This is a genomic window from Methyloceanibacter sp., assembly GCF_035650995.1.
GTDB lineage: Bacteria > Pseudomonadota > Alphaproteobacteria > Rhizobiales > Methyloligellaceae > Methyloceanibacter.
The window spans coordinates 1-43,213 of sequence record NZ_DASRGO010000042.1; the positions used below are offsets into that span (position 1 = coordinate 1).

The following is a 43,213-nucleotide window of genomic DNA, read 5'->3' on the forward strand; positions in this document are numbered from 1 at the left end:
ATGAACCCCGAGCAGCTGTGGGAGACGACGCTCGACGTCAACACGCGCACCATGCTCCAGGTGAAGATCAAGGAGGGCGAGGACGCCGACGACGTCTTCTCGCGGCTGATGGGCGACGTGGTCGAGCCGAGGCGCGAATTCATCCAGGAGAACGCGCTGCAAGTCGCCAATCTCGATGTTTAGGGCTGGGCCAGGGAGCTAAGGGGGCGGCCTCGATCAACCAGGGTGCGCCAATCCTTTAACGCTGTATCAATCCGGAACGCCTAGGGTCTCCGCATCGGCTCGCGCGAGGCGGAAGCACGCCTCGCCGGCGCCTGTTGCTTGGCTCATCGGGGCGGACATCATGAACGGCGCGCGAGGGAGCGGACGGCCCGGCGGCAAAGGGCCGGTCCGCATCGAGCCTGTCTTCGGCATCCGCCGCGACGCCCCAAAACGCAGGCGTACCCCTCCCCGCGTCAAGCGGCGCCCGCGGCGGAGGCTCAGGCGCGTCGCGGCGCGGCATCCCTACCTCTACAAGGCGCTTCGCTTCGGTCTGCTTGCGGGCATCTGGGGCACGATCGTGATCGGGCTCGCCATGGTCTATTTCATCGCCAGCGTCCCCGATCCCATCATCGCCGCACTCGACGACCGGCCGCCCAACGTCACCATCCTCGCCGAGGACGGCACCGTGCTCGCCGAGCGCGGCCTGCGGCGCGGCCATGTGCGCCTCGACGTGCTGCCGCCCTATCTCGCCAAAGCGGTGATCGCGACCGAGGACCGCCGCTTCTACTCGCATTGGGGCATCGATCCGATCGGGCTTGTGCGCGCCTCCTTCCGCAACGCCTCGGCCGGAACGGTGGTCGAGGGCGGATCGACCATCACCCAGCAGCTCGCCAAGAACCTGTTTCTCTCGCCCAAGCGCACCATGCTGCGCAAGCTCGAGGAGGTGGTGTACGCCATCTGGCTCGAGCAGCGCTTCAGCAAGGACGAAATCCTCGAGCTCTATCTCAACCGCGTCTATTTCGGCGGCGGCACCTATGGCATCGAGGCGGCCGCGCGGCACTATTTCGGCCGCTCGGCGCGCTCCGTCACCCTGCCGCAGGCGGCCCTGCTTGCCGGCCTCCTCAAGGCGCCGTCGAAATACGCCCCGACGCACAGCGTCAAGCTCGCTTCCGAGCGCGTCGACGAGGTGCTCGAGAACATGGTGGAGGCGGGCTTCCTCAAGCCCGAAGAAGCGCGCGCGGCGAGCCAGCAGCCGCTCGATCTGTCGGCCAAGGGCGACGACACCGGCTATCCTTACGCGGTCGATTGGGTGGCCGAGCTCCTGCCCGAATTCGTCGGCGACAACGACAGCGATCTCATCGTCGACACCACCATCGACGCACGTCTCCAGCTCAAGGCGCAGGCCTCGCTCCGCCAGATCCTCGACGAACAGGGCGGCGAGGTGGATGCGAGCGAAGGCGCCGTCGTGGTGCTCGATCCGCAAGGGGCGGTGAAGGCGCTGGTCGGCGGGCGGTCCTATTCGTCGAGCCCGTTCGATCGCGCGCTCAAGGCCGAGCGCCAGCCGGGCTCGGCGTTCAAGCCGTTCGTCTATCTCGCCGCGCTCGAGAGCGGCTACACGCCCGACTCGCGCGCCTATGACGGGCCGACGACCGTGGCTGGCTGGTCGCCGCGGAACCATACCGGCACCTATCGGGGCGAAGTGTCGCTCAGAGAGGCCATGGCGCAATCGCTCAACACGGTGGCGGCGCGGCTCGGCGCTGAGGTCGGCGGCTGGCGCATTGTGCGCACGGCAAGGCGGCTCGGCATTCACTCCAAGCTGCACTCGAATCCTTCGATCGCGCTCGGCACGGCCGAGGTCAACCTGCTCGAGTTGACGAGCGCCTATGCGCCCTTCGCCAATGGCGGGCAGGGGGTCATGCCGCACATCATCCAGCGCGTCAGGAACGGCGACGGCAAGGTCCTCTATCAGCGCCAGCGCTCGACCACGGGCCAGGTCGTGGCACTTCCTTTCGTCGCCGAGATGAACGACATGCTCAACACGACCGTCCTGCATGGAACAGGGCGGCGCGCGGCGATTCCCGGCCAGATCGCCGCCGGCAAGACCGGCACCACGCAGAATTTCCGCGACGCCTGGTTCATCGGCTACACCGCCTACTACGTCGGCGGCGTGTGGATCGGCAACGACGACGGCGCGCCCATGCGCAAAGTGACGGGCGGCATGCTGCCGGCGATGGTGTGGCACGACATCATGCTCTACGCGCATGACAACAAGCCGCCGCTTCCGCTTCCCGGCACGCACGCGCCGGGCATCGAAGGCGTGGCGGCGCGGCTGCCGTGGTCCTCGCCGCAGACGAGCGAGGATGGCCAGGCGGAACCGCTCTACCGCCGCGTCATCGGTATCTTCGGCGGTAACGGCTGAACCGGCCCCTGGATCGCCGAGTCAGGCCCGGCGATAACGCAAAGCGTCCCTGGCCAGTGACCGATTATTCGATGCTGCGCTTCGGCGAATAGCCGCGCGATGAGGGATGCATTCCTTCCGCGCCGTAGCGATGCAGGCTCGCGCCGTGCTTCCTGAGCCAGTTCCTCGCCTCTTCGTGCCGCGGCATGGTGCGCTCGACCAGCCCCCAGAAGCGCGCCCCGTGATTCATGTGGGCGAGATGCGCCACCTCGTGCGCGGCGAGATAATCGAGCACGAAGGGCGGTGCGAGCACGAGCCGCCAGGAGAATGACAACGCACCGCTTGTCGAGCATGAACCCCAGCGCGTGGTCTGGTCGCGTACATAGATGCGATTGGGCGCAAGATCGAGACGGCGGGCGTGGGTCTCGACGCGCGCCTTGAGGTCGAGATGGGCCTGGCGCTTCAGCCAATCGAGCAGCCGGCGCGGCGCGTGCTCCTCTTCGCCCGCGACATGGAGGCGCGGCAGGCGCCGCACCGAGACATGCGCGCCTTCGGGCCAAGCGGGAGCGGCCTTGGCATCCTCAGGTTCCTCGATCCACACCACGCCGCGGCGCCGCACCAGCCCCTCGAAGCGGAGCGTATGGGCATAGCCGCGGAGCGGCACGATGGCGCCGTGGGTGAAGGGCACGGGCTCCGACAGGCCGGCGACGCGCTCCTTCAACCAGTCGAGATGACGCGAGAGGAACTCGTCGGCGTCGGCGAAGCTCGAGTAAACCGGCATCGTCAGGATGGCGCCGCGCCTCGCTTCGCTCACCTGAAGGCTGAAGCGCCTCGCTCGGGCGCTCCGCCGCAACAGGATGGGAATACCGAGCCCGCGGACCTTGACCTCGATGGTCTCGCCGCGACCGAAATTGAGTCGCTTAAGCATGGTTACGCTCCCTACCGCCGACCCGAGTGCCCCTCGAATCGACGGGAGCTACGATAGCACAGGGTTTTGGGAGAGCGCGCGCCTCTCTCTTAGGCAGCGAGACCGAACGCCCTCGCCCAAATTCCCCTACGGCGTTGATGTGTCTTGATAAAATCGCGGATTCGCGGCGCTATTTCGGCCCGGAAGCGTTTTCCATTGAACACGCCATAATGGCCGACTCCGGCTTGGACGTAGTGCTCGCGCATGTTGGAGGGGAGGGATTTGCACAAATCTTGTGCAGCCTTTGTCTGGCCCAACCCCGAAATATCGTCCTTCTCCCCCTCCACGGTCATCAAGCCGACCCGCTGGATTTGGGCAGGGTCGACCCTTTTGTTGCGGTGCACCATGGTCCCCTTGGGCAGCCTGTGCTCGAGGAACACCGTCTCGATGGTCTGGAGGTAGAACTCGGCTGTGAGGTCCATGACCGCGAGGAACTCGTCATAGAACTCGCGATGCTTGTCGGCCGAATCGCCGTCGCCCCTGATGAGATTGTGGAACAGCTCGCGATGCGCGGTGATGTGGCGGTCGAGATTCATGCCCATGAAGCCGCTGAGCTGGAGGAAACCTGGATAGACGAGCCGCATCATGCCGGGATAGGGCCACGGCACCTGGGTGATGACGTTGTGCCGGAACCAGTTGAGGCTGCGGCCCTTGGCGAACTCGTTGACCGCGGTCGGATTCTCGCGCGTGTCGATAGGCCCCGCCATGAGGATCATCGAGCGCGGCACGGCGGGATCGTTCATCCCCTCCATCAAGGAGACGGCCGCGAACACCGGGACGGTCGGCTGACAGACTGCCATAATATGCACATTTCCGCGAAAAAAACGCAGAAAATCAATAATGTAGTCGATGTAGTCATCGAGGTCGAAGGGGCCAGCCGCGCGCGGAACGAAGCGCGCATCCTGCCACTCGGTCACATAGACTTCGTGGTCGGGAAGGAGGTCGCGCACTGTCCCCCTGAGCAGCGTCGGGTAATGTCCGGCGAGCGGCGCCACGACCAGCACCTTCGGATCCCTGCGCCGGCGCCACGCCGAGACGTTCCGCTCGAAATGGACGAGATTGCAAAAAGGCTTCGAGATCAGCGTGCGCTCATGCACCGCGACCTTGCGGCCGCCCACCTCGATCGACTTGATGCCCCACTCGGGCTTCTTGTAGCGGCGGGTGGTCCGCTCGAATAGCTCAAGAACCGCAGCGGCGCTCCGGCCCATCGGCGTATAGGCCGCCGGGTTAAGCGGATTGCGGAACAGCAGCCGATAGGCGTCGGCCGCGGCCCGGGCAGGGGTCAAAGCAGCCTGGTTCAACTCGTAGAGATGGTAAAGCATGGATCGACCTCCCGCCCACGATACACCGTGATTGCTGCATCGCGGAATCAAATGGTGATTCTATGCTGCAATGCAACGTCAGTTTGACGCGCAGGCGGTTTGGACGCGCGGCTAAAGGTAGCGGCGCAAGGTTTCTGCGATTTCTGCGGCAGGAGTTCCGTAGCTGAAATGAGCGATGTATTCCCCATTCTTATCCATGAGATAAGCAATCGTCGAATGATCGATGCTGTAATCGCTCTTTCCACTATTATCTTTATATTCGAATTTCGAGAATGTGACGCGATAAGCCTTGGCAGCGGCTGCAACGGCCTCTGGCGACCCCGTCAACCCTACAAACTTGTCGCCAAAATTCTTGACATAGGCTCCGACGGCTGCGGGCGTGTCGCGCTCGGGATCGAGACTAATAAAGACGGGGACGACTTCGGATGCCTTGGGCCCGAGGTCGGTGAGAGCCTGCGACATGATTTGGAGCTCGGCTGGGCAGACATCCGGGCAATGCGTGAAGCCGAAGAAGACAAGCATATAGCGGCCTCGGAAATCCTTGTCGGTGACCGTCTTACCGGTCTGATCGACGAGGGTGAAGGGACCGCCGATCAACGCCTTGCCGGACGTCTTGACCTGCGGCCCCGAGGCGCTCTGGGTGATAATGAGCGCGGCAGCCCCCCCGAGCGCGCCGACTAGGAAGCCAAACACCACAATGCTGAGCAGGCGCCAGCGCATTATTCACCGAGCTGAAGAAGAGTGCCGTTTTCGCGCGCGCTTCTGAGGAAGCGGCGGAAGATCATATAGCCGGCCAGCAGATAGACGGCATTGAGCGAAAGCGCCCACCACAATTCCCTCGCATCGAACACGTGATGCAAGAGGATCGAGCGCATGCCCTCGAACACATGGGTCGGCGGCAGCGCAAGCGCGATGACCTTGAGCCAGTCAGGCAGGACCGAGACCGGGTAGTAGACGCAAGCGAGCGGCAGCAAGAGGAAGGCGAGCGACCAGGCAAGCTCCTCGGCGCCGAGCCCGTAGCGCAGGATCACGCCTGCCGAGATCAGCCCGAGCGACCAGCTCGTCAGCACGAGCACGGCGAAGAATGCCGCGAGCGCGAAGCCGAGATCGAGCAGATTGAAGCCGAACAGGAAATAGGCGGCGATCGCGACCGGCACCATGCTCACGCTCAAGCGGATCACGCTCCACAGGCAAAGCGCCGCGACGAGCTCGTAGGCGCGCAGCGGGCTGGTGAGAAGATTGCCGAGATTGCGCGACCACATTTCCTCGATGAACGTCGTCGAAAAGCCGATCTTCGAGCGGAACAGGATGTCCCACAGCAGCACCGAGCCGATCAGAACACCCGCGCCTTGCGCGAGGGGACTGGTGGTGCCGGCGAGATATTTTTGCAGGAACCCCCAGGTCAGCATCTGGAGGAACGGCCAGTAGATCAGCTCAACGAGTCTCACGCCCGAGCTGAGCAAGAGATAGAGATAACGGCGGACGAGCGCGCCGATGCGCCGTGCGCTCGCGGCAAGGCCGGTCGGCGGCAGGAGAATCGGCTCGGCTCCGCTCCTTTGCGCTTCCGTCATGGTCATGACGTGGCCCTCGCCGGCGTCTCGCCCCCGGCACCGTCTTTGGACTTACGGCCGCGCCGGCGCACCACGTCGAGGAACACGTCCTCGAGCGTCTTGCGCCCATAGGTCGCGATCAGCGCCCGCGGCGTTCCGTCCTCGATGATCCGGCCCTTGTCGAGCAGGATGACGCGATCGGCCAGACGCTCGACTTCGGTCATGTTGTGCGAGGCGATGAGAAGCGTGGCGCCGCGATTGCGCGCGTAGTCCTTGAGCTTGCGCCTGATCCAATCGGCGGTGTCAGGGTCGAGCGAGGCAGTCGGCTCGTCGAGCAGAAGGAGATCGGGAGCGTTGAGGAAGGCCTTGGCGAGTCCCACGCGCGTCTTCTGTCCGGCCGAGAGCTTGCCCGTGTCGCGGTCGAGCAGCGGCTCGATTTGGAGCTCGCCCGCGATATGGGCAATGCGCTCCTCGGCATTGGCGATGCCATAGAGGCCGGCATAGACGGAGAGGTTCTGCTTGACGGTGAGCCGCGACGGAAGATCGACGTAGGGGCTCTGGAAATTCATGCGATTGGCGACGAGGCCGCGCTCTTTCGTCACGTCCCTGCCGAACACCCTGACTTCGCCCGAGGTCGGCACCACGAGCCCGAGCAGCATGGCGATGGTGGTGGTCTTGCCGGCTCCGTTGCCGCCGAGAAGCGCCACCGTAGTCGCGGGATCGAGCGTGAAGCTGATATGGTCGACGGCCGTGACTGTGCCGTAAATCTTGGTCAAATCGCGCACGGCAACGGGCAGATTTGCGCCGTTTGCGCGCGTCTCGACGCCCGGTTTCGCCACTCGCTCGTCCATGCTCTTGCGCTGTGCGCCCGCTTTGTCGGAATTATGGCTCTTTCGCCACGTGGTAGGCTTCACGTATGGCTGCAGTCGACAAGAGTCAAACCGCGCGCCGGGCGAGCCTTCCGGACGGGCTCAGGCCCGGGGAAACCCGGCTCAGGCTTCAGACCATCGTGCGTCTGCGCTGGCTCGCGGTGCTCGGCCAGAGCGTCACTGTGATCGGCGCCTATTGGGTGATCGGCATCGATCTTCCCATCGGCTGGTGCCTCGCTGTGATCGCGCTCTCCGCCTGGACCAACGTCATCCTCCGCATCCGCTATCCGGCGAGCCAGCGACTCCGGTCGAGCTACGCCTTCATGATGCTCGGCTTCGACGTGCTTCAGCTCGGCGCCTTGCTGTATCTCACCGGCGGGCTCGAGAATCCGTTCGCCTTCCTGCTCATCGCGCCGGTCGCGGTTTCGGCTTCGATCCTGCGCCTCCGCGTGACGGCGGCGCTCGGGCTTCTCGTGATCGTGCTCGCCACGCTCCTCACCACCTTCCACCACCCGTTGCCCTGGTTCCATCACTCGAACCTCTTGCTGCCCTTCCCCTATGTCATGGGGATATGGGCGGCGCTCGTATCGTGCATCCTGTTCATCGGTTTTTACTCGTGGCGCACGGCGGAAGAAGCGCGCCGCATGGCCGAGGCGCTCGCCGCCGCCGAGATGGTGCTCGCGCGCGAGCAGAGATTGTCGGCGCTCGACGGGCTTGCCGCCGCGGCCGCACACGGTCTCGGCACGCCGCTTGCGACCATCGCCGTCGTCACCAAGGAGCTGATGCGCGACACCAAGCCGAACGATCCGCATTACGAGGACGTCGTCTTGCTGCGCACCCAGGCCGAGCGTTGCCGCGATATTCTGGCCGAACTTGCCGCGCGCGGCGAGCAGATCGACATCATCGTGTCGCGGCTTCCGGTAAGCCATCTCATCGAGGAAGTGGTCGCGCCGCACCGGCTGGTCACCGTACCGATCGAGGTGCGCACCGGGCCGGCGGCGGGCGTCGCGCCGGGAAGCGCTGCGGCGATCGAGCCGGTCACCGAGCGCAATCCGGGCGTGCTCTATGGGCTCGGCAATCTCATCGAGAACGCCGTCGACTTTGCCGATGCGAAGGTGGAGGTCGAGGCGCGCTGGTCCGAGGACGAGGTCAGGATCGTCATCGCCGACGACGGCTCGGGTTTCCCGCCGCATGTGCTGGAACAGCTCGGCGAGCCGTTCGTCACCACCCGCCCGGCGCAGAGCTTCCGCCAGGAGGCGCCGGATGAGCATATCGGCATGGGTCTCGGCTTCTTCATCGCCAAGACGTTGCTCGAGCGCTCGGGCGCGACGCTTGCCCTCGCCAATCGCGAGCCGCCGGAGGCCGGCGCGGTGGTAAGCGTGATGTGGCCGCGGTCGAAGTTCGAGCGCGCGCCCGACGAAATTAGGCCGGCGCCGGAGCCTGCGGCACTTTGACGGGGGAGAGCGCCCCCCTTTACCAAGTTTATGGGCCCTTATCGGCAACATTACCGGGTGTTCATTTCCCCCGAGCCTCATACTTTGGTAGCGTTGCCCGCCCTCGCCAAAGCTCTTAGTTGATGGCCGTAATGGCACCGGAGTTGACCAGGGCGCTTAGTTGTCGGACATGAGCCAGAACCATCAGGAGCTCTGACATGGAAGCTCACCAGGTTTCGCCGACGCCCTATCAGGGCGGGCCGGTTCCCCAGGAGAACACCCTTCTCATCGTCGATGACGACCGCGCCTTCCTCGCGCGGCTCGCGCGGGCCATGGAGACGCGCGGCTTCGAGGTCGAGGCCGCAGCGTCGGTGGAAGAGGGCTTGGCCGCTCTCAGGCGCAGACCGCCGGCCTTCGCCGTGGTCGACATGCGGCTCGAGGACGGAAACGGCATCGACGTGATCGCGGCGCTCAAGGGCATCCGGCCCGAGGCCCGCGCCGTTGTGCTGACCGGCTATGGCAATATCGCGACCGCGGTCACTGCGGTGAAGCTTGGCGCTGTGGATTATCTCGCCAAGCCCGCCGATGCCGACGACGTCTACAACGCGCTGGTCAACAATTCGACGAATGCCAAGGCGCCGCCGCCCGAGAACCCGATGTCGGCCGATCGCGTGCGCTGGGAGCACATCCAGCGGGTCTACGAGCTTTGCAACCGCAACGTCTCGGAGACGGCGCGGCGCCTCAACATGCATCGCCGCACGCTACAGCGCATCCTCGCCAAGCGCGCCCCGAAATAGCGCGGTAGGCTTCGCTCTGAGAGGGACCATTGCTGCGCAAATCGCTCATGGCGTTCGCAGTTGCGAGCGGCGCCTCGTCTTCCGCAGCTTTGGCGGCGGACTCTATTGTGCCACCCGTAGTTTCCCAGCTCGAAGGCAGGCTCGGTCTGTTGAAAGCACTCGAGTCGCAACGCAACAGAGTGCAGGGCTATTGGCAGCGCCGTGAGCGTATCGTCGCGGCCTCGGATCCGGTTGCGGACGTCCGCGCCGACGCCAAAGCGGGCCCGGTCGGCCCAATGGTTGTCAGCTCGGGATATGCCCCAATTTACACGGCGCCCGGCCTCAAATGCTCCGGCGATCTCATGCGCGGGGCAATTTACCATGTCGAATTCGGCGATGCTTTGACGGCCGATCAGCGGAGCTTCCTGGAGGTATTTGCCCGGTACGCCGAGGCCTACAACAGGTACCTCTACGCGCAAGGGGCGTTGGCCTCATTGCACTGCAGCCCGACTGAGACAATCCCCGGCCGCTAAATCTCAAGCCCGCAGGCGGGGTCGAGGTGAAGCTGCAAACGCAGCGCCGCAGCACGGGCGAACGACAACATCATCGCCTTGCGGCGCGCGGCGGATAGCCGCTCCTCCATGCCCTCGCGCACCAGCTCGGCGCCGTAGCGGTCGGCGAGGATCAACCCTACCTCCTCGGGTATGACCTCGCGCGGGAAGTCGGCGGCCACCGCGAAATAGAGCCGGTCGCAGAACTCGAGATAGTCATGCCACTTCGCATCGGTCCGATAGTCGATGAGGCAGGATTTGATCTCGACAATCGAGACGCCGCCTGAGGGCGAGAGCGCGACCACGTCCGCGCGGCGCCCATTGGCGAGCGGAAGCTCGGTGACGACGGAAAGACCGAGCGCGCGGAAGGCGCGGCAGACCCCGCGCTGGATCTCGGCCGCGACCTCCGATTGGCGCCTATCGAGACAAACGACCGTATCGTCAGTCCTGGAAGCGGCTTGCCTCATCCTGAACTCCACGGAGAATCACACTGCACTCACCAAGTTTTGATCCATGGTTCCTCATTTCATGAAGCGGAACAAGCTGGTAAATGTGGCGTTCAAAGTGCTCAGCGAATTTGGCCCAGGCCTCCTGGGCTTTCTCACCGAAGCCCCAAGCACGGAGTGCTGACATTGAGTTCGCGGACCGCCATTCTCGCCGAGCCGAAGGGTACCTCTCGATCCAATATGCCATCGCTCAAGACGCGGCTCATGGAGACGCGGGTGCTCTCATGCGAGCTCGCCGCCCCATTGAGCGACGAGGACCAGGTTGTCCAGGCGATGGACGATGCGAGCCCGACCAAATGGCACCTCGCGCACACCACCTGGTTCTTCGAGGCCTTCGTGCTGAAGCGCTTCCTGCCCCACTACCGCGTGTTCGATCAGCGCTTCGAATATTGCTTCAACTCCTACTACGAGAGCGTCGGCCCGCGCCATCCGCGGCCGAAGCGCGGCCTTCTCACGCGCCCGTCGGGAGAAGAGGTGCGCGCCTACCGCGCCTTCGTCGATGAGGCGCTTGCGCGGCTGTTCGACCAAGAGCTTCCAGCCGAGGCCTGCGAGCTGATCGAGCTCGGCATCAATCACGAGCAGCAGCACCAGGAGCTTCTGCTCACCGATATCCTCGCGCTCTTCGCCGCCGAGCCGCTCAAGCCGGCCTACCGCCAGGCGAGCCCAGGCATCCTCGTGGGCGAGCAAGCGCCGCTCGACTTTGTGGCTTTCGACGGCGGCATCTTCGAAGTGGGCCACGACGGCGACGGCTTCGCCTACGACAACGAGAGGCCGCGGCACGGGGAGCTGATCCGCCCCTTCAAGCTTGCCACGCGGCTCGTCACCAATGCGGAGTGGATCGCCTTCATCGAGGACGGCGGCTACGAGACGCCGACGCTCTGGCTCGCCGACGGCTGGAACACGGTCAAGACGCAAGGCTGGAACGGCCCGCTCTATTTCGAGGAGGCCGACGGCGGCTATATGCAGATGAGCCTCATGGGCCTCCGTCCCGTCGATCCCGCCTCGCCCGTGACCCATGTCAGCTATTACGAGGCCGACGCCTTCGCCCGTTGGGCCGGCTACCGGCTGCCGACCGAATTCGAGTGGGAGGCCGCTTCGGCGTCCGTGCCCGTCGAGGGGCGCACCCTCGGCAAGGGACACTTGCGCGCCATGCCGGCACAAGGCGGCGCGGGCCTCGAGCAGATGTTCGGCGATGTCTGGGAGTGGACGGGAAGCGCCTATCTCCCCTATCCGGGCTTCAAGGCCGCGCCCGGCGCCGTCGGCGAATATAACGGCAAGTTCATGTGCAATCAGTTCGTGCTCAGGGGCGGCTCCTGCGTGACGCCGGAGGGCCATATGCGGCGGACTTATCGCAATTTCTTCTACCCCCATCAGCGCTGGCAGTTCATGGGCCTGCGCCTGGCTGCCGACGCATGATGGAGGGCGACATCACGTTTGAGCTGCCCGATGGCGTGACGGTCTCCTTGGAGAGCGCGCGGGCGAGGCGCGCGCCCGAGGCCGACGAGTTTGCCCGTGCCGTCCTTGCAGGCTTGGCCTCCAGACCGCGCGAGATCCCCTGCCGCTTCTTCTACGACGCTGTGGGATCGGAGCTGTTCGAGGAGATCGCCAAGCTCGACGAGTATTATCCGACGCGGGTCGAGGCGGGGCTGCTCGAGGCCCATCGCGAGGAGATCGCGGAGCTTGCCGGGCCGTCGCGCGTGCTGATCGAGTTCGGCTCAGGCTCGAGCCGCAAGACGAGCCTTTTGATCGGCGCGCTCGAGAGCATCCCGGCCTATGTCCCCATCGACATCGCCTCGGAGAGCCTGAAGGAGGCAGCCGGGTGGCTCTTGAGGCAGCATCCGGGGCTCACCATCATGCCCCTCATCTCCGATTTCACCAGGACGCGCGCGCTTCCGCTGCTCGCGCGCGGGCGGAGGAAGCTCGGCTTCTTTTCCGGCTCGACCATCGGCAATCTAACCCACGATGAGGCGCGCGCCTTCCTCGCCAATGCCGCGCGGCTCCTCGGCAAGGGCAGCCTGTTCCTCATCGGCGTCGATCTCAAGAAGAGCCTCTCGGTCCTGCTCCCCGCCTATAACGACGCCAAGGGCGTGACGGCCGCCTTCAACCTCAACCTGCTCGCGCGCATCAACCGCGAGCTCGGCGGCGATTTCGATCTCTCCCGCTTCGCTCACGAGGCCGTCTACAACGAGAGACACGGCAGGATAGAGATGTATCTCGTGAGCCTCGTGCGGCAGACTGCTCGTGTGCTCGGCAATCCCTTCGCCTTCGCGGAAGGGGAGCGCATCCACACCGAGAATTCCCACAAATATACAGTCGGCGAGTTCCAGGCGCTCGCAAGCCGCGCAGGCTGGCAGCCGGTCAAAGCCTGGGTCGATCCCGAGCAGCTCTTCAGCCTGCACCTGCTGCGGCTCTAGGGCCGAGCCAAGGCCGGCATAACACGGCCCCGCAGAGCAGCGTCCTCGCGCGGCCCGATCAGTGCGCTGTCTCTTCCGCGAACAGCGGCAGCATGCGGTCGCGCATCAAATGCACCGCCTCGCTGATGGTGCGGACATTGGTGCGCGGCTCGAGGCACTTGATACCGCTTTCGAGGACAGCGCGCACGTCGGCCCGCGTCAGGATCTTGCGCTCGACCAGATGTTCGAGAAGTGCCAGCGTCGTCACGCCGTTGGCGACGGCGATGGCCTGATCGCTACAGCCCAGGAAGCTAATCATGGCGTCTTCTCCCTTCCCCCCGAGAGACCTTGTTGTTGTCCCCGTATTATAACGCGCGAGCCGCCCTTTTCGGGGTCCATCGCGAACTCTTATTCTCGCTCCCCACAAATTCGAGCGCAGACCCCAACGGCCTCTTCCCGTTGAGGAGCGTGTTCGAGAAGCGTCTTGATCCGGGCGCCCCTAAACATCCAGGTTGGCCACTTGCAGCGCGTTCTCCTGGATGAACTCGCGCCGGGGTTCCACCTCCTCGCCCATCAGCCGCGAGAAGATGTCATTCGCTTCGTCGCCCTCCTTGATCTTTACCTGGAGCAGGGTGCGGGTGTCGAGGTCGAGCGTGGTCTCCCAGAGCTGCTCCGGATTCATCTCGCCGAGGCCCTTGTAGCGCTGCAGCGTTAGCCCCTTGCGGCCGGCCGTCATGACCGCGTTGAGCAGCTCGGTCGGCCCGTGCACGACGAGGTTCGCATCCTTGCGCTTGAGCGTCGCGGGACGGGCATAGACCTCCTGCAAATGCGGGGCGAACGAGTCGAGCTTCAGCGCGTCGGCGCTGGCGATGAACGGCCCGTCGATCAAATGCGATTCCATCACGCCTCTGAGTTCGCGCCAGAAGCGCAATCCGCCCTCGGGCAACGCCTCGCCGTGCCAGCCGCGCTCGGTCTCCTCCGAAAGCGCATCGAGCCGCTTGGCGATATAGGCCGCGGCGGCCTGGGAGTGCTTGCCCTCTTTCAGGACTTTCGGATTGAGCGCGCCCGCGATCGCCGCCTGCTCGACGATAAAGCGCGGGTAGCGGCTGTGCATCCCTTTGAGGATGCCGGAGATCCTGCGCGCGGTCTCTACGATGTCGCGCAAATCGCCGCCGCCTCGTGCCGCGCTGTCGCCGGTGACGAGAAGGGCATCCTCTAGCCCTTCCGAGATCAGATAATCCTCGAGGGCCTTCTCGTCCTTGAGGTAGCGCTCGGACTTGCCGCGCGACACCTTGTAAAGGGGCGGCTGGGCGATGAACAGATTGCCCGCCTCGATGATCGACGGCATCTGCCGGTAGAAGAAGGTGAGCAACAGCGTGCGGATGTGCGAGCCGTCCACGTCGGCGTCGGTCATGATGATGATTTTGTGATAGCGGAGCTTCGAGAGATCGAACTCGTCGCCGATGCCGGTTCCGAGCGCAGTGATCAGCGTGCCGATCTCGGCCGACGACAGCATCTTGTCGATGCGCGCCCGCTCGACGTTGAGGATCTTGCCGCGCAAGGGCAGCACCGCCTGGAAGGCGCGGTCGCGCGCCTGCTTGGCGCTGCCGCCGGCACTGTCGCCCTCGACCAGGAACAGCTCCGACTTGGCGGGATCACGCTCCTGGCAGTCGGCGAGCTTGCCGGGAAGGGACGCCACGTCGAGCGCGCCCTTGCGCCGGGTCAGTTCGCGCGCCTTGCGCGCCGCCTCGCGCGCCGCGGCCGCCTCGACGATCTTCCGCACGATGTTGCGCGCTTCGCCTGGGTTCTCCTCGAACCAGGCCGAAAGCGCGTCCGCCATGACGCTCTCGACCACGGGCCGCACCTCCGAGGAGACGAGCTTGTCCTTCGTCTGGCTCGAGAATTTCGGATCGGGCACCTTGACCGAGAGTACGCAGGTCAGTCCCTCGCGTGCGTCGTCGCCCGTCAAGTCGACCTTCTCCTTCTTGGCGATGCCGGACGCGGCGGCATAGGTGTTGACGGTGCGCGTGAGCGCGGCGCGGAAGCCGGCGAGGTGCGTGCCGCCGTCGCGCTGCGGGATGTTGTTGGTGAAGCACATCACGTTCTCGTGGTAGCTGTCGTTCCACCACAGAGCGGCCTCCACGCTGATCTTGTCCTGCTGGCGCTCGACCACGATCGGCTCCGTGATCAGCGCATGCTTGGTTCGGTCGAGGTAGCGGACGAAGGCGCGCAGCCCGCCCTCGTATTTCATCTCCTCGATCTTGGGCTCGACGCCGCGATGGTCGGTTAGGACGATGCGCACGCCGGAATTGAGGAAGGCAAGCTCGCGCAGACGATGCTCGAGCGTCGCATAGTCGAACTCGACCATGGTGAAGGTCTTGGGTGAAGGCACGAAGGTGATGCGTGTTCCGGTCTTGGGCCCGGCCTCGCCGACCACTTTCAGCGGCGCCTCGGGAACGCCGTCGTGGAAGCGCATGAAATGCTCTTTGCCGCCGCGCCAGATGGTCATCTCGAGCTTGGAGGAGAGCGCGTTTACCACCGACACGCCGACGCCGTGCAGCCCGCCCGAGACCTTGTAGGAATCCTGGTCGAACTTCCCGCCGGCATGCAGCTGGGTCATGATCACTTCGGCCGCCGAGACGCCTTCGCCCTTGTGGATCTCGGTCGGGATGCCGCGGCCGTTGTCCTCGACCGTAACCGAGCCGTCGGCGTTGAGCGTGACGAGAATTTCGTCCGAGAAGCCCGCGAGCGCCTCGTCGATGGCGTTGTCCACCACCTCGTAGACCATGTGGTGCAGGCCCGAGCCGTCGTCGGTGTCGCCGATATACATGCCGGGCCGCTTGCGCACGGCATCGAGGCCTTTCAGCACCTTGATCGACTCGGCGCCGTACTCGGCAGCGGCTTGGGCTTTGCGTTTTGAGGCTGGGGTCATGGGTCCTTGAAAGCGGTGTTTTGGGGTCGCATCGAGAGGGTCGGGCGCCGGGTGGAATCAGACGCCGATTTTACCCCGATTCACTGCCAAGATTTGGGCGTCTTGCGCGATCGGGGTGAATAGGTCGCGGTCGGTTCCGGTCATCCAGGCCTGGGCCCCGAGCCGCAAAATTTCCCCAAAAAGGGCGGTTCTCCGGGCTTCGTCGAGGTGGGCTGCGACCTCGTCGAGGAGGACGAGGGGAGCGGCCCCTTCGATATCCTTAACGAGCTCGGCCTTGGCGAGGATGAGCCCGATCAGAAGCGCCTTTTGCTCGCCTGACGAACACTGCTCGGCGGGCGCATCTTTCGGGCCGTGAAACACTATTAGGTCGCTCAAATGGGGTCCTTCAAGGGCCCTCAAGGCGGCCCTGTCGCGCTCGCGCGCGACGCTCAGAGCCTCCCGGAATTCGTCCTCGACCTCGGTTGCCGCCCTCCCGTCGAGCGCCTCCTCGAGCCTACCTTGGAGCGCCAGCACGGCGTAAGGGAATGGCGTGTCGGCGCCCCGCGCCTCGCGCTCCCGCTCGATCAGCGCGGCGAGCCTCTGCGTGGCATCGCGGCGAGCGGCGGCGATGGCGACACCGGCCTCCGCCATCTGCTCCTCGAGCCCCTCGAACAGCGCGCGCGATCCCTCGCGCATCTGGAACAGGCGGTTCCTCTGGCGCATGGCGCGGTCGTAGCGGCCAAGGGGCGAGCGCATCTTCGGGTCGATCATGAGCACGAGCCGGTCGAGGAAGCGGCGCCGCTCCGACGCTGGCCCGGTGAAAAGGCCATCCATGGCCGGAATGAGCCACACGAGCCTGACGTAGTCGGAGAGTGCGCCTGGGCTCGCGTCCTTGCCGGCGACGCGGACCGTCCGCCCGGTACTCTCCTCGTGCGATCCTGGGAGAAGCCCCGTGCCGACCTCGACCTCGCCTTGCGGAGAGACGATCTTCGCCGCGACGGCAAAGCCGCCCGCGCCGTCTTTGCGGCAAAGCTCGTGATAGGGACGCCCGCGCAAGCCGTGACCGGGGCCGAGCAGGGAAACCGCCTCGAGCAGGTTGGTCTTGCCCGAGCCGTTGTCGCCGACCAGCACCACGGGCTCCGGCCCGAGCGCAAGCCGCGCGCTGGCATAGTTGCGGAAATCGGTGAGCTTGAGCTCCTCGACGAATAGGCGCCCCGGCGCCGGGCTGTCAGCCCGTGCCGCCACGATCTCGTCCTTTCCGCTGAGAGAGGGCCTCATACCCGCATCGGCATGAGCACGTAGAGCGCAGACTGATCCTTGACGTCGCGCACCATGGTCGGTGAGCCGGGATCGGCGAGCTTGAACTCCGCCGTGCCGCTTTCGAGCTGCTGGGAGATGTCGAGCAGATAGCGGGCGTTGAAGCCGATCTCGAGCGGATCGAAGCCGTAGTCCACGGGAAGCTCCTCGGTGGCGCTGCCGCTCTCGGGGTTGTTGACCGAGAGCGTGAGCTTGCCGTCGTTGAGCGTGAGCTTGACGGCGCGGCCCTTGTCGCTCGACAGCGTCGAGACGCGATCGACGGCCTGCGCGAAGGCGGCGTTGTCCACCTCCATGCGCTTGTCGTTTCCTTGCGGGATGACGCGCTCGTAGTCGGGGAAGGTACCGTCGATCAGCTTGGAGGTGAGCACCACGCGCGAGGTCGTGACCCGGATCTTCGACGGCGACAGCTCGATGCGCACCTCGCCGTCGGCGTCCTCGACGAGCTTGGCGAGCTCCAGCACGGTCTTGCGCGGCACGATCACGCCGGGCATGCCCTTGGCGCCTTGGGGCAGCGGGTGCTCGACCTGGGCGAGTCTGTGCCCGTCGGTGGCGACCGCGCGCAGCATGGGCTTCCCCGACGACTCGGTGGCATGCAGATAGATGCCGTTCAGGTAATAGCGTGTCTCCTCGGTCGAGATGGCGAAGCGCGTCTTCTCGATGAGCTTCTTCAGGTCGGATGCCGGCAGTGAGAAGCTGTAGCTGAGGTCGTCAACGCTGAGCGCGGGGAAGTCGTCGGCCGTCAGAGTCTGGAGCAAGAACTGCGCCGGTCCACTCGTGATTACGAGCCGGCCCTGCTCGCCGTCGCGTTGAAGCTCGATGTCGTTACCTTCCGGGAGCTTGCGCACGATGTCGTAGAACATATGGGCGGGCACGGTGGTTGCGCCTTCGCCCTTGACGCGCGCGGGCACCGTTTCCACGAGCTCCATATCGAGGTCGGTCGCGGTCAGCTTGAGCTCGTTGTTGCGGGCGCTTAAGAGCACATTGGACAGGATCGGAATGGTGTTCCTGCGCTCGACCACGCTCGCCACGTGCGCGAGCGCGCGTGAAAGACCCGCTTTGTCGATGCTGAGCCGCATGGCCCGTACCCCAATTCTTGTTGATTTCTCCCGGGTGCGAGGGGCCTTTCGCCGAAGCCTTGGCCAAAGCTCCGGTAAAGGCCGCCGATCCGAGCGAAGAGGCTAAGACTCCCTTGCAAGACCTTGCCGCGATAAGGGCCATAATTCAAGGGGCATGGGAGGGGGCTTGGGGCAGGAAAAAGGGCCGCCGATTGCCGATCCCGGGCGGCGATCCGCAAGCGCGGGCGGGGGACGCCTCGGGCCTGCACCCGAGCCCCCGCCGCGCCTTCCCTCTAGTCGCGCAGCAAGCGCTTCAGAAGCTCGATCTCCTCGCGGAGCTGGTTGTCGTCGTTCATCAGCTGCTCGATCTTGCGGATCGCGTGCAGCACGGTGGTGTGGTCGCGGTTGCCGAATCGCCGCCCGATCTCGGGCAGCGAGCGCGAGGTCAAGAGCTTCGCGAGATACATGCCGATCTGGCGCGGGCGCACGATCGAACGGTTGCGCCGCCCCGACAGGAGGTCGCCGCGGTTCACCCCGTAATGCTTCGACACCGTGCGCAGGATGTCGTCGATGCGCACGCGCCGGGGTTCCGCGCCGCGCATCAGGTCGCGCACGATCTGCTCGGCGTTTTCGATCGTCACCGGCTCGTCGGTGAGCTGGTAGCTCGCGCGCAGGCGGTGCACCGCGCCTTCAAGCTCGCGCCCGCTTTCGGTGAGCCGTTCGGCGAGGAAGGAGAGCACGGTGTCCGACACGTTGAGCCCGCGCGTCTCGGCGCAGGCTTCCTGCGCGCGTTTCGCCAGGATCTTGTGGCGCAGCTCGTACTCCATGGCCCCGATCTCGGCGACGAGGCCGCCGCCGAGCCGCGAGCGCATGCGCGTGTCGAGCTTGTCGAGATGGGTCGGCGCGCGGTCGGCCGCGACCACGACTTGCCGGCCGCCGTCGATCAGCGAGTTGAGCGTATGACAGAACTCCTGCTGGATGGTCGGTCCCTGCAGGAACTCCATGTCGTCGATCAGGAGGATGTCGATTTTCCTGAGCTTCTCCTTGAAGGCGAGCGCATCGCGCGCGCGCAAGGCCTGCACGAAGCCACTCATGAAGCGCTCGGCGGTGAGGTAGAGCACCTCGGCCTCTGGCTTCCTCTGCTTCACCTCCCAGGAGATGGCGTGCAGGAGGTGGGTCTTGCCCAGCCCGACATTGCCGTGGACGAACAGGGGGTTGAACAAGGCCTGCGGGGTCGAGAAGGCGCTCGCCACTTCGAGCGCCGCGGCATGAGCGAGCCGGTTCGAGGTGCCGACCACGAAGCTCGCGAAGGTGAGCCTCGGGTCGAGCGGGGAGCCCTCGAATCCGCCGTAGCCGGTGCGGAGCGGCATGGGCAGCGGCGCGTGATCGGCTGCCGGCGCCGGGACGGGGGCAGGGGAAGCGACACGCTTCTGCCGCAGCGCGTCGCTCGCGCCGTCATTGCCGAAATGAGGCTGCCTGACCCTGAACTCGATCCGCTCGGCCGCCGGCCATTCGGCCCGCGCCAATCTCAGGACAGAGTCGTAGTAATGCGTTCTAAGCCAATTGCGAAGAAAGCGCGTCGCCACGGTAAGGTGGACGACCTGATCGTCCACCTGGTCAAGCTCCACCCCCCGGAACCAGCTGGCGAAGACATCTTCCCCCAGTTCTGCGCGGAGCCTGCTCTTGATTTTTGCCCAAGCTTCGCTTGGGGCGCACTGCTCTTGTGCCACGGTTCTTGCTCTTTCCCATTCGTATCGTTCGCGCCGTTACGCACCGCACGCCTCACACTTGAGCAGTCAACAAGATCGACGCGGACAGCCATGACCGTCCTTACAGCGAGCTGCCTCAGCTTTGTTGCCAAGGCAGACCCGCCGCCTTCCAACCTGCAACAGTTCCCCGATGCCTGTCGTCGTCGAGCGGGCCTTCGAACCCGCACGCGACGTTGTGACAATTGCGAAACCCTACCGACGCCATCGCCTTGGCCGCAGCCAGGCTCCGGCTCCCCGAACGGCAAATGAAATAGAGATCGTCATCCGGCTGGACGCCGAGTGCCTTGAGCTCGCCGACCAGGCGCTCGGTAAAGCGCGGATCGACGGCTTGGTCGGGAAAGGTCTGCCATTCGACGAGAACGGCACGCTTGCCCAGTGGCCCGAGATCCGGGATGCCGACATAGGTCCATTCGGCGCGCGTGCGCACGTCGACGAGCTGCGAGCGCGGCTTGGACACGAGGCCTTCCCACGTCGTGCCGATATCCACCTCGTCAACCGGCTTATCGCCGCCACCTGCGCCCAATTGAAACCTTCCTCCTCTAAATCTCGCGCTAGTTGTAAGTACAAATCGGATGCGGACCACTATAGGTTGGAGGCATCGACGTATTGCGACACGACAACCCACAGGTTACGCATCAACATTCCACATAGTGTCCCCCGCTCATTACGCCAGAGACAAAGAAAACCTGTTCCCGGCACGTGCCAGGCACAAGATACTCGATTGTAAAGGAGGGGTATGCCCCGTTCGGATGGTTGGACTATACACATGCGCCATGCCCTGATCAAGCGAGCGGGCGTCACCGAAAAGGCGTCAAAACGGGCGTAATCGGAGGACTCAGCGGGCTTTTCCAAGCCACTGTGCAATAAGACGGATTCATGACCGCGAGGCTCACGCATGGCCATGCTGCAGGCCTCTTCCCAATGACAAACTGTTGCACGATTTTTTTTGCGGGGGCAGCCCAAAATTGGACGGGCGCGGGGGCCGTTGCCGGCACCCCAAGGGCAAGCAGTTGAAATCTTCGTTGAATTGACATCTTGGGGCGCGCGCAGAGGCGCGGGAGCCTTGTTGCTTCAGTGCAACAGGAGCGGCTTTTTTCGTCCCTGTGGGAACTAACTCGTCAGGGGGTGCCCATGGCGCCGATGCGCTTGGCGAGCCGCGAGACTTTGCGCGAGGCGGTCTTGCGGTGGGTCACGCCCTTCTGCGCTGTGCGCACCATGATCGGCTCGGCCTCTTTGAGCGCGGCTTGCGCCGCCGCCTTGTCGCCGGAGGCGATCGCCTCCTCGACCTTGCGCACCGAGCTCCGCATCCGGCTTCTCCGCGCCTTGTTGACGGCGGTGCGGCGGACGGTTTGACGGACGGCTTTCTTCGCCGATTTGGTATTCGCCATGGACTTTGTCCCTTGAGGCGCGTTCAGCCATCAAAAGCGGCCGAAAAAGCGCTGAATTGAGCGGATGATTAGCGGCCTCTATAGCGAGCGCGCCCTAAAGCGTCAACCGCGCGAAAGAGACGCCTGCTCGGCAATTGACAGGAACGCGCGGCGATGGCTCTCCTTGCGCGCCCATGCGGGGCAGTCGCCGGGACCGAGGTCAAGACAACAAGCTCATGCGCATTCTGGTTACCGGCGCCGCCGGCTTCATCGGCTATCACACGGCGATGCGCCTGATTGCGCTCGGGCACGAGGTGGTCGGCTTCGACAATCTCAATTCCTATTACGATGTGTCGCTCAAGGAGGCGCGCCTGCGCAATCTCGAGCGCCACGGCTCCTTCCGGTTCGTCAGGGCCGATCTCGCCGACCGGACGGCGGTGGAGGCGACCTTCGCCGAGGAGAAGCCGAGGCGCGTCGTGCACCTCGCGGCGCAAGCCGGCGTGCGTTACTCGCTAGACCATCCGCACGCCTATATCGGCTCCAACGTCGCGGGCTTCCTGCACATCCTCGAGGGCTGCCGCCATCACGGCATCGAGCACCTTGTGTTCGCCTCGTCGAGCTCGGTCTATGGCGGAAACCGCGCGCTCCCCTTCAAGGTCGACGACAACGTCGATCACCCGTTGAGCCTCTACGGCGCCACCAAGAAAGCGAACGAACTGATGGCGCACGCCTATGCCCATCTCTTCAAGGTCCCGGTCACCGGCCTGCGCTTCTTCACCGTCTACGGCCCGTGGGGCCGTCCCGACATGTCGCTCTTCATCTTCACCCGCAAGATCCTCGCAGACGAGCCGATCCCGGTGTTCAATCACGGCCGTCACGCCCGCGACTTCACCTATATCGACGATGCGGTCGAAGGCGTCGTGCGCGCACTCGATCACGTCGCCACGCCCGATCCGGACTGGCGTCCCGAGGCGCCTGATCCAGCGACTTCCTCGGCGCCCTACCGCATCTACAACATCGGCAATCACTCTCCGGTGGCGCTGCCCGACTTCATCGCCATGATCGAGAAGGCGACGGGGCGCAAAGCCAGGCTCGACATGCTTCCGGCGCAGCCCGGCGATGTGGAGGAGACCTACGCCGACGTCGAGGCGCTGAGACAGGCGACCGGCTTCAGCCCGAGCACGCCGCTCGAGGAGGGGGTCAAGCGCTTCGTCGCCTGGTACCGCGACTTTTACAAGGTCTGAGCTCCCTAGCGGTTCCTGAACTCCGGTTTCCGCTTCTCGATGAAGGCGGCCATGCCTTCCTTCTGGTCCTCGGTGGCGAACAGCGAATAGAACTGGCCGCGCTCGAAGCGGGCGCCTTCCGCAAGCGTCGTGGCGAAGCCGCGATTGATCGCTTCCTTGATCATCATCACCGCGTGCTGCGAGAGGTTGGCGATCTTGTCGGCGGCCTTCATCGCCTCGTCCATCAGCTCTGCCGCCGGCACCACGCGACTCACGAGATTCGAGCGCTCGGCCTCCTCGGCGCTCATGCGCCGCCCCGTAAGGCAGAGCTCCATCGCCTTGGCCTTGCCGACGGCACGGGTCAGCCGCTGCGTGCCGCCATTTCCCGGCATGATGCCGAGCGTGATCTCGGGCTGGCCGAACACGGCGGTGTCGGCGGCGAGGATGATGTCGCAAGCCATGGCAAGCTCGCAGCCGCCGCCGAGCGCATAGCCTGCGACCGCAGCGATGATCGGCTTGCGGCAGTTCGAGATGCGGTCGAACGGCGCGAGGAAGTCGCTGCCATAGGCCTCGACGAAGGTCTTTTTGTGCATCTCCTTGATGTCGACGCCGGCGGCGAACGCCTTCTCGTTGCCGGTGATGACGATGCAGCCGATGCCGGGATCCGCCTCGAAGCGGTCGAGCGCGCGGTTGACCTCGCCGATCAACTCGGCGTTGAGGGCGTTCATGGCTTCGGGCCGGTTGAGAGTGATCACGCCAACCTTGCCTTTGGTCGAGGCGATGATCGTCTCGTAGGCGCCGTCGCGTTTGGGGGCCACAGGCTCCGGTTCGGCGATGGTGAAGACATTCAAGAACATGATCGTTTCAGTCCCCTAGGTTTGACAGGTTGGACAAAAGAAAGTCGAACGTCCTCCCTGGACGATGCGGCGTACGGTTCCTCCGCAGCCTTTTTTGGCGCAAGGTTTTCCCTCGCGTCCGTAGACGTTGAACGTATGCTGGAACTCGCCGAGCGAGCCGTCCGCGCGCCTATAGTCGCGGAGCGATGAGCCGCCGGCCTTGATTGCGTCCTTCAGCACCGCCTTGACGCTCTCGACAAGCGCCTCGGTCCGCGCGGTCGGCTTGCCGGATTTCGTGGCGAGCGCGCCGGCGAGCCGCTTCGGCGAAATTCCGGCGCGGAACAGCGCCTCGCAGGCGTAGATGTTGCCGAGCCCGGCGATAAGCCTCTGATCGACGAGAGCCGCCTTGATCGAGGTCTTCTTGCCCTTGAGCTTCGCGGCGAGCCATTCCGGCGTGAAGGATGACGACAGCGGCTCGATACCGAGGCCTTTGAACAGCGCGTGGCTCGAAAGCTTTTCCGCCTGCACGAGGTCCATGAGCCCGAAGCGGCGCGCATCCGAGTAACGGATCGCCGTACCGTCGCGCATATGAAACACGATGTGCTCGTGCTTGGCGCCATCCTCCCGCGCGGTCGCCCGCGCCTGCCGGCCTTCCCGGGCGGGCGAGGTCGAAACCCCATTGGCATGGTCGATGCTGAAACTCCCGGTCATGCCGAGGTGCATGACGAGCACCTCGCCGTCGTCGAGCCGCACCAACAGATATTTGGCACGCCGGTCGAGCGCCTCGATCTTCCGGCCCTCGAGCCGCTCGGAGAAGCGCTTCGGCAGCGGGAAGCGCAGATCCTTCCGCCTCTGCTCGACGCGCGCGAAGGCGTTGCCGATGAGGATCGGCTCAAGTCCCCTGCGCACTGTCTCGACCTCCGGAAGCTCAGGCATGGTCGGTCCTTTATCGCAGCGCAAAAGGCGCTCCGTTGCGCTGCAACAATAGCCTGATCCCGGCCCTTGCGCTATTGTCCCCGCGCAATGTCCCAAGACTTCGAGACCAAAGGCCCAAAGGAGCGGAAGGCGAGCTTCGGCTTTGCCGCCGTCGACGAGAGCGCCAAGCAAGGCCTGGTAAACGCGGTCTTTTCCCGGGTCGCGCGCAACTACGACCTGATGAACGACGTGATGTCGGGCGGCCTCCACCGGCTGTGGAAAAGCGATTTCGTGAGTCTGCTTGCTCCGCCCAAGAGCACCGTTCCCTATGCCCTCCTCGATGTTGCGGGGGGCACCGGCGATATCGCGCTGAAGGCGCTCGAAGTGGCAGGTGCGGGGACCCGTGCCGTGATCTGCGATATCAGCGCCGAGATGATGGAGGTGGGGCGGGCGCGGGGCGCGCGCTTCGGCGACCGGCTGACATTCGTCCAAGGCAATGCCGAATGCTTGCCGTTTTGCGATCGGAGCTTTGATGCCTATACAATCGCCTTCGGCATCCGCAACGTCACCCATATCGACACCGCGCTGGCCGAAGCCTTCCGCGTGCTGAAGCCGGGCGGAAGGTTCCTCTGCCTCGAATTTTCGACCGTTGAGGTGCCTCTGCTCGACACGCTCTATGACGCCTATTCGTTCAATGCGATCCCGGCGCTCGGTGCCCTTGTCGCGGGCGATTCCGCCTCCTATCGCTACCTCGTCGAAAGCATCCGCCGCTTTCCCGATCAGAAAACCTTCATGGGGCTGATCGAGAATGCGGGCTTCGAGCGGGCGCGCTACCGCAACCTCAGCGGCGGGATCGCCGCCATCCACTCCGCCTGGCGGTTATGATGAGGCCATGACGTGAACGCGATCGCCAACATGGTGCGGCTGACCAAGGCGGGCGTCGTGCTCGCCTGGAGTGGTGCGCGCGTTCTGCCCGAGGATGCGAACCTGCCGGCGCCGCTCGTCCTGTTCGGGCGCGTGACCGCTCCGCTCCGCAAGAACGGGGCGGGTGACGGCAACGAGACGAAGCTCTCGGCCGCGCTCACCTCGCTCGGGCCGTCCTACATCAAGCTTGGCCAGTTCCTCGCCACGCGCGACGACATTATCGGTCGCGAGCTCGCCGCCGACCTCGCCACGCTCCAGGACCGCCTGCCGCCCTTCTCGCAAGAAGATGCGCGCAAGGCCGTCGAGGAGGCGCTTGGCGCACCGGTGGACAAGCTGTTCGCCGAGTTCGGACCGCCCGTCGCAGCGGCCTCGATCGCGCAGGTGCACAAGGCCAAGGTCAAAACGCCCGACGGCACCCTGAAGCCCGTTGCCGTCAAGGTGCTTAGGCCTGGTATCGAACAGCGCTTCAAGCGCGATCTCGATTCCTATTTCTTCGCCGCGCGCGCGCTCGAACGTTTCCACCCGCGCTCGCGCCGGCTCCGTCCCGTCGCCGTGGTCGACACGCTCGCCAAGTCCGTCGCCATCGAGATGGATTTGCGCATGGAGGCGGCCGCCATCTCGGAGATGGCCGAGAACACCAAGAATGACGACGGCTTCCGCGTGCCGGTGGTTGACTGGACGCGGAGCGCGCGCCGCGTGCTGACCCTGGAATGGATCGACGGCATCCCGATCTCCGATCACGGCGCGCTCCGCAAGGCGGGCTACGACCTGAAGGCAATCGGCGCGCGGCTGATGCAGAGCTTCCTGCGGCACGCCATGCGCGACGGCTTCTTCCATGCCGACATGCATCCCGGCAATCTGTTCATCGACGCGGAAGGGCGCATTGCCGCGGTCGATTTCGGCATCATGGGACGGCTGGGAGCGAAAGAGCGGCGCTTCCTCGCCGAGATCCTCTATGGCTTCTTGAACCGCAACTACACCCGCGTGGCCGAGGTGCATTTCGAGGCGGGCTACGTGCCGCGCAAGCACTCGATCGCGCAATTCGCGCAAGCCCTGCGCGCGATCGGCGAGCCGATCCTCGACCGGCCCGCAAGCGAAATCTCGATGGCGCAGCTCCTCGGCCAGCTGTTCCAATATACCGAGGTGTTCGACATGCAGACGCGCCCCGAGCTTCTCCTCCTGCAAAAGACCATGGTGGTGGTCGAGGGCGTGGGGCGGAGCCTCGACCCCGACCTCAACATTTGGGTCGTAGCCGAGCCCGTGGTGCGCGAGTGGATGGAGAAGGAGCTCGGCGCCGGCGCGCGGCTCGAGGCGGCCGCCGAAGGAGCGGCGAGCGTCGGGCGCTTCATGGGCGAGCTGCCCAAGCTTCTCGGCCAGGCCGAACGTACCGCCGGCGCGTTTGCCGCCCTCATGGACGAGGGACTCCGTCTCGACGATCAGACGGTCGAGCGGCTGGCCGAGGCGCAAGCGCGCCAGAACCGGGCGAACCGCCTCGGTATCTGGGTCGTTGCCATCGCGCTTGTCGCCATCGCGCTCGCGCTACTCTTTTGAGTATTGGTTGTTAACCCCAAATGATAGTCATGGCCGGGCTGGTGCCGGCCATCCACGGTTTTCATCTAGTCCAAGACGTGGATGCCCGGCATAAAGCCGGGCATGATTGCGGAGTGGTAATGGCGTGCAAGGAAAGCGCATCCTCTTGATCGTCGGCGGCGGGATCGCCGCCTATAAGAGCCTCGAGCTCACCCGCCGCTTGAAGGAGCGCGGCGCTTCGGTGCGCGCGATCCTGACGAAGGGCGGCGCCGAGTTCGTGACGCCGCTTTCTTTCTCCGTGCTCACCGAGGAGCGCGCCTTCACCGATCTGTTCGACCTGCAGGACGAGGCCGAGATTGGGCACATCCGCCTCTCGCGCGAGGCCGACCTGATCGTCGTCGCGCCGGCGACAGCCGACCTCCTCGCCAAGATGGCGCATGGGCTTGCCTCCGATCTCGCCACCGCCGTCCTGCTCGCGACCGACAAGCGCGTTCTGCTCGCCCCCGCAATGAACGTCCGCATGTGGGAACACCCCGCGACGCAGCGGAACCTCGCCACGCTCCGCGCCGACGGCGTCCATTTCGTCGGGCCCGAAGAGGGCGAGATGGCCTGCGGCGAGTTTGGCCTCGGCCGCATGGCCGAGCCCGCGGCGATCCTCCAGGCGATCACCGGACTCCTCGGCGGACGCGATACGCCTTCGGCGACCGTTCGGCCGCTCAAGGCTCAAGGCGCACCGCAGACCGGCGCGTCACTTTCGGGCCGTCACGTGCTCATCACCTCCGGCCCGACGCAGGAGCCGATCGATCCCGTGCGCTATATCGCCAACCGGTCGTCCGGCAAGCAGGGCCATGCGCTCGCCCGCGCCGCGAAGGCGCTCGGCGCTAACGTGACGCTCGTGAGCGGGCCGGTCGCCCTTCCCGATCCCGATGGCGTGCGCGTGATCAAGGTCGATACCGCGCATGAGATGCTGGCGGCGGTCCTTTCGGCGCTTCCCGCCGACCTTGCCATTTGCGCCGCCGCTGTCGCCGATTGGCGCGCCTCCGACGAAGCCCCGCAGAAGCTCAAAAAGCCGCCCGAGGGCAGCGAGACCACGCTCAAGCTCACCCTCAATCCCGACATTCTCGCCACGATCTCGCGGGCGGGTCCCGCGCGTCCGCGGCTTGTCATCGGCTTCGCCGCCGAGACCGAGAGCCTGATCGAGAACGCCAAGTCCAAGCTCAAGAGGAAGGGCGCCGACTGGATCGTCGCCAACGACGTGTGGCCCGGGACCGGCGCCATGGGCGGGGATCGCACGCAAGTGCATCTCGTGACCGAGCGCGGCGTCGAGGACTGGCCGCCGATGAGCAAGGACGAGATGGCGGAGCGGCTGCTTGCCCGCGCGGCGGAGGCGCTTCAGGCCCTTCGCCCAGCTGCGGAATGAGCGTCACGGTCCGCGTGCAGCGCCTGCCGCACGGCGAGGGCCTGCCGCTTCCCTCTTATCAATCAGAGCATGCCGCGGGCCTCGATCTCATCGCCGCGCTGCCAGAGGACGCCCCGATCGAGCTCGAGCCGAGCGACCGCGCGCTGGTGCCGACCGGCCTCGTCATCGAACTGCCGCAAGGCTACGAGGCGCAAGTGCGTCCGCGCTCGGGCCTTGCGCTGAAGCACGGCGTCACCGTCCTGAACAGCCCCGGCACGATCGACGCCGACTATCGCGGCGAGGTCAAGGTGCTTCTCATCAATCTCGGCGCCGAGACCTTCTTGATCGAGCGCGGCGACCGCATCGCCCAGCTTGTGGTCTCCCCGGTGACGCATGTGGAGATCGTGGCAAGCGACGCGCTCGGCGCGACCGAGCGCGGGCCGGGCGGCTTCGGCTCAACGGGAAACTAGCGATCGATTGAAAAAGTCGGATGAGAGCCAGGCCACAAGCGCGGGCTCCCATCCCCTAGCCTTCATTATTCCACGGCGCCTTTGTTGTGACCCGGGGCGTAGCCCGAGGCGCCAGGAGAGCTTCCGCTCTCCGATTGTTTGCCGGGCGCGTATTCGGACGCGCCAGGACCCGTGCTGTTAGGGCTGTTTTGCATCTGGTGACCAGGTGTTGAGGACGGGCCGCTGGGGCCTCCCTCATTTTGCATCTGATGGCCGGGTGAGTTGCCAGAAGCGCCGGGGCTGTCGGCGGCGCAAACGGCAGCGGTTCCGAGAAGCAGGACACACAAGGTTGAGAGGATTGTCTTCATTATTTCGCCTCCTTGTTCGGACCTGAAAGCAGGCTCAACGTCTTCGAGGTGGCTGCGTTCCCGGCCGCCGTCTCTCCCCCAATGCGAAGGGATGGCATAGATTACGTCAATGACCCTTACCCCTGACGAGGTCCTGCGCTACAAGCGCCAGCTCGTGCTGAAGGAGATCGGCGGCGAAGGTCAGCAGAAGCTGAGAGCTTCGCGCGTGCTGATCGTCGGCGCCGGCGGCCTCGGCTCCCCGCTTATGCTCTATCTCGCCGCGGCGGGCGTCGGGGTCATCGGCATCATCGACGACGATCGTGTCAGCCTCGACAATCTCCAGCGCCAGATTGCGCACGAGACGAAAAGCGTCGGCAAATACAAGACGAGGAGCGCGGCCGAGGCGATCGAGCGCGTCAACCCGCACGTCGAGACGCGCCTCTATACCACGAGACTCATGCCGGAGAACGCGCTCGGCATCATCCGCGACTACGACATTGTGGTCGATGGCTCCGACAATTTTGCCACGCGCTATCTGGTCAACGACGCCTGCTATTTCGCCAAGCGGCCGCTCGTGTTCGCTGCGGTTGGGCCGTTCGACGGCCACCTCACCACCTTCCGCGCCTTCGAGACTGATGGTGGCGGCAACCCGCGGCCCTCCTATCGCTGCCTGTTCCCCGAGCCTCCGCCCGAGGGCACCGTTCCGCCGTGCTCGGAGACCGGGATTCTCGGCGCGGTCGCGGGCGTGATTGGCTGCTTGCAAGCCGTGGAGGTGGTGAAGGAAGTGCTCGGCATCGGCGAGGGATTGGTGGGCAAGCTCCTGCTCTACGACGCGCTCGAGGCCCGCTTCTCGACCGTCGCCTATGCCTGGGACCCCGAGAACCCGCTCAATGGGCGCGAGCCGCGGTTTCACGACCTCTCGCATCTCCGCGAGGCCGCGGTCGAGGTGACCGGCTGAGGGCCGGCGGTTGACGCCCGGCACGGGGGCGGGCATGACGCGTTATTGGAGTGCCACCGCGGCCACAAACACAGTGAGCGCGGGCGGCGTGGCATAGCCTGACTTCGCGGCGAGGGCGCCCCGAAACCCGATGGGACACCTATGAAACCACATGCATTCATTGCTGCCGCCGCATTAGCGGCTCTTCTCTGCGGCTGTTCCGGGAGCCAGCCCGAGGCGCAGGCGGGACCCCCCGGTCCTGCTGGCCCCCAAGGACCGCAAGGACCGCAAGGCGAGAAAGGCGAGCCGGGTCCGCCGGGCAACGCGGGGATCAGAACGATAAGCGACCCGTGTCCCAAGCACTGCACGCTGACCTGCTCGGACAACGAGCGGGTGTTGAATGCTTATGTCGTGAAGGGCACCGGGGCCGTTGCACATACGAGCGAGCAGTCGGTTGATTTCGACACCCGCCGCCAGGCCGGGGCTGGGCCTGCGCTTGTCTTCTGCATTCCCAAATGAACCAGCTGACCACCGAGACCATCACGACATCGTGCGTAATCGCGGGCGGCGGCCCTGCCGGGATGATGTGCGGGCTCCTGCTCGCCCGCGCCGGCATCGACGTGCTCGTGCTGGAAAAGCACGCCGATTTCCTGCGCGACTTCCGCGGCGACACCATCCATCCCTCGACGCTCGAGATCATGTACGAGCTTGGCCTGCTCGGGGCTTTTCTCAGGCGGCCGCACTCCGAAGTGCGCGAGCTCGCCGGCATCGTCGGCGACGACCGCATCGCGCTCGCCGATTTCTCGCATCTTCCCACCCACTGCCGCTTCATCGCCCTGATGCCGCAATGGGACTTTCTCGATTTTCTCGCCGAGCAGGCGCGGCGCTACCCCTCCTTCAAGCTCAAGATGCGCGCCGAGGTCGACGGCATTCTCGAGGACGGCGAGACGATCGTCGGGCTCTCGGCCAAGCAGCCTGAGGGACCTCTCGAAGTGAGATCCGATCTCGTCATCGGCGCCGACGGACGGCATTCGGTCGTGCGCGAGAAGGCGGGCCTCAAGGTCGAGGACCTCGGTGCGCCGATGGATGTGCTGTGGTTCCGCCTGCCGAAGCGCCCCGACGACGAGGGCCAGACGCTCGGCCGCATTCAGGCTGGCGTCGTGTTCGTGATGCTCGACCGCGGCGACTATTGGCAGTGCGCCTATGTCATTCCCAAGGGCGGCTTCGCCGAGCTCAGGCGCCAGGGGCTCGACGCCTTCCGCAAGGCCGTGGTGGCGCTCAATCCGCGACTCGCCGACAGGGTTGCCGAGATCGCCTCATGGGACGACGTGAAGCTCCTGACCGTGACGGTCGATCGCTTGGCGCGCTGGTACCGCAAGGGGCTCATCTGCATCGGCGATGCCGCCCACGCCATGTCGCCGATCGGCGGCGTCGGCATCAATCTCGCCATTCAGGATGCGGTCGCTGCGGCGAACATCCTGTGGCGGCCGCTGCGCGAGGGACGAGTGAGCGAGGCCAGCCTGCGTAAGGTGCAAGAGCGGCGCGAATGGCCGACCCGCGCCACGCAACGGCTTCAGCTCTTCATCCAGGACCGCGTGATTTCGAACGTGCTCGCTCTGACGAGCCGACCCGCGGCGCCGCTCGCGGTGAAGCTGTTCAATTGGCTGCCGGCGCTCCGCCGCATTCCGGCGAGGCTCATCGGCATGGGCTTCAAGCCCGAGCATGTGCGCTCGCCTGCGCTCCCGCCGAGAGGTTAACGCCAGACGGGTGGAACGGGGACGGTCGTATCCCTTACGTCCAGTCGTTCCAGGTACGGCCGCCGGCGATCTCCCACTTCCCTTGCACAGGGTAGATCAGCGTACAGAAGCGCGACGTGTGCTGCTTCTTGAGAATGTCGAGATACTCGACATAGCCCCAGAAATGGATCGGGTCGGCGTAATCGATCTTGAACGTCACCGGCAGGATCACATTGGCGGCCGGATCGTGCGGGTTCATCCCGTTGCTGCTGTTGATGACGAGCTCGAACTCCTTCGACCCGCCCCCTTCGTAGACGGGCGTGTCGCCTTTTGGCGGCTTCTTGGAGAACTGCCCATAGACCAGGGTGAGCACGCCGGGCGTGCGTCCCGCATTGTCCACGCGCAGATGAACGGTCGTCTCGGTGCGGGTGTCGTCGAGCAGGATGTTGGTCGGGGTGACGAAGAGATAGGCGCGCTCGGCCGCGGGGATCTGTTCGGCGGCGACCCGTGCCGCCTTGGCGGTTCGCCGCGCGTTGATCCAAAGCAGCACGGTCGAGAGCGCAATGACGCCGGCAAATGTCGCGATCGCCCGCTCGGCGGAACCGAAAGCGAAGCCCCAGACCGCGCCAGCGCAGGACGCGACCATGTCGAATCCCGCCTTGCCCTCGCCGCAGTGAGCTACGGAAATCGCGGGAGTCCCAGTCTCCTCGCCGGTGGCAAGCGGAGCCGAATTGAGCGCATGCCCCCCGTCCGGCCTGTCGGGCTGATCGAAATTGCCATGGCTCGCCGGGAAGGCTGAACTGGACCAAGCAAGCAGGAGCAAAGCCGCCAACAACCTCTGCATACCTGGTCGCCGCTCCGAGAACCCTCTCCCGCGCGCCTGTTATACCCGAATTGGCGCTTGAGTCAGCACCCGGACAAGGCCGGAAACCGGCCCCCGGGGTCAGAACATGGCCGGATGGACGCGGTCTGGGGGCGCATGTCCATCGAGGAAGGTCTTGATATTGATGATGACCTTCTCGCCCATGTCGATGCGGCCCTCGAGCGTTGCCGAGCCCATATGCGGGAGAACGACCACCTTGTCGCTCTTGAGCAGCTTCGGGTTCACCGCCGGCTCGTGCTCGAATACGTCGAGACCGGCGCCGGCAAGCTCGCCGTTTTCGATCATGCGGGCGAGCGCGTTCTCATCGATCACCTCGCCGCGCGCGGTGTTGACGATATAGGCGGAGGGCTTCATGAGCCCAAGCCGCCGCGCCGACAGCAGGTGATATGTCGCCGGCGTATGCGGGCAGTTGATCGAGATGATGTCCATGCGCGCAAGCATCTGATCGAGGCTGTCCCAATAGGTCGCCTCGAGCGCCTTCTCGATCTCGGGCGCCACGCGCCGCCGGTTATGGTAGTGGATCTGTAGGCCGAAGGCCTTGGCGCGCCTTGCCACCGCTTGGCCAACGCGCCCCATGCCGACGATGCCGAGCCGCTTGCCGTAGATGCGGTGGCCGAGCATCCAGGTGGGAGACCAGCCCTGCCACTCGCCCTCGGCGCTCTTGAGGGTCATGGCGCCCTCGGTGAGCCGCCGCGGCACGGCGATGATCAGCGCCATGGTCATGTCGGCGGTGTCCTCGGTGAGCACGCCCGGCGTGTTGGTGACGATGATCGAGCGGTTCCGCGCCGTTTCGAGGTCGATATTGTCGACCCCGGTGCCGAATTGGGCGATCAGCTTGAGGTCGGGGCCCGCCTGGCTCAGCACCGCCCGGTCGATGCGGTCGGTCACGGTCGGCACCAGCACGTTCGCGGTCTTTACCGCCTCGATCAACTCCTCGCGCGAGAACGGTTTGTCGTCGAGGTTGAGGCGCGCATCGAACAGCTCGCGCAGCCGCGTTTCAACCACGTCGGGAAGCTTGCGTGTGACGATAACGATCGGTCGATCAGCCATAAACGGTCCAGCCTGGATGGGGGCGGGGGAGGGGACTCCCCGCAAGGGATGGGGCGCTTGTTGCCAAGGCCGCCGCCTTCTCTAACAGAACCGGCTTCACGAGATAAAGCCTGTTCTTGGCTAGGGGCCACGATCCGTTCACTTTTCTGGTTCATGCAAAAGAAAGCCGATTCGGGGCGTTATCGGCTTTATTTGCGACGCGGAGTGGGGCCGTGCGGCATCTCAACCTATTCGGAACAGGGCTTATTCTCGTGCTCGGTCTGTTTGCCGCAGGCGGGGTTGCGGCCGAGGATTCGAGCAAGCATGCCGCGCTCGAGGGCACCAAAAGCAGCCAGCCATTGCCGCGCTTCGTGAGCCTCAAGTCCGATAAGGTGAACGTGCGCAAGGGGCCCGCCACCGACCAGGCGATCGTGTGGGTGTTCTCCCGCGCCGGGCTTCCGGTGGAGGTGATCGCCGAATCCGACAATTGGCGGCGCGTGCGTGACAGCGAAGGCGCCGACGGCTGGGTCTTCCACAGCCTGCTCAGTGCGCGGCGCACCGTGCTCGTCACCCCTTGGTCGAAGGACAAGTCCACGGTTCCGCTCTATTCCTCGAAGTCGACCAGCTCGCGCGCCGTGGCGGCGCTCCAGCCGAACGTGCTCGGCAATGTGATGAGCTGCGACGGCGAGTGGTGCGAGCTTTCGGTCCAGGACTACACGGGCTACGTCCGGCAGGACCAGCTCTGGGGCGTCTATAAGGGCGAAGAGATCAAATAGGTCTCGAATACCGCAACCCCGAGCCTTTGTCGGGCCCGCATGGTGCCGGTCATCCACGATTTTCCGAGTGGCCGGAACGTGGCGGCCGGGACAAGCCCGGCCATCACGAGATCATGGGGGATGACGCGGCCTAGCTCTTGTTGACCAGGCGCACCAGCACGTCAACACGCGAGATCGCCATGCCTTCGGGAGCCTTCGGCAGGCCCTCGATTCTGATCGAACGGGTGTCGATGTCCAACAGCTCGCCCGACTGTTCGCAGAAGAAGTGGTAGTGGTTCGAGGTGTTGGTATCGAAATAGGCCTTGGCGCCCTCGACCGCGACCTCGCGCAGGAGGCCCGCCTCGGTGAACTGATGGAGCGTGTTGTAAACCGTGGCGAGCGACACCGGCACTTTGCGGCTGATGGCCTCCTCATGCAGCGATTCCGCCGTAACATGGCGGTCGCAGCCGCCGAACAGGAGCGAGGCGAGCGCAACCCGCTGGCGAGTCGGCCTTAAGCCCGCCCCCCGCAACAGTTTGGCGATGTCACCTATCGTTCCGGCGCGCAAAATCTAAATCCCTGCCGTCGAGGCCTGATTTGAACGAGCAAATTTCACCGAAATATAGGCTGAAGCGCGTCGTGCCGCAACGCTGGCGGGCTTGATCTAGATCAAACCGCGGTCTGATCTTAACGGCTTGGCGGCAGCCGAATTGCAGCCGAACCTTGGGCGGAACCCGGCGCCCGGAAAGGGCCTACGCGGGCTTTTGGTGGGCCCCCGTCTGTGTTAGGAAACGCCCCAGTTTCACTCTGGAGAGAGGCCGGCTGCGTGCAGAAGCCAATGCAAGAGCGGCGGGGGCAATTCGACTATGAGGATCTCCTCGCCTGCGGACGGGGCGAGCTGTTCGGTCCGGGCAATGCCCAATTGCCTTTGCCGCCGATGCTGATGTTCGACCGCATCTCCCAAGTCGAGGAGCAGGGGGGCGAGCACGGGCATGGCCGCATCGTGGCCGAACTCGACGTGAAGCCCGATCTCTGGTTCTTCTCCTGCCACTTCAAGGGCGATCCAGTCATGCCGGGCTGCCTCGGGCTCGATGCGCTCTGGCAGCTTCTGGGGTTCTTCCTGGGGTGGCTCGGAGCGCCGGGCAGGGGCCGGGCGCTCAGCGTCGGCGAGGTCAAATTCACGGGCATGGTGTTGCCCACCGTTAAGAAGCTCGAATATATCGTCGAGTTGAAGCGCGTGATCAGGCGTAAATTCACCCTCGGCACCGGCGACGGCTGGTTGAAGGCCGACGGGGCGACCATCTATACGGCCAAAGACTTGAGGGTCGGCCTCTTCCAGGCGGGCGAAGCCGCGCCAGCCGGTGTCTGATTTGCCAGACGGCTCTGGTTTCCAAGGATCTTGACCTTATGAGACGTGTGGTCGTGACCGGCATGGGGATCGTCTCCTCGATCGGCAATAGCGTGCAGGAGGTGCTCGCCTCCTTGCGCGAAGCGAAGTCCGGCATCGTCAAATCCGACACCTATGCCGAGCTCGGCTTCCGCTGCCAGGTGCACGGCGCGCCGAAGCTCGACTGGGAGGGGATGATCGACCGCAAGGTTAGGCGCTTCATGGGCGCCGGCGCCGCCTGGAATTACCTCGCCATGGAGCAGGCGATCCGCGACGCGGGCCTCGAAGAGAAGGACATTTCCAACGAGCGCACCGGGCTGATCATGGGCTCGGGCGGCCCCTCGACCCGCGCCATCGTCCAGGCCGCCGACACCACGCGCGAGAAAGGGCCGAAGAAGGTCGGACCTTTCGAGGTGCCGAAGGCGATGTGTTCGACCAACTCCGCGACACTTGCCACGCCCTATCACATCAAGGGCGTGAGCTACTCCATCTCCTCCGCCTGCTCGACGTCCGCGCATTGCATCGGCAACGGCGCCGAGCTGATCCAGCTCGGCAAGCAGGATATCGTCTTCGCCGGCGGGGGCGAGGAGCTCGACTGGACGCTCTCGGTCCTGTTCGACGCCATGAACGCCATGTCGTCCGACTTCAACGACAGGCCCGAGGTCGCAAGCCGCGCCTATGATGCCAACCGCGACGGCTTCGTGATTGCCGGCGGCGCTGGCGTTGTCGTGCTCGAGGAACTCGAGCATGCCAAGGCGAGAGGCGCCCGCCTCTACGGCGAGCTTGTCGGTTACGGCGCCACCTCCGACGGCTACGACATGGTGCAGCCCTCGGGCGAGGGCGCGGCGCGCTGCATGCGCATGGCAATGAACGGCATCGACCGCATCGACTACATCAACCCGCACGCCACCTCGACCCCGATCGGCGACGTTAGGGAGATCGAGGCGATCCGCGAGGTGTTCGGCGACAATTGCCCGCCGATCAGCGCCACGAAATCGCTGACCGGCCATTCGCTCGGCGCCGCCGGCGTGCACGAGGCGATCTTTTCGCTTCTCATGATGAACAACGGCTTCATTTGCGAATCCGCCAATATCGAGACCATCGACCCGGCCGTCGCCGACATGCCGATCGCGCGCAAGCGCATGGACAATGTCGCCATTAACGCAGTGATGTCGAACAGCTTCGGTTTTGGCGGCACCAACGCCACACTCGTGTTCAAGCGTGTGGATGGGTGAGCCGACGACCGGACCAAAGCCGATCAACCGAGCAAGAGTAAGAAAACATGGCAACAACAAGAGATATCGCAGAGCCCGGACCGTTGATGGCCGGGAAGAGAGGGTTGGTGATGGGCGTCGCCAACGACCGCTCGATCGCCTGGGGCATCGCCCGGGTGCTGCACGGCCAGGGCGCCGAGCTTGCCTTCTCCTACCAAGGCGGGGCCTTCGGGCGGCGCGCGGTGCCGCTGGCCCAGTCGATTGGCGCCAAGATCATCGAAGAGGCCGACGTCGAGGACCTGAGAAGCGTTGAGCGCGTGTTCGAGGTGATCCGCAAGAAGTGGGGCTCGCTCGATTTCGTCGTACACGCGCTCGCGTTCTCCGACCGCAACGAGCTCAAGGGCCGCTACTGCGACACGACGCGCAAGAATTTCGAGCACACCATGGTGATCTCGTGCTTCTCCTTCACTGAGGTGGCGAAGCTTGCCTCCGAGCTCATGCCGAACGGCGGCTCTCTGCTCACGCTGACCTATGGCGGGTCGACGCGGGTGGTGCCCTGCTACAACGTGATGGGCGTGGCCAAGGCCGCGCTCGAGACCTCGGTTCGGTACCTCGCCTCCGATTTCGGCCCGCAGGGGATCAGAGTGAATGCCTTGTCAGCCGGGCCGATGCGCACGCTCGCCGGCGCCGGCATCTCCGATGCGCGCACGCTGTTCCATTTCCAACAGAAGCACGCGCCGATGCGCCGCTCGCCGAGCCTCGATGAGGTCGGGGGCGCCGCGCTCTATCTTCTTTCAGACCTCTCCGGCGCCGTGACCGGCGAGGTTCACTTCGTCGATTGTGGCTATTCGACCATCGCCATGCCCAATCTAGCCGCGCTCAAGACCATCGAGCAGGCCGAAGAACTGGAGGCGGCGGTGGAGAATGCGACACCGCGCGAAGCGGCGCAGTAGGTTGAGTTGCTTACCGGAGGAATACGGCCATGGCCGAGCTCGTCCTTATGATCTGTCTTATGCCCAACATGACGGGCTGCACCGAGAAGGCCGTGCCTGAAGCGACCGCAAGCGACATCGTGACTTGCTTGAAGTCGGCTGGCGACAAGGTCATCGAGTGGCAGAAGGCGAACACCAACTACGCCGTCATCGGCTGGCGGTGCGAGAAGAAGGGCACCTCGGCCGCCACCCGCTGACGCAGCGAAGCCGCTCAGATGCCGACGCGACCGCCGAGCTCGGGGTTGAGTTGCGACCGCACGGCCGTGATCGCCTGCGCGGCTTTATCGCGGCTTAATCCGCTGAGAAGCAGCACCTGGTCGGCCAAGCCGAGGCCCACCGCGAAACTTTCCGGATAGACGGTGCTGGCGCCGGATTCGGCAAGCATGGGCAGGTTGCGGTCATCGGCCGCGCTCACGATCGTCGCTGCCTTCGGGTTTTCCTGCCGCGCATGATGAAGGAGCCGCTTCAAAGCCAGATCGTGATCAAAGGTGATTAGAATGACCCGCGCGCGCGCCATGCCGGCCGCCTCGAGCAGTCCTTTGCGTGTCGCATCGCCGAAGACGACATTGTGGCCTGCGCGCTTTGCCGCGATAAAGCGCTCAACGTCGTGTTCGATCGCGACATACGGCACTTTGGCTGCCTCCAGGACGAGCGCGACGAGCCGTCCGACTCGGCCGCAGCCACAAATCAGAACGTGATTCTTCAGGTTTCGGGTCGCGTCTCGTGCCGTCGTTTCCTCGTCCGAGGCGGAGATGCGTTGCGACTGGCCGGCCAAGAGCCGTGCGAAGGCGCCATTGTGCTCGATGAGAATTGGCGCGGCGCCCATTGAGACGGCAAGCGCGAAAAGAGCCGGCTCCCCGACATTTGCCGGAATGATCCCGGCATGGACGGCCTGAGTGAGCAGCAGCAGACCGATCTCGCCGCCATGCGCAAGAACAATTGAGATCCGGCCGAGGTCCGGCCGCGGCCAGCGCATGATCAGCCCGGTGAGAGCGACAAGTGAGGCCTTGACGGGGATGAAGGCGGTCAGCCATGCCAGGACGGCAAGCGGCGCGGTGATGATGACGGCGGGATCGATCTCCATGCCGACGGTAATGAAGAACAAGCCGACGAGCACATCGCGGAAGGGCCGAATATCGTCCTCGATCTGGTGGCGGAAGTCGCTTTCCCCCACCACCATCCCGGCCAGGAAGGCACCGATCGGCGGTGCGAGTCCCGCCAAGTTCACGGCAAAGGCCGTGCCCAAGGCCAGCAACAATACGGCGAGGAGGAACAGCTCGGGCGATTTCAGCCTGGCGATGGCCGAGAGCATTGCCCTGAAGATCGGCCGGCAGACAAAGATGATGCCGCCGAGCGCGATAAAGGCCGTCAAGAATTGCTTGGCGGCCTCCCACGGCTGTGGCGCTGTACCTTGTGCCCAGGAGGCGATCGCGACGAGGAACGGCAGCGTCGCGATATCCTGAAAGAGCAGGATGCCAAGGCTGAGGCGTCCATATCTGCTGCTGAGTTGGCCCTGCGATGTGATTTGTCTCACCGTCAGGGCGGTTGAGGACATCGCAACCGTCCCACCGAGCACGAAGGCTTGTGTCAAGCCATAGCCGGCCAGCAAGGCCGCGGCCATCACCGCGAGCGTCGTCAGGCCGACCTGCAAACTGCCCGCTCCCAACACGTCGCGGCGAGCCTCGAGCAGAGCCGGAAGCGACATTTCGAGGCCCGCCATGAACATCAGGAAGATGACGCCAAGCTCGGCAAGGAAAGTCGTTTCCGGACTGACGCCGAGAATCTGCAAGCCGAGAGGGCCGATGGCGATGCCCGCAAACAAATAGCCGAGGATCGGCGGGAGTCTGAGGCGTACGAACACGCCAACGGCGGCGAAGGACGCGGCGATGACCACAATGCTCTTGATCAGCAATGTGTCGGTCACGCGGCGAACGTCCCTTGTCTGCCGTTCGGTCTAGCGGTCCGTTGCGGCGCGCGTGGCGGAGGCCTGGCGACGGCACGTCGGCCGCGCACAACGGGCCGCGCCATCGCTCTACGCCGGCTTGACCTCGATGCGCCGGACCGACCTTTGTGCCTCGGCCGGCTTCGGGATGCGCACCGTAAGGACGCCCTTGTCATAGGTCGCGTCGATCTTCTCGTCCTTGACCTCGAACGGAAGCCGTATCGACCGCGAGAACGCGCCATAGCGGCGCTCCATGTAAGAGAAATCGCCGTTCTGCTGCGTCTCCTCGGCCTTCTTCTCCCCCTTGATGGTGAGCACATCGCCGGCGAGCGTGACGTCTACGTCCTTCTCGCTGACGCCCGGCACCTCGGCTGTGACGATGAACTCCTTGTCGTTTTCGGCCACGTCGAGCGCCGGTGTTGCTCCGCCCCAAGAGACAGCGGCAGGCCGTCCAAATCCGTCGAAGAACGAGTCGAACATCCGGTCGATTTCGCGTCGGAAGCTCACGAACGGATCGAAGAAGTCCTCCCTGGTGGTGGCCGCTTGCGACCTGTCGCGCCAGGGAACCAACGATCTGAAGTCAACCATGGCATACCTCCTCAGTCGATTTGCGAGACGATCCCCTCGGCGCGTCCGCGCCTCGGGTGCTCCGGATCAAGGCGGAATGCAAAAAGATCCCCGCTGGTCGCAGCGGCAATACCGCTGGTCGCCTACCCGTCGGGTGTTCAGGCGGAATATGGGGGACCCGCTCCCGGGTCACGGCCACCGAGCGGTATTCACCGCCGTTACCGAAGAGCGCTGCCGATTATCGCTTCTTGAGGATGGCCACTGAGAATTGCCTTGCCATAGCCATCCTCCGATCGAAGCGACAACTACGGTTTGCCCTTTGGCAACCAGTCAGGTAACCGACGAAAAAGTTAGTGCGGGCCGTGGGTTTTTCAAGGTGCAGGTAACCTTCGCGAACCCCTGTCGCGAACCCCGTTCCATCAGATTGATGGACGGGGAACGTTCCCAAGAAAACAAAATGGCCGGGGCGAACCCCGGCCACGATACACCTGAGGTCGAGCCGGCCTTAGCTCGCGGCGGCCTCGGCCTTCTCCAGCTCCTTGCCGGTCTTCTGGTCGACCACCTTCATCGACAGCTTGACCTTGCCGCGATCGTCGAAGCCGAGCAGCTTGACCCACACCACGTCGCCTTCCTTGACCACGTCGGTGACGGCCTTGGGCCGTCCCTCGGCAAGCTGGGAGATGTGGACCAGGCCGTCCTTCGGGCCAAAGAAGTTCACGAACGCGCCGAACTCCATCACCTTGACGACCTTGCCCTTGTAGATCTCGCCCACCTCGGGCTCGGATGCGATCGACTTGATGCGGTTGATCGCGGTGCGGATCGATTCGGCGTTGGCTGAGGCGATCTTCACCGTGCCGTCGTCGGAAATGTCGATCTTGGCGCCCGATTCGGCCACGATCTCGCGGATCACCGAGCCGCCCGAGCCGATCACCTCTCTGATCTTGTCGACCGGGATGTGAATGGTCTCGATGCGCGGCGCGTATTCGCCGAGCTCGGGCCGCGCCTCGCGCAGGGCCTTGCCCATCTCGGCCAGGATATGCATGCGGCCGTTGCGCGCCTGATGCAAGGCGACCTTCATGATCTCCTCGGTGATGCCGGTGATCTTGATGTCCATCTGCAACGAGGTCACGCCCTCGCTCGTGCCGGCGACCTTGAAGTCCATGTCGCCGAGATGGTCCTCGTCGCCGAGAATGTCCGACAGCACGGCGAACCGCTCGGCTTCCTTGATCAGGCCCATGGCGATGCCGGCAACCGGTCGCTTGAGCGGAATGCCGGCGTCCATCATCGCGAGCGAGGAGCCGCACACCGTGGCCATCGAGGACGAGCCGTTCGATTCGGTGATCTCCGATACCACGCGGATGGTATAGGGGAAGCTGTCTCGATCCGGGAGAACCGGGTGGATGGCCCGCCAGGCGAGCTTGCCGTGGCCGATCTCGCGCCGCCCAGGCGAACCCATGCGCCCCACTTCGCCGACCGAGTAGGGCGGGAAGTTGTAGTGCAGCAGAAAGGTCTCTTTATAGGTGCCCTGGAGGGCGTCGACATATTGCTCGTCCTCGCCGGTGCCGAGCGTGGCGACGGCGAGGGCCTGGGTCTCGCCGCGGGTGAACAGCGCGCTGCCGTGCGTGCGCGGCAGGATGCCGACCTCGCACACGATCGGCCGGACGGTCTCCAAGTCGCGACCGTCGATGCGACGCGAAGTTTCGAGAATGCTGGTGCGGACGACGTCCTTCTCGACCTCCTTGAACGCCGAAGCGACCTTCGCGGCGCCGGTTCCATCGTCGTCGTCGGGAACGACGGCGGCGATCGCCTTCTCCTTGATCTCAGCCACGCGGTCGCGACGCTCGTGCTTGCCGGCGATGGCATAGGCTTCGCGCAACTCGGCCTCGACGGCGGAGCGGACTTGAGCGAGGATCTCGGCGTCGTCTTTCTCCTTAAGCTCCCACGGCTCCTTGGCGGCGCGCTCGGCGAGCTTGATGATGGCGTCGAGAACAGGCTTGAAGTTGCTCTGGCCGAACATCACGGCCCCGAGCATGACCTCCTCGGGAAGCTCCTTGGCTTCCGACTCGACCATCAAGACGGCGTCGGCGGTGCCGGCGACGACGAGGTCGAGCGAGCTCACGCTCATCTCGTCGATCCTTGGGTTGAGAACATATTGGCCCTCGATATAGCCGACGCGGGCGGCGCCGACCGGTCCGAGGAAGGGAATGCCGGACAGCGTAAGCGCGGCCGAGGTCGCGATCATGGCCACGATGTCGGGATCGTTCTCCATGTCGTGGGAGAGCACGGTGGCGACGATCTGCGTCTCGTTCCTGAAGCCGGAGGCGAACAGCGGACGGATCGGCCGGTCGATCAGTCGCGAGGTGAGAGTCTCCTTCTCGGTCGGACGCCCCTCACGCTTGAAATAGCCGCCGGGAATCTTGCCGGCGGCGAAGGTCTTTTCCTGGTAGTTGACGGTAAGCGGGAAGAAGTCGATGCCCGGCTTCTCCTCCTTGGCGGCGACGACGGTGGCGAGAACCGAAGTCTCGCCGTAGGTGGCAAGCACCGCGCCGTCCGCCTGACGGGCGATGCGCCCGGTCTCCAGCCTGAGGGGACGTCCCCCCCATTCGATTTCTACGGTCTGTTTGATGAACATGTGTGTGTCCCAATGAGTGGGTATGGAAGTGCCGCATCGCCCGCCCGGTGGCGGCCGCGCAGCTTCAAGTCAGCAATCCGCAAGCCGAACTGTTCGATGGCTCGCCATGACGGACGCGGTCACCGGCGAATGCCCAGCCGGTTGATAAGCTTCTGATACCGGTCTTCGTCGGTCGACTTGACGTAGTCGAGCAGGCGGCGCCGCTGGCTCACCAGCTTGAGCAGCCCGCGCCGCGAATGGTTATCCTTGGTATGCGTCTTGAAGTGATCGGTCAGATTGGTGATCCGCTCGGTCAGGATCGCGACTTGGACCTCAGGCGAACCGGTATCTCCCGCCTTGGTCGCATATTC

The 43,213-nt window shown here is 64.8% G+C and carries 41 protein-coding genes; 19 read left to right on the forward strand and 22 right to left on the reverse strand.

The annotated features are described in order from the left end of the window. Positions 1-183: hypothetical protein (locus VFB18_RS03515; RefSeq protein ID WP_324971076.1), on the forward strand; the 183-nt coding region annotated here is incomplete at its 5' end. A gap of 160 nt (positions 184-343) precedes the next feature. Continuing rightward, complete coding sequence (locus VFB18_RS03520; RefSeq protein WP_324971078.1) at positions 344-2,401, forward strand: PBP1A family penicillin-binding protein; 2,058 nt, start codon at positions 344-346, stop codon at positions 2,399-2,401. A 64-nt stretch (positions 2,402-2,465) separates the two neighbouring features. Here VFB18_RS03520 and VFB18_RS03525 read toward each other — a convergent pair whose 3' ends face one another. The 5 genes from VFB18_RS03525 to VFB18_RS03545 all read right to left on the reverse strand — a co-directional run bounded on the left by VFB18_RS03525 (position 2,466) and on the right by VFB18_RS03545 (position 7,070). After that, positions 2,466-3,308, reverse strand: a complete 843-nt coding sequence (locus tag VFB18_RS03525) for a SprT family zinc-dependent metalloprotease (RefSeq protein ID WP_324971080.1) — start codon at positions 3,306-3,308, stop codon at positions 2,466-2,468. Between the two features lie 89 nt (positions 3,309-3,397). Continuing rightward, positions 3,398-4,669, reverse strand: a complete 1,272-nt coding sequence (locus tag VFB18_RS03530; RefSeq protein WP_324971082.1) for a polyhydroxyalkanoate depolymerase — start codon at positions 4,667-4,669, stop codon at positions 3,398-3,400. A gap of 111 nt (positions 4,670-4,780) precedes the next feature. Then, a complete protein-coding gene (locus tag VFB18_RS03535; RefSeq protein ID WP_324971084.1) occupies positions 4,781-5,389 on the reverse strand; it encodes an SCO family protein in 609 nt (202 codons plus the stop codon). Then, positions 5,389-6,240, reverse strand: coding sequence for an ABC transporter permease (locus VFB18_RS03540; RefSeq protein WP_324971147.1), 852 nt, complete (start codon positions 6,238-6,240; stop codon positions 5,389-5,391). The genes VFB18_RS03535 and VFB18_RS03540 overlap by 1 nt, the downstream gene beginning before the upstream one ends. A 2-nt stretch (positions 6,241-6,242) precedes the next feature. Beyond that, on the reverse strand, positions 6,243-7,070 hold the full coding sequence (locus VFB18_RS03545; protein WP_324971086.1) for an ABC transporter ATP-binding protein: 828 nt from the start codon (positions 7,068-7,070) through the stop codon (positions 6,243-6,245). Positions 7,071-7,135: 65 nt separating this feature from the next. Between VFB18_RS03545 and VFB18_RS03550 the strand changes: the two genes are divergently transcribed. The 3 genes from VFB18_RS03550 to VFB18_RS03560 all read left to right on the forward strand — a co-directional run bounded on the left by VFB18_RS03550 (position 7,136) and on the right by VFB18_RS03560 (position 9,830). Next, positions 7,136-8,542: an ActS/PrrB/RegB family redox-sensitive histidine kinase gene (locus VFB18_RS03550; RefSeq protein ID WP_324971088.1), complete on the forward strand. Its 1,407-nt coding sequence runs from the start codon at positions 7,136-7,138 to the stop codon at positions 8,540-8,542. 197 nt (positions 8,543-8,739) lie between these two features. Then, positions 8,740-9,318 (forward strand): ActR/PrrA/RegA family redox response regulator transcription factor, encoded by a 579-nt coding sequence (locus tag VFB18_RS03555; protein ID WP_324971090.1) that lies wholly within the window; start codon positions 8,740-8,742, stop codon positions 9,316-9,318. Positions 9,319-9,347: 29 nt separating this feature from the next. Beyond that, positions 9,348-9,830: a hypothetical protein gene (locus VFB18_RS03560; RefSeq protein ID WP_324971092.1), complete on the forward strand. Its 483-nt coding sequence runs from the start codon at positions 9,348-9,350 to the stop codon at positions 9,828-9,830. On the opposite strand, the gene VFB18_RS03565 is transcribed toward VFB18_RS03560, so the two are convergent. After that, entirely contained in the window at positions 9,827-10,315 is a 489-nt protein-coding gene (locus VFB18_RS03565; protein WP_324971094.1) for an MmcB family DNA repair protein, read from the reverse strand. The genes VFB18_RS03560 and VFB18_RS03565 overlap by 4 nt on opposite strands. 219 nt (positions 10,316-10,534) lie before the next feature. On the opposite strand from VFB18_RS03565, the gene egtB reads away from it, so the two are divergent. Together egtB and egtD are read left to right on the forward strand one after the other, a co-directional pair. Beyond that, complete coding sequence (egtB, locus tag VFB18_RS03570) at positions 10,535-11,770, forward strand: ergothioneine biosynthesis protein EgtB (protein WP_324971148.1); 1,236 nt, start codon at positions 10,535-10,537, stop codon at positions 11,768-11,770. Next, a complete protein-coding gene (egtD, locus tag VFB18_RS03575) occupies positions 11,767-12,768 on the forward strand; it encodes an L-histidine N(alpha)-methyltransferase (protein ID WP_324971095.1) in 1,002 nt (333 codons plus the stop codon). The genes egtB and egtD overlap by 4 nt, the downstream gene beginning before the upstream one ends. Positions 12,769-12,826: 58 nt before the next feature. Here egtD and VFB18_RS03580 read toward each other — a convergent pair whose 3' ends face one another. The 7 genes from VFB18_RS03580 to rpsT form a co-directional block, all read right to left on the reverse strand. After that, positions 12,827-13,066 carry a hypothetical protein gene (locus VFB18_RS03580; RefSeq protein ID WP_324971096.1) on the reverse strand — a complete coding sequence of 80 codons (240 nt, stop codon included), beginning with the start codon at positions 13,064-13,066 and terminating at the stop codon, positions 12,827-12,829. Between the two features lie 180 nt (positions 13,067-13,246). Continuing rightward, positions 13,247-15,679 (reverse strand): DNA topoisomerase (ATP-hydrolyzing) subunit B, encoded by a 2,433-nt coding sequence (gyrB, locus tag VFB18_RS03585; protein WP_324971098.1) that lies wholly within the window; start codon positions 15,677-15,679, stop codon positions 13,247-13,249. 57 nt (positions 15,680-15,736) lie between these two features. Continuing rightward, on the reverse strand, positions 15,737-16,936 hold the full coding sequence (gene recF / locus VFB18_RS03590) for a DNA replication/repair protein RecF (RefSeq protein WP_414675641.1): 1,200 nt from the start codon (positions 16,934-16,936) through the stop codon (positions 15,737-15,739). Next, on the reverse strand, positions 16,933-18,051 hold the full coding sequence (gene dnaN, locus VFB18_RS03595) for a DNA polymerase III subunit beta (protein WP_324971102.1): 1,119 nt from the start codon (positions 18,049-18,051) through the stop codon (positions 16,933-16,935). The genes recF and dnaN overlap by 4 nt, the downstream gene beginning before the upstream one ends. Before the next feature lie 272 nt (positions 18,052-18,323). Beyond that, positions 18,324-19,760, reverse strand: coding sequence for a chromosomal replication initiator protein DnaA (gene dnaA / locus VFB18_RS03600; RefSeq protein WP_324971104.1), 1,437 nt, complete (start codon positions 19,758-19,760; stop codon positions 18,324-18,326). Positions 19,761-19,875: 115 nt separating this feature from the next. Beyond that, positions 19,876-20,322 (reverse strand): rhodanese-like domain-containing protein, encoded by a 447-nt coding sequence (locus VFB18_RS03605; protein WP_324971106.1) that lies wholly within the window; start codon positions 20,320-20,322, stop codon positions 19,876-19,878. 595 nt (positions 20,323-20,917) lie between these two features. Continuing rightward, positions 20,918-21,187: a 30S ribosomal protein S20 gene (gene rpsT, locus VFB18_RS03610; RefSeq protein ID WP_324971108.1), complete on the reverse strand. Its 270-nt coding sequence runs from the start codon at positions 21,185-21,187 to the stop codon at positions 20,918-20,920. A gap of 215 nt (positions 21,188-21,402) precedes the next feature. On the opposite strand from rpsT, the gene VFB18_RS03615 reads away from it, so the two are divergent. Continuing rightward, on the forward strand, positions 21,403-22,410 hold the full coding sequence (locus VFB18_RS03615) for an NAD-dependent epimerase (RefSeq protein ID WP_324971110.1): 1,008 nt from the start codon (positions 21,403-21,405) through the stop codon (positions 22,408-22,410). A 5-nt stretch (positions 22,411-22,415) separates the two neighbouring features. On the opposite strand, the gene VFB18_RS03620 is transcribed toward VFB18_RS03615, so the two are convergent. Both VFB18_RS03620 and mutM read right to left on the reverse strand, forming a co-directional pair. After that, positions 22,416-23,246, reverse strand: a complete 831-nt coding sequence (locus VFB18_RS03620; RefSeq protein WP_324971112.1) for an enoyl-CoA hydratase — start codon at positions 23,244-23,246, stop codon at positions 22,416-22,418. Positions 23,247-23,261: 15 nt separating this feature from the next. Then, entirely contained in the window at positions 23,262-24,161 is a 900-nt protein-coding gene (gene mutM, locus VFB18_RS03625) for a bifunctional DNA-formamidopyrimidine glycosylase/DNA-(apurinic or apyrimidinic site) lyase (RefSeq protein ID WP_324971114.1), read from the reverse strand. A gap of 87 nt (positions 24,162-24,248) precedes the next feature. Between mutM and ubiE the strand changes: the two genes are divergently transcribed. From ubiE to VFB18_RS03655, 6 genes are all read left to right on the forward strand, one after another. After that, positions 24,249-25,025, forward strand: coding sequence for a bifunctional demethylmenaquinone methyltransferase/2-methoxy-6-polyprenyl-1,4-benzoquinol methylase UbiE (gene ubiE / locus VFB18_RS03630; protein WP_324971116.1), 777 nt, complete (start codon positions 24,249-24,251; stop codon positions 25,023-25,025). A gap of 12 nt (positions 25,026-25,037) precedes the next feature. Then, positions 25,038-26,615, forward strand: a complete 1,578-nt coding sequence (gene ubiB / locus VFB18_RS03635; RefSeq protein WP_324971118.1) for a 2-polyprenylphenol 6-hydroxylase — start codon at positions 25,038-25,040, stop codon at positions 26,613-26,615. Positions 26,616-26,721: 106 nt separating this feature from the next. Continuing rightward, positions 26,722-28,014, forward strand: a complete 1,293-nt coding sequence (coaBC, locus tag VFB18_RS03640; RefSeq protein ID WP_324971120.1) for a bifunctional phosphopantothenoylcysteine decarboxylase/phosphopantothenate--cysteine ligase CoaBC — start codon at positions 26,722-26,724, stop codon at positions 28,012-28,014. Then, positions 28,011-28,463, forward strand: a complete 453-nt coding sequence (gene dut, locus VFB18_RS03645; RefSeq protein ID WP_324971122.1) for a dUTP diphosphatase — start codon at positions 28,011-28,013, stop codon at positions 28,461-28,463. The genes coaBC and dut overlap by 4 nt, the downstream gene beginning before the upstream one ends. A gap of 456 nt (positions 28,464-28,919) precedes the next feature. Next, positions 28,920-29,747, forward strand: coding sequence for a HesA/MoeB/ThiF family protein (locus VFB18_RS03650; RefSeq protein WP_324971124.1), 828 nt, complete (start codon positions 28,920-28,922; stop codon positions 29,745-29,747). Positions 29,748-30,241: 494 nt separating this feature from the next. Further along, entirely contained in the window at positions 30,242-31,483 is a 1,242-nt protein-coding gene (locus VFB18_RS03655; protein ID WP_324971126.1) for an FAD-dependent oxidoreductase, read from the forward strand. A 34-nt stretch (positions 31,484-31,517) separates the two neighbouring features. Here the strand turns inward: VFB18_RS03655 and VFB18_RS03660 are convergent, their stop codons facing one another. Both VFB18_RS03660 and VFB18_RS03665 read right to left on the reverse strand, forming a co-directional pair. Continuing rightward, entirely contained in the window at positions 31,518-32,306 is a 789-nt protein-coding gene (locus tag VFB18_RS03660) for a hypothetical protein (RefSeq protein ID WP_324971128.1), read from the reverse strand. A 99-nt stretch (positions 32,307-32,405) separates the two neighbouring features. Beyond that, on the reverse strand, positions 32,406-33,395 hold the full coding sequence (locus VFB18_RS03665; protein ID WP_324971130.1) for a D-glycerate dehydrogenase: 990 nt from the start codon (positions 33,393-33,395) through the stop codon (positions 32,406-32,408). A gap of 212 nt (positions 33,396-33,607) precedes the next feature. Between VFB18_RS03665 and VFB18_RS03670 the strand changes: the two genes are divergently transcribed. After that, entirely contained in the window at positions 33,608-34,150 is a 543-nt protein-coding gene (locus tag VFB18_RS03670; protein ID WP_324971132.1) for an SH3 domain-containing protein, read from the forward strand. Between the two features lie 130 nt (positions 34,151-34,280). Here the strand turns inward: VFB18_RS03670 and irrA are convergent, their stop codons facing one another. Further along, entirely contained in the window at positions 34,281-34,697 is a 417-nt protein-coding gene (gene irrA / locus VFB18_RS03675) for an iron response transcriptional regulator IrrA (protein WP_324971133.1), read from the reverse strand. A 270-nt stretch (positions 34,698-34,967) separates the two neighbouring features. Between irrA and fabA the strand changes: the two genes are divergently transcribed. The 4 genes from fabA to VFB18_RS03695 are packed head-to-tail and all read left to right on the forward strand — an operon-like array spanning position 34,968 to position 37,919. Beyond that, entirely contained in the window at positions 34,968-35,498 is a 531-nt protein-coding gene (fabA, locus tag VFB18_RS03680) for a 3-hydroxyacyl-[acyl-carrier-protein] dehydratase FabA (RefSeq protein WP_324971134.1), read from the forward strand. Between the two features lie 38 nt (positions 35,499-35,536). Beyond that, positions 35,537-36,751: a beta-ketoacyl-ACP synthase I gene (fabB, locus tag VFB18_RS03685; protein ID WP_324971135.1), complete on the forward strand. Its 1,215-nt coding sequence runs from the start codon at positions 35,537-35,539 to the stop codon at positions 36,749-36,751. Positions 36,752-36,798: 47 nt separating this feature from the next. After that, positions 36,799-37,683, forward strand: a complete 885-nt coding sequence (fabI, locus tag VFB18_RS03690) for an enoyl-ACP reductase FabI (RefSeq protein WP_324971136.1) — start codon at positions 36,799-36,801, stop codon at positions 37,681-37,683. A gap of 29 nt (positions 37,684-37,712) precedes the next feature. Beyond that, positions 37,713-37,919: a hypothetical protein gene (locus VFB18_RS03695; RefSeq protein WP_324971137.1), complete on the forward strand. Its 207-nt coding sequence runs from the start codon at positions 37,713-37,715 to the stop codon at positions 37,917-37,919. 14 nt (positions 37,920-37,933) lie between these two features. Here VFB18_RS03695 and VFB18_RS03700 read toward each other — a convergent pair whose 3' ends face one another. The 4 genes from VFB18_RS03700 to rpsO form a co-directional block, all read right to left on the reverse strand. After that, positions 37,934-39,646 carry a cation:proton antiporter gene (locus tag VFB18_RS03700; protein WP_324971139.1) on the reverse strand — a complete coding sequence of 571 codons (1,713 nt, stop codon included), beginning with the start codon at positions 39,644-39,646 and terminating at the stop codon, positions 37,934-37,936. A 108-nt stretch (positions 39,647-39,754) separates the two neighbouring features. After that, the gene (locus VFB18_RS03705; RefSeq protein WP_324971141.1) at positions 39,755-40,252 is read right to left on the reverse strand and encodes an Hsp20/alpha crystallin family protein; all 498 of its coding nucleotides are present in this window, start codon (positions 40,250-40,252) and stop codon (positions 39,755-39,757) included. A 484-nt stretch (positions 40,253-40,736) separates the two neighbouring features. Then, a complete protein-coding gene (pnp, locus tag VFB18_RS03710) occupies positions 40,737-42,863 on the reverse strand; it encodes a polyribonucleotide nucleotidyltransferase (RefSeq protein WP_324971143.1) in 2,127 nt (708 codons plus the stop codon). A 119-nt stretch (positions 42,864-42,982) separates the two neighbouring features. After that, the coding region (gene rpsO, locus VFB18_RS03715) for a 30S ribosomal protein S15 (protein ID WP_324971145.1) at positions 42,983-43,213 on the reverse strand (231 nt) is incomplete at its 5' end.

Bases quoted from the DNA above. Each gene is read 5' to 3' on its own strand.
- VFB18_RS03520 (WP_324971078.1), top strand. From the start codon at position 344: ATGAACGGCGCGCGAGGGAGCGGACGGCCCGGCGGCAAAGGGCCGGTC.
- VFB18_RS03525 (WP_324971080.1), bottom strand. From the start codon at position 3,308: ATGCTTAAGCGACTCAATTTCGGTCGCGGCGAGACCATCGAGGTCAAG.
- VFB18_RS03530 (WP_324971082.1), bottom strand. From the start codon at position 4,669: ATGCTTTACCATCTCTACGAGTTGAACCAGGCTGCTTTGACCCCTGCC.
- VFB18_RS03535 (WP_324971084.1), bottom strand. From the start codon at position 5,389: ATGCGCTGGCGCCTGCTCAGCATTGTGGTGTTTGGCTTCCTAGTCGGC.
- VFB18_RS03540 (WP_324971147.1), bottom strand. From the start codon at position 6,240: ATGACGGAAGCGCAAAGGAGCGGAGCCGAGCCGATTCTCCTGCCGCCG.
- VFB18_RS03545 (WP_324971086.1), bottom strand. From the start codon at position 7,070: ATGGACGAGCGAGTGGCGAAACCGGGCGTCGAGACGCGCGCAAACGGC.
- VFB18_RS03550 (WP_324971088.1), top strand. From the start codon at position 7,136: ATGGCTGCAGTCGACAAGAGTCAAACCGCGCGCCGGGCGAGCCTTCCG.
- VFB18_RS03555 (WP_324971090.1), top strand. From the start codon at position 8,740: ATGGAAGCTCACCAGGTTTCGCCGACGCCCTATCAGGGCGGGCCGGTT.
- VFB18_RS03565 (WP_324971094.1), bottom strand. From the start codon at position 10,315: ATGAGGCAAGCCGCTTCCAGGACTGACGATACGGTCGTTTGTCTCGAT.
- egtB (WP_324971148.1), top strand. From the start codon at position 10,535: ATGCCATCGCTCAAGACGCGGCTCATGGAGACGCGGGTGCTCTCATGC.
- egtD (WP_324971095.1), top strand. From the start codon at position 11,767: ATGATGGAGGGCGACATCACGTTTGAGCTGCCCGATGGCGTGACGGTC.
- VFB18_RS03580 (WP_324971096.1), bottom strand. From the start codon at position 13,066: ATGATTAGCTTCCTGGGCTGTAGCGATCAGGCCATCGCCGTCGCCAAC.
- gyrB (WP_324971098.1), bottom strand. From the start codon at position 15,679: ATGACCCCAGCCTCAAAACGCAAAGCCCAAGCCGCTGCCGAGTACGGC.
- recF (WP_414675641.1), bottom strand. From the start codon at position 16,936: ATGAGGCCCTCTCTCAGCGGAAAGGACGAGATCGTGGCGGCACGGGCT.
- dnaN (WP_324971102.1), bottom strand. From the start codon at position 18,051: ATGCGGCTCAGCATCGACAAAGCGGGTCTTTCACGCGCGCTCGCGCAC.
- rpsT (WP_324971108.1), bottom strand. From the start codon at position 21,187: ATGGCGAATACCAAATCGGCGAAGAAAGCCGTCCGTCAAACCGTCCGC.
- VFB18_RS03615 (WP_324971110.1), top strand. From the start codon at position 21,403: ATGCGCATTCTGGTTACCGGCGCCGCCGGCTTCATCGGCTATCACACG.
- VFB18_RS03620 (WP_324971112.1), bottom strand. From the start codon at position 23,246: ATGTTCTTGAATGTCTTCACCATCGCCGAACCGGAGCCTGTGGCCCCC.
- mutM (WP_324971114.1), bottom strand. From the start codon at position 24,161: ATGCCTGAGCTTCCGGAGGTCGAGACAGTGCGCAGGGGACTTGAGCCG.
- ubiE (WP_324971116.1), top strand. From the start codon at position 24,249: ATGTCCCAAGACTTCGAGACCAAAGGCCCAAAGGAGCGGAAGGCGAGC.
- dut (WP_324971122.1), top strand. From the start codon at position 28,011: ATGAGCGTCACGGTCCGCGTGCAGCGCCTGCCGCACGGCGAGGGCCTG.
- VFB18_RS03650 (WP_324971124.1), top strand. From the start codon at position 28,920: ATGACCCTTACCCCTGACGAGGTCCTGCGCTACAAGCGCCAGCTCGTG.
- VFB18_RS03655 (WP_324971126.1), top strand. From the start codon at position 30,242: ATGAACCAGCTGACCACCGAGACCATCACGACATCGTGCGTAATCGCG.
- VFB18_RS03660 (WP_324971128.1), bottom strand. From the start codon at position 32,306: ATGCAGAGGTTGTTGGCGGCTTTGCTCCTGCTTGCTTGGTCCAGTTCA.
- VFB18_RS03665 (WP_324971130.1), bottom strand. From the start codon at position 33,395: ATGGCTGATCGACCGATCGTTATCGTCACACGCAAGCTTCCCGACGTG.
- fabA (WP_324971134.1), top strand. From the start codon at position 34,968: ATGCAAGAGCGGCGGGGGCAATTCGACTATGAGGATCTCCTCGCCTGC.
- fabB (WP_324971135.1), top strand. From the start codon at position 35,537: ATGAGACGTGTGGTCGTGACCGGCATGGGGATCGTCTCCTCGATCGGC.
- fabI (WP_324971136.1), top strand. From the start codon at position 36,799: ATGGCAACAACAAGAGATATCGCAGAGCCCGGACCGTTGATGGCCGGG.
- VFB18_RS03695 (WP_324971137.1), top strand. From the start codon at position 37,713: ATGGCCGAGCTCGTCCTTATGATCTGTCTTATGCCCAACATGACGGGC.
- VFB18_RS03705 (WP_324971141.1), bottom strand. From the start codon at position 40,252: ATGGTTGACTTCAGATCGTTGGTTCCCTGGCGCGACAGGTCGCAAGCG.
- pnp (WP_324971143.1), bottom strand. From the start codon at position 42,863: ATGTTCATCAAACAGACCGTAGAAATCGAATGGGGGGGACGTCCCCTC.